At 74.1% G+C, this 56,067-nt stretch carries 54 protein-coding genes (2 of these 54 only partly in view); 29 read left to right on the forward strand and 25 right to left on the reverse strand.

Going from position 1 to position 56,067, the window contains the following annotated elements:
* Together ACGF7U_RS05685 and ACGF7U_RS05690 are read left to right on the forward strand one after the other, a co-directional pair.
* Positions 1-853, forward strand: partial view of an AzlC family ABC transporter permease gene (locus ACGF7U_RS05685; protein WP_393103321.1) — the 3' portion only. It extends 29 nt beyond the left edge of the window; 853 of the gene's 882 nt are visible here — the last part of the coding sequence; its start codon lies beyond the left edge, outside the window; its stop codon occupies positions 851-853.
* On the forward strand, positions 847-1,155 hold the full coding sequence (locus tag ACGF7U_RS05690; RefSeq protein ID WP_393103323.1) for an AzlD domain-containing protein: 309 nt from the start codon (positions 847-849) through the stop codon (positions 1,153-1,155). Before ACGF7U_RS05685 ends, ACGF7U_RS05690 begins: the two co-directional genes overlap by 7 nt.
* Before the next feature lie 61 nt (positions 1,156-1,216).
* Here the strand turns inward: ACGF7U_RS05690 and ACGF7U_RS05695 are convergent, their stop codons facing one another.
* The 3 genes from ACGF7U_RS05695 to nadA all read right to left on the reverse strand — a co-directional run bounded on the left by ACGF7U_RS05695 (position 1,217) and on the right by nadA (position 4,663).
* Positions 1,217-1,825, reverse strand: a complete 609-nt coding sequence (locus tag ACGF7U_RS05695; RefSeq protein ID WP_393103325.1) for a DUF3043 domain-containing protein — start codon at positions 1,823-1,825, stop codon at positions 1,217-1,219.
* Positions 1,826-1,897: 72 nt separating this feature from the next.
* Positions 1,898-3,253 carry a UDP-N-acetylglucosamine 1-carboxyvinyltransferase gene (murA, locus tag ACGF7U_RS05700; RefSeq protein WP_393103327.1) on the reverse strand — a complete coding sequence of 452 codons (1,356 nt, stop codon included), beginning with the start codon at positions 3,251-3,253 and terminating at the stop codon, positions 1,898-1,900.
* 210 nt (positions 3,254-3,463) lie between these two features.
* Complete coding sequence (nadA, locus tag ACGF7U_RS05705; RefSeq protein WP_393103329.1) at positions 3,464-4,663, reverse strand: quinolinate synthase NadA; 1,200 nt, start codon at positions 4,661-4,663, stop codon at positions 3,464-3,466.
* Between the two features lie 68 nt (positions 4,664-4,731).
* Here nadA and ACGF7U_RS05710 point away from each other — a divergent pair, with 68 nt between their 5' ends.
* The 3 genes from ACGF7U_RS05710 to ACGF7U_RS05720 all read left to right on the forward strand — a co-directional run bounded on the left by ACGF7U_RS05710 (position 4,732) and on the right by ACGF7U_RS05720 (position 7,627).
* Positions 4,732-5,871 (forward strand): glycerate kinase, encoded by a 1,140-nt coding sequence (locus tag ACGF7U_RS05710; protein ID WP_393104123.1) that lies wholly within the window; start codon positions 4,732-4,734, stop codon positions 5,869-5,871.
* Positions 5,872-6,112: 241 nt separating this feature from the next.
* A complete protein-coding gene (gene erpA, locus ACGF7U_RS05715; protein ID WP_393103331.1) occupies positions 6,113-6,481 on the forward strand; it encodes an iron-sulfur cluster insertion protein ErpA in 369 nt (122 codons plus the stop codon).
* 168 nt (positions 6,482-6,649) lie between these two features.
* Positions 6,650-7,627 (forward strand): carbohydrate kinase family protein, encoded by a 978-nt coding sequence (locus ACGF7U_RS05720; RefSeq protein WP_393103333.1) that lies wholly within the window; start codon positions 6,650-6,652, stop codon positions 7,625-7,627.
* A 232-nt stretch (positions 7,628-7,859) separates the two neighbouring features.
* Here the strand turns inward: ACGF7U_RS05720 and ACGF7U_RS05725 are convergent, their stop codons facing one another.
* Both ACGF7U_RS05725 and ACGF7U_RS05730 read right to left on the reverse strand, forming a co-directional pair.
* On the reverse strand, positions 7,860-8,093 hold the full coding sequence (locus ACGF7U_RS05725; RefSeq protein WP_250794567.1) for a sulfurtransferase TusA family protein: 234 nt from the start codon (positions 8,091-8,093) through the stop codon (positions 7,860-7,862).
* Entirely contained in the window at positions 8,090-9,241 is a 1,152-nt protein-coding gene (locus tag ACGF7U_RS05730) for a cysteine desulfurase family protein (protein ID WP_393103335.1), read from the reverse strand. Before ACGF7U_RS05730 ends, ACGF7U_RS05725 begins: the two co-directional genes overlap by 4 nt.
* 196 nt (positions 9,242-9,437) lie before the next feature.
* On the opposite strand from ACGF7U_RS05730, the gene coxB reads away from it, so the two are divergent.
* Together coxB and ACGF7U_RS05740 are read left to right on the forward strand one after the other, a co-directional pair.
* Positions 9,438-10,412 (forward strand): cytochrome c oxidase subunit II, encoded by a 975-nt coding sequence (gene coxB, locus ACGF7U_RS05735; protein WP_393103337.1) that lies wholly within the window; start codon positions 9,438-9,440, stop codon positions 10,410-10,412.
* A gap of 10 nt (positions 10,413-10,422) precedes the next feature.
* Positions 10,423-10,851, forward strand: coding sequence for a cytochrome c oxidase subunit 4 (locus tag ACGF7U_RS05740; protein WP_393103339.1), 429 nt, complete (start codon positions 10,423-10,425; stop codon positions 10,849-10,851).
* Positions 10,852-11,113: 262 nt separating this feature from the next.
* On the opposite strand, the gene ACGF7U_RS05745 is transcribed toward ACGF7U_RS05740, so the two are convergent.
* From ACGF7U_RS05745 to ACGF7U_RS05760, 4 genes are all read right to left on the reverse strand, one after another.
* Entirely contained in the window at positions 11,114-11,320 is a 207-nt protein-coding gene (locus ACGF7U_RS05745; protein WP_393103341.1) for a hypothetical protein, read from the reverse strand.
* 183 nt (positions 11,321-11,503) lie between these two features.
* Positions 11,504-12,550 carry an anthranilate phosphoribosyltransferase gene (trpD, locus tag ACGF7U_RS05750; RefSeq protein ID WP_393103343.1) on the reverse strand — a complete coding sequence of 349 codons (1,047 nt, stop codon included), beginning with the start codon at positions 12,548-12,550 and terminating at the stop codon, positions 11,504-11,506.
* Between the two features lie 83 nt (positions 12,551-12,633).
* Positions 12,634-13,029, reverse strand: coding sequence for a hypothetical protein (locus tag ACGF7U_RS05755; RefSeq protein WP_393103345.1), 396 nt, complete (start codon positions 13,027-13,029; stop codon positions 12,634-12,636).
* A gap of 109 nt (positions 13,030-13,138) precedes the next feature.
* The gene (locus ACGF7U_RS05760; protein ID WP_393103347.1) at positions 13,139-14,083 is read right to left on the reverse strand and encodes a cytochrome c oxidase assembly protein; all 945 of its coding nucleotides are present in this window, start codon (positions 14,081-14,083) and stop codon (positions 13,139-13,141) included.
* A gap of 108 nt (positions 14,084-14,191) precedes the next feature.
* Between ACGF7U_RS05760 and ACGF7U_RS05765 the strand changes: the two genes are divergently transcribed.
* From ACGF7U_RS05765 to ACGF7U_RS05785, 5 genes are all read left to right on the forward strand, one after another.
* The gene (locus ACGF7U_RS05765; RefSeq protein WP_091104664.1) at positions 14,192-14,791 is read left to right on the forward strand and encodes a heme-copper oxidase subunit III; all 600 of its coding nucleotides are present in this window, start codon (positions 14,192-14,194) and stop codon (positions 14,789-14,791) included.
* 72 nt (positions 14,792-14,863) lie between these two features.
* Positions 14,864-15,697, forward strand: coding sequence for a cytochrome c (locus tag ACGF7U_RS05770; protein WP_393103349.1), 834 nt, complete (start codon positions 14,864-14,866; stop codon positions 15,695-15,697).
* A gap of 67 nt (positions 15,698-15,764) precedes the next feature.
* Entirely contained in the window at positions 15,765-16,853 is a 1,089-nt protein-coding gene (locus tag ACGF7U_RS05775) for a ubiquinol-cytochrome c reductase iron-sulfur subunit (protein ID WP_393103351.1), read from the forward strand.
* Positions 16,850-18,478: a cytochrome bc complex cytochrome b subunit gene (locus ACGF7U_RS05780; protein WP_393103353.1), complete on the forward strand. Its 1,629-nt coding sequence runs from the start codon at positions 16,850-16,852 to the stop codon at positions 18,476-18,478. Before ACGF7U_RS05775 ends, ACGF7U_RS05780 begins: the two co-directional genes overlap by 4 nt.
* Positions 18,479-18,593: 115 nt before the next feature.
* Positions 18,594-19,271 (forward strand): DUF4142 domain-containing protein, encoded by a 678-nt coding sequence (locus ACGF7U_RS05785; protein ID WP_393103355.1) that lies wholly within the window; start codon positions 18,594-18,596, stop codon positions 19,269-19,271.
* Between the two features lie 78 nt (positions 19,272-19,349).
* On the opposite strand, the gene ACGF7U_RS05790 is transcribed toward ACGF7U_RS05785, so the two are convergent.
* From ACGF7U_RS05790 to ACGF7U_RS05810, 5 genes are all read right to left on the reverse strand, one after another.
* On the reverse strand, positions 19,350-19,637 hold the full coding sequence (locus tag ACGF7U_RS05790) for an Lrp/AsnC family transcriptional regulator (protein ID WP_091104676.1): 288 nt from the start codon (positions 19,635-19,637) through the stop codon (positions 19,350-19,352).
* Between the two features lie 36 nt (positions 19,638-19,673).
* Entirely contained in the window at positions 19,674-20,552 is an 879-nt protein-coding gene (locus ACGF7U_RS05795) for an NDP-sugar synthase (protein ID WP_393104125.1), read from the reverse strand.
* Between the two features lie 62 nt (positions 20,553-20,614).
* Positions 20,615-21,157, reverse strand: coding sequence for an NUDIX domain-containing protein (locus ACGF7U_RS05800; protein ID WP_393103357.1), 543 nt, complete (start codon positions 21,155-21,157; stop codon positions 20,615-20,617).
* A gap of 52 nt (positions 21,158-21,209) precedes the next feature.
* Positions 21,210-23,000 (reverse strand): RelA/SpoT family protein, encoded by a 1,791-nt coding sequence (locus ACGF7U_RS05805; RefSeq protein ID WP_393103359.1) that lies wholly within the window; start codon positions 22,998-23,000, stop codon positions 21,210-21,212.
* A gap of 130 nt (positions 23,001-23,130) precedes the next feature.
* Positions 23,131-24,885, reverse strand: coding sequence for a DEDD exonuclease domain-containing protein (locus ACGF7U_RS05810; RefSeq protein WP_393103361.1), 1,755 nt, complete (start codon positions 24,883-24,885; stop codon positions 23,131-23,133).
* A 127-nt stretch (positions 24,886-25,012) separates the two neighbouring features.
* Here ACGF7U_RS05810 and ACGF7U_RS05815 point away from each other — a divergent pair, with 127 nt between their 5' ends.
* From ACGF7U_RS05815 to ACGF7U_RS05830, 4 genes are all read left to right on the forward strand, one after another.
* A complete protein-coding gene (locus ACGF7U_RS05815; RefSeq protein ID WP_393103363.1) occupies positions 25,013-26,587 on the forward strand; it encodes an NYN domain-containing protein in 1,575 nt (524 codons plus the stop codon).
* A gap of 176 nt (positions 26,588-26,763) precedes the next feature.
* Entirely contained in the window at positions 26,764-26,976 is a 213-nt protein-coding gene (locus ACGF7U_RS05820) for a hypothetical protein (RefSeq protein WP_393103365.1), read from the forward strand.
* A gap of 214 nt (positions 26,977-27,190) precedes the next feature.
* The gene (locus ACGF7U_RS05825; RefSeq protein ID WP_393103367.1) at positions 27,191-28,450 is read left to right on the forward strand and encodes a M48 family metallopeptidase; all 1,260 of its coding nucleotides are present in this window, start codon (positions 27,191-27,193) and stop codon (positions 28,448-28,450) included.
* Positions 28,447-29,571 (forward strand): glycosyltransferase family 4 protein, encoded by a 1,125-nt coding sequence (locus tag ACGF7U_RS05830; RefSeq protein WP_393103369.1) that lies wholly within the window; start codon positions 28,447-28,449, stop codon positions 29,569-29,571. Before ACGF7U_RS05825 ends, ACGF7U_RS05830 begins: the two co-directional genes overlap by 4 nt.
* Before the next feature lie 18 nt (positions 29,572-29,589).
* Here the strand turns inward: ACGF7U_RS05830 and ACGF7U_RS05835 are convergent, their stop codons facing one another.
* From ACGF7U_RS05835 to ACGF7U_RS05855, 5 genes are all read right to left on the reverse strand, one after another.
* Positions 29,590-31,245 carry a putative bifunctional diguanylate cyclase/phosphodiesterase gene (locus ACGF7U_RS05835; RefSeq protein WP_393104127.1) on the reverse strand — a complete coding sequence of 552 codons (1,656 nt, stop codon included), beginning with the start codon at positions 31,243-31,245 and terminating at the stop codon, positions 29,590-29,592.
* Between the two features lie 118 nt (positions 31,246-31,363).
* Positions 31,364-32,173, reverse strand: coding sequence for an SAM-dependent methyltransferase (locus tag ACGF7U_RS05840; RefSeq protein WP_393104129.1), 810 nt, complete (start codon positions 32,171-32,173; stop codon positions 31,364-31,366).
* 183 nt (positions 32,174-32,356) lie between these two features.
* Positions 32,357-33,025 carry a response regulator transcription factor gene (locus ACGF7U_RS05845; protein ID WP_007072219.1) on the reverse strand — a complete coding sequence of 223 codons (669 nt, stop codon included), beginning with the start codon at positions 33,023-33,025 and terminating at the stop codon, positions 32,357-32,359.
* A 7-nt stretch (positions 33,026-33,032) separates the two neighbouring features.
* Complete coding sequence (locus ACGF7U_RS05850; RefSeq protein WP_393103371.1) at positions 33,033-34,727, reverse strand: GAF domain-containing sensor histidine kinase; 1,695 nt, start codon at positions 34,725-34,727, stop codon at positions 33,033-33,035.
* A 14-nt stretch (positions 34,728-34,741) separates the two neighbouring features.
* On the reverse strand, positions 34,742-36,553 hold the full coding sequence (locus tag ACGF7U_RS05855) for an AMP-dependent synthetase/ligase (protein WP_393103373.1): 1,812 nt from the start codon (positions 36,551-36,553) through the stop codon (positions 34,742-34,744).
* A gap of 190 nt (positions 36,554-36,743) precedes the next feature.
* Here ACGF7U_RS05855 and ACGF7U_RS05860 point away from each other — a divergent pair, with 190 nt between their 5' ends.
* From ACGF7U_RS05860 to ACGF7U_RS05885, 6 genes are all read left to right on the forward strand, one after another.
* A complete protein-coding gene (locus ACGF7U_RS05860) occupies positions 36,744-37,199 on the forward strand; it encodes an SRPBCC family protein (protein ID WP_393103375.1) in 456 nt (151 codons plus the stop codon).
* A 31-nt stretch (positions 37,200-37,230) separates the two neighbouring features.
* A complete protein-coding gene (locus ACGF7U_RS05865) occupies positions 37,231-37,875 on the forward strand; it encodes a hypothetical protein (RefSeq protein WP_393103377.1) in 645 nt (214 codons plus the stop codon).
* Between the two features lie 76 nt (positions 37,876-37,951).
* Complete coding sequence (locus ACGF7U_RS05870; protein ID WP_393103379.1) at positions 37,952-38,899, forward strand: ROK family glucokinase; 948 nt, start codon at positions 37,952-37,954, stop codon at positions 38,897-38,899.
* 11 nt (positions 38,900-38,910) lie between these two features.
* Complete coding sequence (locus ACGF7U_RS05875) at positions 38,911-39,618, forward strand: endonuclease/exonuclease/phosphatase family protein (protein WP_393103381.1); 708 nt, start codon at positions 38,911-38,913, stop codon at positions 39,616-39,618.
* Positions 39,619-39,710: 92 nt separating this feature from the next.
* Entirely contained in the window at positions 39,711-41,117 is a 1,407-nt protein-coding gene (locus ACGF7U_RS05880; protein ID WP_393103383.1) for a flavin-containing monooxygenase, read from the forward strand.
* Between the two features lie 11 nt (positions 41,118-41,128).
* Complete coding sequence (locus ACGF7U_RS05885) at positions 41,129-41,932, forward strand: alpha/beta hydrolase (protein ID WP_393103385.1); 804 nt, start codon at positions 41,129-41,131, stop codon at positions 41,930-41,932.
* A gap of 8 nt (positions 41,933-41,940) precedes the next feature.
* On the opposite strand, the gene ACGF7U_RS05890 is transcribed toward ACGF7U_RS05885, so the two are convergent.
* Together ACGF7U_RS05890 and ACGF7U_RS05895 are read right to left on the reverse strand one after the other, a co-directional pair.
* Positions 41,941-43,359 (reverse strand): trehalose-6-phosphate synthase, encoded by a 1,419-nt coding sequence (locus tag ACGF7U_RS05890; RefSeq protein WP_393103387.1) that lies wholly within the window; start codon positions 43,357-43,359, stop codon positions 41,941-41,943.
* 225 nt (positions 43,360-43,584) lie between these two features.
* Positions 43,585-44,430 carry a DUF308 domain-containing protein gene (locus ACGF7U_RS05895; protein ID WP_393103389.1) on the reverse strand — a complete coding sequence of 282 codons (846 nt, stop codon included), beginning with the start codon at positions 44,428-44,430 and terminating at the stop codon, positions 43,585-43,587.
* A gap of 533 nt (positions 44,431-44,963) precedes the next feature.
* On the opposite strand from ACGF7U_RS05895, the gene ACGF7U_RS05900 reads away from it, so the two are divergent.
* Entirely contained in the window at positions 44,964-45,665 is a 702-nt protein-coding gene (locus tag ACGF7U_RS05900) for a lysophospholipid acyltransferase family protein (protein WP_393103391.1), read from the forward strand.
* A 27-nt stretch (positions 45,666-45,692) separates the two neighbouring features.
* Here the strand turns inward: ACGF7U_RS05900 and ACGF7U_RS05905 are convergent, their stop codons facing one another.
* The gene (locus tag ACGF7U_RS05905) at positions 45,693-49,256 is read right to left on the reverse strand and encodes an ATP-binding protein (RefSeq protein WP_393103393.1); all 3,564 of its coding nucleotides are present in this window, start codon (positions 49,254-49,256) and stop codon (positions 45,693-45,695) included.
* Positions 49,257-49,420: 164 nt separating this feature from the next.
* Between ACGF7U_RS05905 and ACGF7U_RS05910 the strand changes: the two genes are divergently transcribed.
* Positions 49,421-49,636 carry a hypothetical protein gene (locus tag ACGF7U_RS05910; protein WP_357693205.1) on the forward strand — a complete coding sequence of 72 codons (216 nt, stop codon included), beginning with the start codon at positions 49,421-49,423 and terminating at the stop codon, positions 49,634-49,636.
* 81 nt (positions 49,637-49,717) lie between these two features.
* Here ACGF7U_RS05910 and ACGF7U_RS05915 read toward each other — a convergent pair whose 3' ends face one another.
* The gene (locus ACGF7U_RS05915; RefSeq protein ID WP_091104723.1) at positions 49,718-50,410 is read right to left on the reverse strand and encodes a Crp/Fnr family transcriptional regulator; all 693 of its coding nucleotides are present in this window, start codon (positions 50,408-50,410) and stop codon (positions 49,718-49,720) included.
* A 385-nt stretch (positions 50,411-50,795) separates the two neighbouring features.
* Here ACGF7U_RS05915 and ACGF7U_RS05920 point away from each other — a divergent pair, with 385 nt between their 5' ends.
* The 4 genes from ACGF7U_RS05920 to proC all read left to right on the forward strand — a co-directional run bounded on the left by ACGF7U_RS05920 (position 50,796) and on the right by proC (position 53,956).
* Complete coding sequence (locus ACGF7U_RS05920) at positions 50,796-51,290, forward strand: polyadenylate-specific 3'-exoribonuclease AS (protein ID WP_393104131.1); 495 nt, start codon at positions 50,796-50,798, stop codon at positions 51,288-51,290.
* A 64-nt stretch (positions 51,291-51,354) separates the two neighbouring features.
* Positions 51,355-51,858 carry a pyridoxamine 5'-phosphate oxidase family protein gene (locus ACGF7U_RS05925; protein WP_393103395.1) on the forward strand — a complete coding sequence of 168 codons (504 nt, stop codon included), beginning with the start codon at positions 51,355-51,357 and terminating at the stop codon, positions 51,856-51,858.
* A 178-nt stretch (positions 51,859-52,036) separates the two neighbouring features.
* Positions 52,037-53,065, forward strand: coding sequence for a 6-phosphofructokinase (locus tag ACGF7U_RS05930; RefSeq protein ID WP_393103397.1), 1,029 nt, complete (start codon positions 52,037-52,039; stop codon positions 53,063-53,065).
* Between the two features lie 72 nt (positions 53,066-53,137).
* The gene (proC, locus tag ACGF7U_RS05935; protein ID WP_393103399.1) at positions 53,138-53,956 is read left to right on the forward strand and encodes a pyrroline-5-carboxylate reductase; all 819 of its coding nucleotides are present in this window, start codon (positions 53,138-53,140) and stop codon (positions 53,954-53,956) included.
* A gap of 31 nt (positions 53,957-53,987) precedes the next feature.
* Here the strand turns inward: proC and ACGF7U_RS05940 are convergent, their stop codons facing one another.
* Positions 53,988-55,280: an exo-beta-N-acetylmuramidase NamZ domain-containing protein gene (locus ACGF7U_RS05940; RefSeq protein WP_393103401.1), complete on the reverse strand. Its 1,293-nt coding sequence runs from the start codon at positions 55,278-55,280 to the stop codon at positions 53,988-53,990.
* A 192-nt stretch (positions 55,281-55,472) separates the two neighbouring features.
* Here ACGF7U_RS05940 and ACGF7U_RS05945 point away from each other — a divergent pair, with 192 nt between their 5' ends.
* Complete coding sequence (locus tag ACGF7U_RS05945) at positions 55,473-55,823, forward strand: DUF2203 domain-containing protein (RefSeq protein ID WP_393103403.1); 351 nt, start codon at positions 55,473-55,475, stop codon at positions 55,821-55,823.
* 158 nt (positions 55,824-55,981) lie between these two features.
* Here the strand turns inward: ACGF7U_RS05945 and ACGF7U_RS05950 are convergent, their stop codons facing one another.
* Positions 55,982-56,067: the 3' end of an NADPH-dependent F420 reductase gene (locus ACGF7U_RS05950; RefSeq protein WP_393103405.1), read on the reverse strand. It continues 589 nt past the right edge of the window; 86 of the gene's 675 nt are visible here — the last part of the coding sequence; its start codon lies beyond the right edge, outside the window; the stop codon is at positions 55,982-55,984.

Here is a 56,067-nt window from a genome sequence, read left to right on the forward strand (position 1 = left end):
CGCTGCGACCCGTGACGTCGCCGCCCTCGGGGCCGCGATGATCGCGGTCGGCGCGTCGTTCGGCGCGGTGGCGGTGGCCGCCGGCCTGCCCGCCTGGGCCGCCGTCGCCATGTCCCTGCTGGTCTTCGCCGGCGGCGCGCAGTTCATGGCGGTCGGCCTGGTGGCCGCCGGCAGCCCGCTAGCGGCGGTCCTCGCCGGGCTGCTGCTCAACGCCCGGCACCTGCCGTTCGGGCTGGCGCTGGCCGACAGCATGGGCCGCCCGCCGTGGCGCCGGCTGCTCGGCAGTCACCTGATGACCGACGAGGCGACCGCCTTCGCGCTGGCCCGTCCGGCCGGGGCCGCCCGCCGGCGCGCGTTCTGGCTCGCCGGCACGGTGCTCTTCCTCACCTGGAACCTGGGCACCGTGCTCGGGGTGCTCGCCGGCGGGGCGGTGGGCGACCCCGCCGCGTTCGGCCTGGACGCCGCGTTCCCGGCCGGCCTGATCGCCATGCTGCTGCCCTCGCTGCGGGACCGGGACACCCGCCGGGTGGCGCTGGCCGGCGCGGTGCTCGCGGTGCTCGCCACCCCTCTGCTGCCCGCCGGCCTGCCGGTGCTGCTGGCCCTCGCCGGCCCGGCCGTACTGACCGTGGCGGCCGTACGCCGCAGCCGGCGGGCCGGTAGCCCGGCGCCGGTCACCGCGCCGGTCACCGCGCCGGTCACCGCGCCGGTCACCGCGCCGGTCACCGCGCCGGGCCTGCTTCCGGGGAGCGCCGCCGAGCCGCCGGACGGGGTGGGGCCGGTGCGGCCGGCGGACGGGACGCGGCCGCGGCACGGGTCCGTGCCGGCGGGCCGAACGGGGGAGGGAACGTGCTGATCGCCGTGATCGTGGCGCTGGCCGCGGGGACGTTCGGCTTCCGGGTCGCCGGGGTGCTGCTGCGCGACCGGCTCGACCTGCCGGAGTGGTCCGGGCGGCTGCTGCTGGTCGGCGCGGCCGCCCTGCTGGCCGCGTTGGGCGCCACGGCCGCGCTGACGGAGGCCGGCCAGTTCGCCGGCTGGGCCCGGCCCGCGGGCGTTCTGGTCGGCGTACTGCTGGCCTGGCGGCGGGTGTCGTTCGTGCTGGTGGTGCTCGCGGCCGCCGGGACCACCGCCCTGCTCCGCCTGCTCGGGGTGCCGTAGCGCGGCGCGGACGACGACGGCCCCTCACCGCCGCGCGGGAGGGGCCGTCGTCACGGCAGGCTCAGACCGGATCGCCGATGTTGACGCGGGGCTCTGGCGCGCGCATCCGGCGGAAGGTGATCGACCGCATGATGGCGTAGAGGTAGAGCGAACCCATCCGCTGCCCGGTGTTCGGGAAGCGTTCCCGGACCAGCTTCCGGATCTTGCGCGAGATCAGGAACGAGTCGACCACCACACCGAGGGCGAGCGCGCCCCAGAGGATGTTGGAGACCAGGCGGACGATCGGCGGCATCGCCGCGTTCGAGCCGATCAGCACGATCAGCGCGCCGCCGAAGAACCAGGTGCCGACCGTACGCCGGGAGTCGACCACGTTGCGGGCCAGCAGCCGCTCCGGGCCACGGTCGCGGGGGCCGCCCTCGCGCCGGAACTCCGCCGACGCCTCGGCGCGCAGCCTGCGCCGGTGCTCCCGCTGCTCCTCCTTGGTCATCGGCTTGGTGGCCGCGGCCGGCCGGCGACCGGCGCTGGGCCGCTTCGGCGTGACCCTGCCCAGCTCCTTCTTGCTCGGGGTGTAACCCCGGGGCTGGGCGGTCGAGGACTCCTCGTCGGGGGTCACCGGGGTGACGGCCTCGTCGACGAGGTCGGTGGACTTGCGGCGAAACAGCGACGGCACGCGGAAAGGGTAGCCAAACGACGGCGCCCGGTGCACATCGCGGTGCACCGGGCGCGGTCGGAGTGGTCGACGTTACGGACGTTCGGCGTGCGCGCCGAGGTCGGCGAGCTTCGCCTCGAAGTCCTCGTAGCCCCGGTTGATCAGGTCGACGCCGTAGACGCGGGACGTGCCCTCGGCGGCCAGCGCCGCGATCAGGTGGCTGAAGCCCGCCCGCAGGTCGGGGATGACCAGGTCGGCGGCGTGCAGCTTGCTCGGCCCCGCGATCACCGCGGAGTGCTTGAAGTTGCGCCGGCCGAAGCGGCACGGGGTGCCGCCCAGGCAGTCCCGGTAGACCTGGATGTTCGCGCCCATCGAGTTCAGCGCCTCGGTGTAGCCCAGCCGCTGCTCGTAGACCGTCTCGTGGACGATGGACAGCCCACGCGCCTGGGTGAGCGCCACCACCAGGGGCTGCTGCCAGTCGGTCATGAAGCCGGGGTGCACGTCGGTCTCCAGCGCCACCGACTTCAGCTCGCCGCCCGGGTGCCAGAACCGGATGCCGCCCTCCTGGCCGGGGTCGCCCAGCTTCGGCGGCCGGGCGTCGGTGACCTCGTACTCGCCGCCGACCGAGCGGAACACGTTCAGGAACGTCATCATGTCGGCCTGCTGCGCGCCGAGGACCTCGACGTGGCCCCGGGTGGCCAGCGCCGCCGCCGCCCAGCTCGCCGCCTCGATCCGGTCCGGGATCGGCCGGTGGGTGTAGCCGTGCAGCTTCGGCACGCCCTGGATCTCGATCACCCGGTCGGTGTGCACCTTGATGATCGCGCCCATCTTCTGCAGGACGCAGATCAGGTCGATGATCTCCGGCTCCACGGCCGCGTTGCGCAGCTCGGTGACGCCCTCGGCCATCACCGCGGTCAGCAGCACCTGCTCGGTCGCCCCGACGCTCGGGTACGGCAGCGCGAACTTCGTGCCGTGCAGCCCGTTCGGCGCGGACAGGTGCAGCCCCTCCGGGGTCTTCTCGACCGTCGCCCCGAACTCCCGCAGCGCCTGGAGGTGGAAGTCGATCGGGCGCGGCCCGATATGGCAGCCACCCAGGTCGGGGATGAAGGCGTGGCCGAGGCGGTGCAGCAGCGGCCCGCAGAACAGGATCGGGATCCGGCTGGAACCCGCGTGCACGTTGATCTGGTCCGTGCTCGCGCTCTCCACGTTCGCCGGGTCGAAGACGAGCTCGCCGTCCTCCTCGCCGTCGGTGACCTTGACGCCGTGCAGGCCGAGCAGGCCGCGGACCACCTCGACGTCGCGGATCTTCGGCACGTCGAACAGTCGGCTTGGGCTGTCGCCCAGCAGCGCGGCGACCATCGCCTTCGAAACCAGGTTCTTCGCGCCGCGCACGCGGATCCGCCCTTCCAGCGGAGTACCTCCGTGTACGACCAGGACGTCGTCGGTCAACGCAACCTCCAGCGCGTCGGTGCTGCCGTGTTGATGGTGGGCTCGCGATGTCATCGCTACCCGGAATGCGGCCATGTCGAAACGGCCCGCGTGAGTCGTCGCCTCGGCAGCATAGCCCTCGGTGACGAAAATGGAACCGGTCACATCGCCCCTGAGGGCACTAATCGGTGATCGGGCCCATTTCCGTACCAGTGGTGCTACCGAGCGTGATCAGTCCGCCGTCGGCGGCGGGGTGTCGGCCCCGGGCAGGGCGAGCATCTGGTCCAGCGCCACCCGGGCGTGGTGCGCGGTGTCCGGGTCGACCGTGATCTGGTTGACCACCCGGCCGGCCACCAGCTCCTCCAGCGCCCACACCAGGTGGGGCAGGTCGATCCGGTTCATGGTCGAGCAGTAGCAGACGGCCTTGTCCAGGAACATGATCTGCTTGTCCGGGTGGGCCAGCGCCAGTCGCCGGACCAGGTTCAGCTCGGTGCCGACGGCCCACGCCGAGCCGGCCGGGGCCGCCTCGATGGTCTTGATGATGTACTCCGTCGAGCCGACGAAGTCGGCGGCGGTGACCACCTCGTGCCGGCACTCCGGGTGCACCAGCACGTTCACGCCGGGCACCCGCTCCCGCACGTCGTTGACGCTGTCGAGCGTGAACCGGCCGTGCACCGAGCAGTGCCCCCGCCAGAGGATCATCTTCGCGTCGCGCAGCTGCTCCGCGGTGAGCCCGCCGTTCGGCTTGTGCGGGTCGTAGAGCACGCAGTCGTCCAGCGAGAAGCCCATCTCCAGCACCGCCGTGTTGCGGCCGAGGTGCTGGTCGGGCAGGAAGAGCACCTTCGAGCCCTGCTGGTACGCCCAGTCCAGCGCCCGCTTCGCGTTCGACGAGGTGCAGACCACGCCGCCGTTGCGGCCGACGAAGCCCTTGATGTCCGCCGAGGAGTTCATGTACGTCACCGGGACGGTGGCGGCCGCGACGCCCAGTTCCGTGAGCACGTCCCAGGCCGTCTCGACCTGCGACAGCACCGCCATGTCGGCCATCGAGCAGCCGGCGGCCAGGTCCGGCAGGATGACCTTCTGCGCGTCCGAGGTGAGGATGTCGGCGCTCTCGGCCATGAAGTGCACGCCGCAGAAGACGATGTACTCCGCGTCGGGCCGGGCCGCCGCCTCGCGGGCCAGCTTGAACGAGTCGCCGGTCACGTCGGCGAACTGGATCACCTCGTCGCGCTGGTAGTGGTGCCCCAGCACGAAGACCTTGCTGCCCAGCTCCGCCTTCGCCGCCGCCGCCCGGGCCACCAGGTCGGGGTCGCTCGGCGCCGGGAGGTCACCCGGACACTCGACGCCACGCTCGGTGGCGGGGTCGCTGCCCCGGCCGAGCAGCAGCAGTGCCGTCGCGGTGTTGGAGGGTTCTACCCAGGTCGAAGTCACGTACCCCATGGTCCCACAGGGCGGCCGGCGCGCAGCCTCCGCCGGTGTGGGCTGCCACACTGCTCGGCATGCGCGTGCTGCTCTGCCCGGACAAGTTCGCCGGCACCCTGTCGGCCCCTGACGTCGCCGACGCCGTGGCCGCCGGCTGGCGCGAGGTGGCCCCCGCGGACGACCTGCTCGTCCGGCCGCTGTCCGACGGTGGGCCCGGCTTCCTCGACGTGCTCGCCGACGTGCTCGGCGGGCGGCGGGTGCCGGTGCCGACCGTCGACCCGCTGGGCCGCCCCGTGGCCGGTGAGATCCTGCTCACCGCCGACGGGGCGACCGCCTGGCTGGAGAGCGCCCAGGCGTGCGGGCTGCACCTGCTCGCCCCCGCCGAGCGCGACCCGAAGGCGACCACCTCGTACGGCCTGGGGGTGCTGGTGGCCGCCGCGGTGGAGGCCGGCGCCCGGACGGTGGTGATCGGGCTGGGCGGCTCCGGCACCAACGACGGCGGCGCGGGAATGCTCACCGCGCTCGGCGTGACGCCGCTGGACGAGTCGGGCCGGGCCCTGCCGTACGGCGGCGCGGCGCTGGGCGCGGCGGTCGCGCTCGACGGGGCGCCCCGGCTGCGCGACGCCCGCCTGGTGGCCGCCACGGACGTGGACAACCCGCTGCTCGGCCTGCACGGGGCGAGCAGCGTGTTCGGCCCGCAGAAGGGCGCCGACCGGGCCGACGTGCTGCTGCTCGACGCCGCGCTGGAGCGCTTCGCCGCCGTGCTGGAGCGGGACCTGCCCGGCTGCCCCGACCGGCTGGGCGCCCTGCCCGGCGGCGGCGCGGCCGGCGGTCTCGGCGCGGCCGTCCTGGCGCTCGGCGGGCGCTGCGAGTCGGGCATCGGCCTGGTCACCCGCGAGATCGGGCTGGACGCCGCGCTGGACGAGGTCGACCTGGTGATCACCGGGGAGGGCTCCTTCGACCACCAGTCGCTGCGCGGCAAGGTCGTCGCCGGGGTCGCCGGCGCCGCCCGGGACCGTGGCCTGCCCTGCGTGGTGCTGGCCGGTCAGGTGAGCACCGGCCGGCGGGAGGCGGGCGCGGCGGGGGTCACCGACGCGTACAGCCTGGTGGAGCACTTCGGGGGCGAGGAGCGCGGCGGGCTGGGCGCCGCGCTGGAGCGCCCGGCCGAGGGGCTGCGGGCGCTCGGCGCCCGGCTGGCCCGGCAGTGGAGCCGCTGACCGGGGCGGCGCCGGGGGAGTGATCCGGGGCGGGCTCACCGGCGGGTGGCCGCGCCGCCCGGGGCGCCCGTCCGCGCTCGGCCGGGCCCGTCGGTGCGCCGGGTCCGACCGCGCACGTCACGGCGGCCGGGTGGTGCCGGTCGCAGCGGCGTACCATCGGTTCTGGACCACACCGGGAATGACTGGGCGACGGGAGATGTTGGCCAGTGCGTCCGGACCCAACCGCGCAGGGAGATTTCACGTGACCACGCCAGCGCAGACCGACTCGACCGAGGCCAAGGCCCCCACGTCCGTCGTCCTCACCGACGTCGCGGCGCAGAAGGTCAAGGCCCTGATCGAGCAGGAGGGCCGCGACGACCTGCGGCTCCGGGTCGCCGTGCAGCCGGGTGGCTGCTCCGGCCTGCGGTACCAGCTCTTCTTCGACGAGCGCTCGCTCGACGGTGACGTCGTCACCGACTTCGACGGTGTCGAGGTCGTCGTCGACCGGATGAGCGCCCCCTACCTGGCCGGCGCCACCATCGACTTCGCCGACCGCATCGACGCACAGGGCTTCACCATCGACAACCCCAACGCGGGCAACTCCTGCGCCTGCGGTGACTCGTTCAGCTGAGCCGACCTGCGCTCGCGACAGCGGGGCCGTCCCTTCGGGGCGGCCCCGCTGTCGCGTCGGGGCGCGGTTGCGCAGCCGGGAAGATGGCCGGGGCCGGACCGACGGGTGATCCTGAGGGGGCCGGGCCGGTAGGCTGACCGGCGCCCTGCTCCCGACCCCGAGGTTGCCATGAAGATCGCCGTGACCGGCTCGATCGCCACCGACCACCTGATGAGCTTCCCCGGCCGCTTCGCCGACCAGCTCCTCGCCGACCAGCTGCACAAGGTGTCGCTCTCCTTCCTGGTGGACGACCTGGTGCTGCGGCGCGGCGGCGTGGCGGCGAACATCGCCTTCGGCATGGGGCAGCTCGGCCTGCGGCCGGTGCTGGTCGGCGCGGTCGGTGCGGACTTCGCCGACTACCGCTCCTGGCTGGAGCGGCACGGGGTCGACTGCGACTCGGTGCACGTCAGCGAGGTGGCCCACACCGCCCGGTTCGTCTGCACCACGGACACCGACATGTGCCAGATCGCCTCGTTCTACGCCGGCGCGATGAGCGAGGCCCGCAACATCGAGCTGGAGCCGGTGGCCCGCCGGCTCGACGGGCTGGACCTGGTCCTGGTCGGCGCGAACGACCCGGCGGCGATGCTGCGGCACTCCGCCGAGTGCCGGGACCGGGGCTACCCCTTCGCCGCCGACCCGTCCCAGCAGCTCGCCCGGATGGAGGGCGAGGACGTCGTCGCGCTGATCGAGGGCGCCGAGTACCTGATGACCAACGACTACGAGAAGTCGTTGCTGCAGAGCAAGGCCGGGCTGAGCGACGCGCAGCTGCTCGACCGGGTGAAGGTCCGGGTCACCACGCTGGGCAAGCACGGCGTGGAGATCGCCGGGCGGGACTTCGACCCCATTCACGTGCCGATCGCGCGGGAGATCCGCGCGGTCGACCCGACCGGGGTCGGCGACGGGTTCCGCGCCGGCTTCTTCACCGCGCTCTCCTGGGGTCTCGGGCTGGAGCGGGCCGCCCAGGTGGGCTCCCTGCTCGCCACGCTGGTCCTGGAGACCGTGGGCACCCAGGAGTACGAGGTCCGCCGCGACCTGTTCGTCAAGCGGATGGCCGAGTCCTACGGCGACGTCGCCGCCGAGGACGTCCGGCCGCACCTGCTGCCCTGACCTCGCTGCTCGTCGCGTCCGCCGGGCTGCCGGGGTGGGCAGGAGCACCCTGGCGGCCCGGCCGCGCGCGGCCCTGTCCGCCCCGGTCCCGCCGGTCGACCCCGCCGAGCGGGCGCGGCCCCGGCCCGCTCGGCGACGCCGCGCAGATGGCCGCCCTCCTGCGCGGTATGCGCCGGCGGGTGCCCTTCCGCACCCTCCAGTGCCGGCGGGTGCCCTTCCGCACCCTCTAGTTCTAGTGCCGACGGCGGACGTCGTAGGCGGGGCCGTCGGGGCCGGTGACCGTGCCGAGGAACTCCTGGCCGCGCATCCGGCACCAGGCGGGGAGGTCCACCGCCGCCGCCGGATCGTCGGCCAGCACCCGCACCACCGTGCCGACGGGCAGCTCGGGCAGCCGCCGGGCCACGGCGATCACGGGCAGCGGGCAGCGCTGACCGCGGCAGTCGAGGATCTCCGCCGGCGCGGTCACAGCCCCACCACTCCTGCCTCGGCCCGCAGCTCCGCCACGATGCCGGGCAGCTCGGCGAGGAACCGCTCGACGTCCGCCTCCGTCGTGTCCCGGTGCAGCGAGACCCGCACGTTGCCGTGCGAGAGCACCCCCATCGCCTCCAGCACGTGCGACGGGTGCAGCGTCGAGGAGGTGCACGAGGAGCCGGAGGAGACGGCGAACCCGCGCCGGTCCAGCGCGTGCAGCAGGGCCTCGCCGTCGACGTACAGGCAGGAGAACGTCACGAGGTGCGGGAGCCGGTGGTCGGGATCACCCACCACCTCCACGTCGGGCACCTCCGCGGCCACCCGGGCGCGGATCCGGTCCACCAGCGGCGCCAGCCGGGCCGCCTCGGCCGCCGCGTCGGCCGCCGCCGCGCGCAGGCTCGCCGCCGCCGCGACCACCGCCGGCAGGTTGAGCGTCCCCGGCGTACGCCCGGCCTCCCGGTCGTCGGCCGGCCAGGGCGACTCCCACCGCGTGCCCTTGCGCACCACCAGCAGCCCCACCCCGGGCGGGCCGCCCCACTTGTGCGCGCTGGCGGTCAGCACCGACCAGCCCGCCGGCACCGCCGCGCGGCCCACCACCTGGGCGGCGTCCACGTACAGCGGCACCCCGGCCTCGGCGCACTCCCGCGCGGCCTCGGCGACGGGCTGGAGCGTGCCGACCTCGTGGCTGGCGGCGATCAGCGCGGCCAGCGCCACCTTCGGCGCCCGCACTGCGGCCGACCAGCCGTCCAGGTCGAGCCGGCCGAGTCGGTCCACCGGCACCGAGGTGGCCGTGCCGCCCGTCGCGACGTGCTTCTCGGCGGCGTGCAACACCGCCGAGTGCTCGATCGCGGAGTGCACCAGGGCCGGGCCCACCCGTCGCCGGCCGGCCAGGCCGCCGAGCACGGCGGCGTGGGCGGCGGTCGTACCGCTGGGGGTGAAGGAGATCTCCTCGGCGCGGACGCCGAGCGTCTGCGCGGTGGCCTCGCGGGCGGCGTCGAGGAGTTGGCGGGCGCGGCGGGCCTGGGTGTAGAGCCTGCCGGGGTCGGCCCAGCCGTCGTCGAGGGCGGCCAGCAGCGCCTGCCGGGCGACCGGATGCAGCGGCGCGGCCGTGGCCGCGTCCAGGTAGACCGGGGAAGCGCTCACGGAAGCCAACGCTATCGCGCCGGTACGCCCAAGATCCCCCCGATGGGGGCGGAGAGTGACCCCAACACGGTCGAGCCCGTCATGGTCGAGTAATCTGCGACCGTCGGTGACGCCTTTGCCGCCGGTGCTGTCGCTCCGCCCGGCGGAGGCCGGCAGACAGAACAGACACCGCGGCGCGCTAGGGAGGCAGGACCAGGTGGTCGCAAGGAGTTCGGAGGTACGGCCGTCGGCCGTACGGCACAGCGCTTCCCCAGGAGCCGGTGGGCGCCGGGGACGTGGTGCTGGTCGGCTCGCCGGGCTCGGTCTCGGCGGAGCGGCGCTGCTGGTCCTGCTCACGGGCTGCGACGTCGGCGCGGCGTTCGGCGGCTTCGGCTGGCCGCAGGGCGGCATCTCGCCCGAGTCGCACCGGATGTACGACCTGTGGATCGCCTCGTGCATCGCGGCGCTCGCGGTCGGCGTCTTCGTGTGGGGCCTGATCTTCTGGTGCATCGTGCGCTACCGCAAGCGGGGCAACGAGCTGCCGGTGCAGACCCGCTACAACATGCCGATGGAGTTCCTCTACACCATCGCGCCGATCCTGATCGTCTCCGTGCTCTTCTACTACACGGCGATCGTGCAGACCGACGTGGTGCGGACGACCAAGAACCCCGACGTCACGGTCGAGGTGGTCGCGTTCAAGTGGAACTGGCAGTTCAACTACCGCGACGGCCAGGGCAAGGACGCCAACACGGTCGCCTCCGTGCTCGGCACCAGCGAGGTCATCCCGATCCTGGTCCTCCCGACCGACCGGTCCATCCGGTTCGAGGAGACCAGCCGCGACGTCATCCACTCCTTCTGGGTGCCGGAGCTGCTGTTCAAGCGGGACGTCATGCCGGGCAAGATCCGCAACGTGTTCGAGGTCTCCAAGCTCGACACCGAGGGTGCCTACGTCGGCCGCTGCGCCGAGCTGTGCGGCAGCTACCACGCCTTCATGAACTTCGAGCTGCGGGTCGTCTCGCCGGAGAAGTACGACCAGTTCCTGGCGGCCAAGCGCGACGGCAAGTCCACGCAGGACGCGCTCACCGCCATCGGCGAGGAGCCGTACGCGCAGACCACGAAGCCGTTCGAGACGCGGCGCAACACGGCCAACTTCAACCCGGACAGCGCTGCCCCGGCCGGCGCGGGAAGCTGAGGGAGCGGGCATGAAGACCGAGTGGCGCATCTTCCTGGTCATCGCCGGGTTCCTGCTCTTCGCCACCTTCCTCTACGGTGGTTGGACCGCCGCCGACTCCGGTGGTCAGGTCGAGTGGGTCGGCACGGTGGGCCTGCTGCTGAGCTTCCTGCTCTGCGCGATGTGTGGTGGCTTCTTCTGGTTCGTCTCGCGCCGGATCGACCTGCGGCCGGAGGACCGGCCGGACGGTGAGATCGCCGACGGCGCGGGTGAGATCGGCTTCTTCAGCCCGGGCAGCTACTGGCCGTTCGGCCTGGCGCTGGCCGCCGCGCTCACCGGCTTCGGCCTGGTGTTCTGGCAGTTCTGGCTGCTGGGCGTCGGCGCGGTGGCGGTCATCTTCGCGGCCTGCGGCCTGCTGTTCGAGTACTACTCCGGCACCCGGCGCACCGCCGAGCACTGAGCCGGCGGGACCACGGCCCGGTCACGTCACGAAGGCCCGCTTCCCTCGGGGAGGCGGGCCTTCGTCGTGTGGTTCACCCTGCACCTCGACGGTCACCTGGCCGGAGACTCGTCGTCGAAGCCGGAGACCCGTCGCCGGCAGGCGGCGCGGCGTGGACCGCCGTGACGTGGGCGGCGGAGCGGCGCTGGCTGGGTCAGGCGGCGCGGCGTGGACCGCCGTGACGGTGGGCGGTGGCCCAGGCGGTGCGGCGGCGCCGGCCGGGTCAGGCGGCGCGGCGGTGGGGCGACGGGTGCCGCCGCCGCTGCGCCAGGCGCGGGGCCCGGAAGGTGAACGTGGCGACGAGCACGGCCTCGCCGCAGCCCGTGCAGGCCAGCTCGGGGCAGTCGGCGCCGTGGCCGTCGACGCAGGGCGGCGCCTCGAACGGCTGAACGCCCTCGCAGGTGTCGCAGTAGAGCTCGCGCTCCGACACGGGCGTCTCCTCTCGCTCCGGTCCCGTCGTGGCGTGCGACGGGAGTGCCGCGCCGCACGGCGCACGACGGACGTGCTGTGGTGAACAGCGCAGGATGGAAGTGGAAAACTACTCAGTTGTAGTTTCCCACGGGGGTCTGACAACCTTCCGCGCGCCACCCGCCGTCACGGCGGCGGCCCGAGGTCAGTGGGCGCGGGCGATCTCGATCCAGCGGTCGAGGACCGCGGCGGCGGCCCCGGAGTCGACGGACTCGGCGGCCCGGTCCATCCCGGCGCGCAGCGCCTCCGTCAGGTCGCCGTCGAGCGGACCCTGGGTGGCCAGGGCCGCCGCCGCGTTGACGAGGACGGCATCGCGCACCGGGCCGGTCTCGCCGGCCAGCAGCCGGCGGACCACGTCGGCGTTGTAGGCGGCGTCGCCGCCCCGCAGGTCGGCCAGGGTGACCCGTCGCGCCCCGAGGTCGGCCGCGTCGAGCAGCGCCTCCCTGACGACGCCGCCCTGGACCGCCCAGACGCGGGTCGGCGCGGCAGTGGTGAACTCGTCCAGACCGTCCTCGCCGCGCATCACCAGCGCCGAGTCGCCCCGCGCGGCGAAGACACCGGCCATCACCGGGGCCATCCGCAGGTCGAAGCAGCCGACCGCGGCGGCCCGTGGCCGGGCCGGGTTGGTCAGCGGGCCGAGGAAGTTGAAGAAGGTGGGCACGCCCATCTCCCGGCGTACCGGGCCGGCGTGGCGCATGCCGGGGTGGTAGCGGGCCGCGAAGCAGAAGCCGATGCCGGCCTCGGCGACGCACCGGGCCACCCCCTCCGGCCCGAGGTCGAGCGGCACCCCGAGGAACTCCAGCACGTCCGCCGTGCCGCAGGAGGAGGACGCCGCCCGGTTGCCGTGCTTGACCACGCGGACGCCGGCGCCGGCCACCACCAGCGAGGCCATGGTGGAGATGTTGACCGTGTGCGCGAGATCACCGCCGGTGCCGACCACGTCGAGGGCGGTGTCGCGCAGCGCGTCGGGCAGCTCGACCGGGACCGCCCGGCCGAGCATCGCCTCCACCAGGCCGGCCAGCTCGGCCGAGGTCTCGCCCTTGGCGCGCAGCGCGACGGCGAAGCCCGCGATCTGCGCCGGGGTGGCGGCGCCGGACATGATCTCGCCCATCGCCCAGGCGGTGTCGGCGGTGGAGAGCTCCTCGCCGCGCAGGAGCGCGGCGAGCAGGTGCGGCCAGGTCCGATCGCCCATGGCGGGCCTCCCGAGCGTGCGAAGCGGGTGGGACGGAGCCGGCGCCGGACGGTCCGGCGCCGTGCCGGGCCGGAGCGGGGACGTCAGGCGGGGGCGTGCGTCCGCAGCAGCCCGGCCACCGTGGTGCCGGTGGTCACCGGGTCGAGCGGGTGCACCAGGGTGGCGTCGACCTCGGCGTAGGCCGCGAGCCATCGGTCGGCGGCGCGGGCGATCACCACGCAGGTCGGGGGAGCGTCGTCCCGGTCGTCCTTGATCTGCCGGGCGATGCCGATGCCGCCGCCCGGGGTCGCCTCGCCGTCGAGCAGCAGCAGGTCGATCTCGTAGTCGTCGACGAGCCGGACGCACTCCGCGTAGGTGGAGGCGTCGACGAACTCGATCCGCAGACCGGGCGCGGGGCGCGTGCCGACGGCGAGCCGCATCCGGTCACGGACCTGCGGGTCGTCGCTGTAGAGCAGGACGGTGCAAAGACGATCGCTCATGCCGGCACTCCGCTTCGCCGAACGGTTCGAGTCCCGGTGATCCTACCGGTCGGTGTGAGGTACGCGACGTCCGCCCGGGTGCGGCGTCGGGGCATACCGTCGGCGCAGCTCAGGCGGCCGACTCCGCGGCGCGCCGGCGGGCCTCCTGGCGGTCCAGGTCGCGGTCGAGCCGGCGGGCCTCCCGCTCGGCGTGGCGCATCCACTGCACGACCAGCACGGCCAGCATGGTGACGCTGACGAACTCGCCGCCGGCCCAGAGGATGCCGCCGGCGACCACCTGGTCCTGCCACGGGTCCGACCAGGTCAGCCCGAGCGACGGGTACCAGTCGCCGCCGAAGAGCGTGCTGCTCTGCATGATCGTGAGCCCGAGCACCGTGTGGAACGGCACGGAGAGCAGCATCAGCAGTGCCCGGGCCGGGTACGGCCAGCGTCCGGGCAGCGGGTCGAGGCCGAGCAGCGGCCAGAAGAACACGCAGCCGGTCATGATGAAGTGCGCGTGCACGACCTCGTGCGCCCACGCGTGTTCGAGGGTGTAGCGGTACAGGTCGGTGAAGTAGAGCGCGAACGGGTTGACCACGAAGATGGTGAACGCCACCAGCGGGAAGCTGTAGATCCGCGCGATCCGGCTGTGCACGATCGCCAGGAGCCGCTTGCGCGGCCGCTGCGGCAGGGTGCGCAGGGCCAGCGTCACCGGCGCGCCCAGCGCGAGGAAGATCGGCGAGATCATGGAGAGCACCATGTGCTGGACCATGTGCACCGACAGCAGCGCCGTGTCGTACGCGTGCAGGCCGCTGACGGTGACCGCCGCGATCCCGCCGAGGCCGGGGCCGAGGAAGAAGACCGTCCGGGCCACCGGCCACCGGTCGCCCCGGATGCGCAGCCGGTGCACCCCGTAGAGGTAGATTCCGGCGGCCAGCACCAGGCCGACGGCCAGCCAGCTGTCCAGCCGGGTCTCGGTGAACACGGAGGTGACGGTGAACGGCGGTGGGGTGGCCGCGGCCACCGTCGGCCCGGCGGCCGAGGTTGCGGTGGAGATCGGATCGACGTGCAGCACGCTTTTCAGCCTAGGTCAGGCGAACCGGACGACCCCGATCGGGCTGCCGAGGCCACGGGTTTGGCCCCCCGCTGATCGGCGGCCCCGGTCAAGGGCAATAATGACCGCGTGACTGCGGCCCCAGCCATTGACAAGAGCCGGATCCACTCCCTGACCCGACCCAACATGGTCAGCGTCGGGACGATCGTGTGGCTCTCCAGCGAACTCATGTTCTTCGCGGCGCTGTTCGCGATGTACTTCTCCATCCGCGCGGCGGCGCCGGAGCAGTGGGCGGAGCACACCGAGCACCTCAACATCCCCTACGCGACCACCTTCACGGTGATCCTGGTGTTGTCCTCGGTGACCTGCCAGCTCGGTGTGTTCGCCGCCGAGAAGGGTGACGTCCACGCCCTGCGGCGCTGGTTCACGATCACCTTCGTGATGGGCCTGATCTTCGTGCTCGGTCAGGTCAACGAGTACCGCGAGCTGGTGCACGAGGGCATCAAGATCAACTCGGACGGTTACGGGTCGATGTTCTACCTGACCACCGGGTTCCACGGTCTGCACGTGACCGGCGGTCTGATCGCCTTCATCATCTTCATGATCCGCACGACCATGGGCCGGTTCACGCCGGCGCAGGCCACGTCGGCGATCGTCGTGTCCTACTACTGGCACTTCGTCGACGTCGTGTGGATCGGGCTCTACGCCATGATCTACTGGCTTCAGTGATCTTGGCGCGTCACGAACCGCGCCGCTGCTCCGTCCCCTGAGACAAGGTCCAACCGGTTAAGGACACAGGTCATGACTTCTGACAACGACCGCCGACGCGGTCTGCTCGCGCGGCTGCGCGAGCGGCCCGCGGCGCGCAGCAGGGGCCGCCGCCGGCTGGGTGCCGCGGTCCGGCTGTTCGCCGCGCTGATGCTGGCCGGCGGCGCCTACACCGTCTTCGCCCCCGGCGTGCAGGCGCAGGACACCCCGCTCACCGGCGCCGCCGCGGAGGGCAAGGCGCTGTTCGACGTGAGCTGTGTGACCTGTCACGGTCGCAACGCCCAGGGTGTCGAGGGGCGCGGGCCGAGCCTGATCGGCGTCGGCGCGGCCTCGGTGGAGTTCCAGGTCGGCACCGGCCGGATGCCCATGGCCCGGCAGGAGGCCCAGGCGCAGCGTAAGCCGGAGCTCTTCACCGACGAGGAGGTCCGCCAGCTCGCGCAGTACGTCCAGGAGCTCGGCGGCGGCCCGATCGTGCCGGACGGCACCAACCTGCACGAGAACGGAAACATCGCCGCCGGCGGCGAGCTGTTCCGGATCAACTGCTCGCAGTGTCACGCCTTCGGCGGTGGCGGCGGCGCCCTCTCCTCCGGCAAGTACGCGCCGAGCCTGCGCCCGGCCAGCGACCGGCAGATCTACGCCGCGATGCTGAGCGGCCCGCAGAACATGCCGGTCTTCGGCGACAACCAGATCTCCCCGCAGCAGAAGGCGGACATCATCGCCTACATCCAGGAGACGCTGAAGCACGACCAGGATCCGGGTGGCTTCAACCTCGGTCGGTACGGGCCGTCCACCGAGGGCCTGGCGATCTTCCTGGTCGGCATCGTCGCGCTCGTCTTCGCGAGCCTGTGGATCGCGGGCAAGTCGTGACCGGACGGATCATCCGATTCAGTGCTGTGGTGCCGGGGTCCGGCACCGCCCGTAGCGAGGTGACGGCATGACCACGCACACCGAGCACCAGGCCCAGCAGGGCCGGGAGCCGCTCGACGTGAGGACCCCCGGGCTCAGCCAGTTCGACATCGTCCGCGAGGGCGCGCGCCGGGACGACATCGAGATCGTCCACTACGAGCCGCAGGTCGCCCCGGGCAGCAAGGCCGAGCGCCGGCTGACCCGCACCGTGGCGTCGTTCTTCCTGCTCACCGGGCTGGCGGCGACCGCCTTCCTGGTGGTCTACATCTGGTGGCCGTGGGAGTACGCTCCCGGCCGCGGCGGCGACAAGTGGTACACCCCCCTGCTCGGCGTCACCCTCGGCGTGGCCCTGCTAGGCATCGGCTTCGGCATCCTGACCTGGGGCAAGAAGCTGCTGCCCAAGGAGGTCTCGATCCAGGACCGGCACGAGGGCGCCGTCAGCGAGGACGACCGGATCATCACCGGCCAGACCATGCTCTACATGGCCGACGAGCTGGGCGTGAAGCGCCGGCCGCTGCTCGGCATCTCGCTGCTGGCCGGTCTCGCGCCGGTCGGCGCGGTCGCCGCGGCGCCGCTGGTCGGCGGGCTGATCTCGCACCCGCACAAGGACAACCAGATGTTCACCACCGGGTTCGCCCCGGCGGAGGGCGGCAAGAAGATCCGGCTGGTCCGCGAGGACGGCCGTCCGGTGCGCCCGGCGGACATCAGCTCGGGTGGCCAGATCACGGTCTTCCCCGGCATCGACCACGGCGTGAGCAACCGGCACGCCGACTCGCCGACGCTGCTGATCCACCTGCGTGACTCGGACGCGGAGGAGTCCCGCCGGGCCAACGAGCGGGTCGGGCACGGCGACTACATGTGGGGCAACTACGCCGCCTACTCGAAGATCTGCACGCACGCCGGCTGCCCGGCGAGCCTGTACGAGCAGCAGACGAACCGCCTGCTCTGCCCGTGCCACCAGTCGCAGTTCCTGATCACCGACAATGCCCGGCCCATCTTCGGTCCGGCCAGCCGGCGGCTCCCGCAGTTGCCGATCGAGGTGGACTCCGAGGGCTACTTCGTGGCCAAGTCCGACTACACCGAGACCGTCGGGCCCGACTTCTGGGAGCGGCCGTGAAACGGCGCAAGTTTGACATGGCAGCTGTGCCGGGCAACGCCGCCCGGGGAGTGGACGACCGCTTCCAGGTGGCCACCCCGCTGCGCCGGCTGCTGAACAAGGTCTTCCCGGACCACTGGTCCTTCCTGCTCGGCGAGATCGCGCTCTTCTCGTTCATCGTCCTGCTGCTGACGGGGGTCTTCCTGACCTTCTTCTTCGAGCCGGGGATGACCGAGGTGGTCTACAACGGCAGCTACGCCCCGCTGCGGGGCACGCCGATGTCGGCCGCGTACGCCTCCAGCCTGGACATCTCGTTCGACGTCCGCGGTGGCCTGATCATGCGGCAGATGCACCACTGGTCGGCGCTGCTGTTCATGGCCGCGATCGTGGTGCACATGCTCCGGGTGTTCTTCACCGGCGCGTTCCGCAAGCCGCGTGAGACGAACTGGATCATCGGTTCGCTGCTGTTCTGGGTCGGCTTCCTGGCCGGCTTCACCGGCTACTCGCTGCCGGACGACGGCCTCTCCGGCACCGGCCTGCGGATCGCCTCGGCGATCATGCTCTCCATCCCGGTGATCGGCTCCTGGGTCACCTCGTCGATCTTCGACGGGGAGTTCCCGGGCACCATCATCATCAGCCGGTTCTACATCGCCCACGTGCTGCTCATCCCGGGTCTGCTGGTCGCGCTGATCAGCGTCCACCTCGGGCTGGTCTTCAAGCAGAAGCACACCCAGTGGCCCGGCCCCGGCCGGACCAACGGCAACGTGGTCGGCGAGCGGATGTTCCCCCGCTACGCGATCAAGCAGGGCGGCTTCTTCATGGTCGTCTTCGGCGTGATCGCGCTCATGGGCGGCCTGTTCCAGATCAACCCGATCTGGCTGTTCGGCCCGTACGAGGCGTGGGTGGTCTCGGCCGCCAGCCAGCCCGACTGGTACGTCATGTTCCTCGACGGCTCGACCCGTCTGATGCCCGCATGGGAGATCAACATTCCGATCGGCGACGGGTACGTGATCCCGCCGCTGTTCTGGCCGACGGTCGTGCTGCCGGGCATCCTGGTGGGGCTCTCCACGCTCTACCCGTTCCTGGAGGCCCGCCGCCTCAAGGACTACCGCAGCCACAACCTGCTCCAGCGTCCCCGGGACGTGCCGGCCCGCACCGCGGTGGGCGCCATGGCGGTCGCGTTCTTCATCGTGCTGACCCTCTCCGGCGCCAACGACGTCATCGCCGACAAGTTCCAGATCAGCCTGAACGCGATGACCTGGGCGGGCCGGATCGGCCTGCTGGTGGTCCCGCCGCTGGCGTACTACGTCACCTACCGGATCTGCCTCGGCCTCCAGCAGCACGACCGGGAGGTGCTCGCCCACGGTGTGGAGACCGGCATCATCCGGCGGCTGCCCGACGGCCGGTTCGAGGAGGTGCACCAGCCGCTCGCGGCGGTGGACGCGCACGACGGTCACGGTGGGCTGGAGTACGCCGGCTGGGTCGTGCCGAAGAAGATGAACCGGCTCGGCGCCCTCGGCCCGGCCATCCGGGGCTTCTTCTACCCGATCGAGAGGCCGGCCGAGGCGCCGGTCTCGCCGGGCCACCCGCCGGTCGAGCCGCGACCGGAACGGGAGCAGATCGGCAGCGGCGAGAGCCGTCGCTGACCTCGCGACACCCCGACGTGAGCCGTGTCGTCCCTCGCCCTCCGGGCGGGGGATCGCAGGAATAACCCCGGTCAGCCGGGTATCCGTGCGGTCCAACGTCTCAAGGGGGGGAAGCATGTTGGGTATCAAACGCCTCGGCCTGCTGGCCGCGCTGGTGCTGGTGGGAATCGCGCCGGCTGCGGCGGCGCAGGCCGCGGTGCAGCCGTCACAGCAGGACACCCAGTACCTGCAGGCCATCCACCAGGTCAACCTGTTCGAGATCACCGCGGGTGACCTGGCCCAGCAGAAGGGCCAGAACCAGGGGGTCAAGGACCTGGGTGCCCGGCTCAAGACGGACCACACGCAGCTGGACCAGACGGTGCAGCAGACCGCGTCCCAGCTCGGGGTCCAGTTGCCGAACGAGCCGACCGCGGACCAGCAGTCCGTGATCGACCAGCTGAACAACGCCAGCGGCGAGGAGTTCGACCGGCTCTGGGTGACCAGCGAGCTGACCGGTCACGTCCAGGCCATCCAGGCCACCCAGACGGAGATCTCGCAGGGCTCCGAGCAGTCGGTGGTCCAGCTGGCCCAGACCGCCCTGCCGACGCTGCAGGCGCACTACGACGCGCTGGTCCAGCTCGCCGAGCAGCTGGGCATCCCGGTTCCGCAGACCAGCGGCACCGGCACGCCGGGCCCGGGCGGCACCACGCCGGCTCCGGGCGGCACCACCGGGACCCCGGCTCCGGGCGGCACCACCGAGTCGCCGGCTCCGGGCGGCACCGTCACCGAGACGCCGGCTCCGACGCAGAGCTGACGTCGCCGTGCCACGACGGTCGGTCCACCTCCGGGTGGGCCGGCCGTCGCGTCGTCCGCGCCGGGCCGGCGTCCGTGGTCAGTCGGCGTTCGCGAGCCCGATCGCGAACGCCTCCTCCAGGTCGTGCTGGGAGTACGCCCGGAAGGCGATGTGCGACTCGGTGTTCAGCACCCCCGGCACCTTGGAGATGCTGCCGGCGATCACCTGGGCGATCTGGTCGAACTCCCGAACCCGGACCATGGCGATCAGGTCGACGTGGCCGGCCACCGAGTAGACCTCGCTGACGCCGGGCAGGGCGGCCAGGGCCTCGGCCACCTCGGGAATGGAGTCGGTGGCGCAGTCGATCAGCACGATCGCGGTGATCACGGGACATTTCTCCGTTCGTCGGCGTCGTCGCCCATGCTATGTGCTCCCCGGTCCCCCGGACGCAGGTGTGGCGGGGACGGTGAGGTCGGCGTCCGCGCGGATCGCGCCGCGCAGGCGTTCGCCGGGGCGGACGGTGGCGCCCGGCCAGACGACGGCGCGCTCCACGTCGCCGTGGACGACCGCGCCCGCGCCGATCACGGCCTCCCGGCAGCGGCCGGTCACCGTGGCCGTGGGCGCCACCAGGTTGCCGCCGCCGGCCGCGTGCAGGTTGGCCGCCAGGTAGTCGGCGGGCGTGCCGGTGTCGTAGAACGTGCCGGGGTAGGGCACGACGGTCAACGCGCCGGCCGCCTCCGCCGGGCGCCAGATCGCCCGGACCAGGTCGCCGAAGCCGGCCGGCAGGTCCCGCACCAGCCGCCACGGCAGCAGCGAGAAGCCGGTGAACGCGTGGCCGTCGAAGGTGCCGGGCGCCGCCGGGTCGGCGGCCGGCTGGCCGAGCAGGCGTACGGATTCGCCGTCCCAGTCGCGCAGCAGCGCGGCGATGTCCGGGCCGGGGGGACGCGCGGAGTCGGCGAGGTAGGCGTCGGCGTTGCCGACCAGCACCCCCCGCCCGGCGATCCAGTCCCGCAGGTTCGCCACCCCGCCGGCCGTGCCCAGCGGCGAGCCCGGCTCGACCGACAGGTGGGCGCGCTCCCCGACGTGGGCGACGACCTGCGCGCCGAGGTAGCAGGCGTTGACCGCGACCCGGGCCGGCCCGACCAGGCCGAGCCCGGCCAGCCGGTCCAGCGCCCGGTCCAGCAGCGGCACGTTGCCCACCGGGCAGAGCGCCTTCGGCAGCCGCTCGGTCAGCGGCCGGAGCCGGGTGCCCTCGCCCGCGGCGAGCACCACCGCGCAGACGCCGACCCGGTCGGTGTGCACGGGCGCGCCGTCGTCGACCCGGTCGGTGTGCACGGGCGCGTGGTGGCCGGCCCGGTCGCTGTTCACGGGCGCACGTCGGGCACCGGGGGCGGGAACTGGCCGGCCAGTGGCCCGATGTCGTAGTACGCGAGCAGCCGGGCCGTGGGCCAGGTCAGCTTCGGCAGGTCGTCCAGCGGGTGCCAGGCGGCCTCGTAGACCTCGGCGCCGTCGACCTTCAGCTCGGTGGTCGAGGCCGGGACCTCGGCGGTGAACACGACGTCCACCCAGCCCTTGGCGTGCACCACCGCGTTCGGGACGGCGGGGCTGAGCTGACGGGGGGAGAGCCGGACGCCGGACTCCTCGTACAGCTCCCGGGCGGCCCCCACCACCGGCGCCTCGCCCTTCTGCAACAGGCCGGCGGGCAGCCCCCAGCCCTTGCCGGGCGGCTGCCGCAGCAGCAGCAGCCGGCCGGCCCCCTCGGCCTCGCTGTCCCGGACCAGGGTGACCGCGCCGACGATGTACTTCGGCACGGCCAGCCGGACCAGGCGGCGGCGTACGGGCAGCGGCAGCCGGTAGAAGACCTGGTAGGCGACGGCCCGGCCGGTGGCGCGCGAGCGGGGGATCATGACCCCAGGCTAGTGGCCGCGAGGAACGTTCGGACGACCCGGGCCCGAGGAGTCACTGCCGGTGGTCCACCAGGTCGATGAGCTGGCGTACGACGGTGTCCGGCTCGATCACCCGGTCGAAGACCGCCACCAGCAGCGTCTCCAGGTCGGGGTAGCCCAGCTCCTCGGACAGCCGCAGCAGGGGCAGGTCGCTGGCCAGCCCGCGGTCGTGCTTGCGCAGGGCCAGCCCGATTGTGGCCCGGCCGAGGCGGACCTTGTCGATGATGGAGATGCCCGGCTCGGTGTGCTCGGCGAACCACCGGCTGATCTGCATCTGCGCGTGCGGCGACTTGACGAAGTCGAGCCACTCCCGGCGTGGGCCCCGGGGGGCCACGTCGGCGTCGAAGCCGTTCGCCGCGTCGGTCTCGGTGAAGATCTCCACCACGTCGCCCTCCTCCAGCGCGGAGGAGAGCGGGGCCAGCCGGCCGTTGATCCGCGCGGCCAGGCAGTGGTCGCCACGCTCGGTGTCCAGCTCGTACGCGAGGTCGACCGGGGTCGCCCCGGCCGGCAGCACGATCTGGCGCCCGTCGGCGAAGACCTGGATCTGCGCCTCGGCGAGGTCGCAGCGCAGCGACTCGAGGAACTGGGCCGGATCGGCGGCGTCCTGCTCCCAGTCGAGCACCCGGCGCAGCCAGTCGAGCTGCTCCGCGCACGCCGTCGTGCCGCCACCGGGGCGCGGGAAGCGGAAGTCGGCGGCGACGCCGTACTCGGCCGAGCGGTGCATCTCCTCGGTGCGGATCAACACCTCCACGGTGCGGTCCTTCGGGCCGCAGACGCTGGTGTGCAGGGAGCGGTAGAGGTTGTTCTTCGGGGAGGCGATGAAGTCCTTGAACCGGCCGGGGACCGGCCGCCACAGGCCGTGGATCGCGCCCAGTGCCGCGTAGCAGTCGGTGGCCGGGCCGTCCACCACGATCGCGATGCGGGGCAGGTCGTAGGGGGCGGTGTGGCCGCCGGCCACGGTGTCCTTCCAGATCGAGTAGAGGTGCCGGGGCCGCGGGGTCACCTCGGCGTCGACCCGGTTGCGGCGCAGCGCCGACTTCGCCCGGGCGACCACCTCGTCGAGGTACGCGTCCCAGCCGGGCCGGTCGTGCACGTGCCGGGCGATGCGGGCGTGCTCCTCCGGCTCCAGGTGCAGCAGCACCACGTCGTCCAGCTCCCGCTTGAGCGTCTGGATGCCCAGTCGGTCGCAGAGCGGGATCAGCACCTCCTGGGTCTTGCGAGCGATCCGCTCGCGGGAGGCGGCGGACCGGACGCCGAGGGTGCGCATGTTGTGCAGCCGGTCGGCCAGCTTGATGATCAGGACGCGGACGTCCTTGCCGGCGGCGATGATCATCTTGCGGATCGTCTCGGCCTCGGCGGCCTTGCCGTAGAACGCCTTGTCGAACTTGGTCACCCCGTCGACCAGGTGCGCCACCTCCCGCCCGAAGTCCTCGGCGAGCGCCTGGAGGGTGTAGCGGGTGTCCTCCACGGTGTCGTGCAGCAGCGCCGCGACCAGGGTGGTGGCGTCCATGCCGATCTCGGCGCAGATCTGGGCCACCGCCAACGGATGCGTGATGTAGGGCTCGCCGCTCTTGCGGAACTGCCCGCGGTGCATGTTCTCCGCGATCGTGTAGGCCCGGCGCAGCACCGAGGGCTCGGTCCCCGGGTGGATCGTCCGATGGGTCCGGACGAGGTGGCTGACCGGGTCGGTGTCGGCCGTGGGCCAGCTCAGCAGCGACCGGAGCCGGCGGGCCAGCGGCAGCTCACCGGGTTGGGTCGGCAGGGCGCCCCCCAGGGCGGCGCCGCGTCCGGCGTCGACGTCCACGTGGGACACCTCCTCACCCCGGCCCCACGGCTGCCGACACCCCGGCAACCGGGAGCAGGCCCACGAAACGGGCAGGACTGCACTTCTCTAACAGCCTAAGCGAGTCGACGTAGTCCGATCGGTCACTTGGTCATGAGCGTTCGGTCGAGAGTTGGTGGGACGCGGCGCTCTCGGCCTTGCTCAGCAGGTCGCGGAAGCGCGCCGCGCCGGCCACCGGCGACGCCCATCCGGAGGACATCTCGACCAGCCGGGTCTCCGGTCGTTCCAACCAGGACAGGATGCGTTCGGTCTCCTCGGCCGAGGCGCGCGGGATCGGGCCGTGGCCGGGCGGAACGGTCTCGGCGGTCGCCCGGATCGCGGCGATCGTCGGTCGCGGGTGGACCCCGGGCGGCGACACCCCCGCCCCGGCCAGCCGGCCGTGCCGCACCAGCGCCAGCTCCCAGCCGCCCCGTGCGGCCGGGCGGGCGGCGGCCAGCTCGGCGATCCCGGTCAGCGCGGCCAGCCGCTGCATCCGTACCGTCGCCCGCAGCACCGCGGCCAGCCGGGAGCGCACCACCGCGGCCTCCTCGTAGCGCTGGTCGCGGGAGAGCACCTCGATGCGGGCCAGCAGCGCGTCGACCACCGGCTGCGGGTCGCTGGCGGTCGCGGTGCGGAACGGCGCGACCGCGCGGGCGTCGTACTCCTCCGGGGTGATCCGGTGCTCGCAGGGCGCCGGGCAGCGACCCAGCTCGGCCAGCGCGCAGGCCGGGGTGACCGTGCGCAGCGAGAGCCGGTGGGTGCACTGGCGCAGCGGCACGGCGTCGTGGAAACCGGCGGCGGCCAGCTCCGCCGCGCGGCGGGAGCTGAACGGGCCGAGATAGCCGGCGTCGCCGGGGGAGATGCCCCGGACCACCGAGAGCCGGGGATAGGGCCCGTCGGTCAGCTTCAGCCAGACCGCCCGCTCCGGGAACTTCGACCGCCGGTTGTACGGCGGCGCGTGCGCCCCGATCAGCCGCAGCTCGCGGACCTCCGCCTCCAGCGAGTGCGCGCACTCGACCGCCTCCACCCGCTCGGCCGCGGCGAGCATCTCGGAGATCCGGGCGCGCTTCTCGGCGGCGGTGAAGTAGCTGCGCACGCGGGTGGCGATGTCGCCGGAGGTGCCGACGTAGAGCGGCCGGTCGTCGGCGGCCCGGAAGATGTAGACCCCCGGCGCCTTGGGCAGCCCCTCGGCCAGGTGCCGCTTGCGCCGCTGGGTCGGGGTGACCGCGCGGGCGAACTCGATGGCGTCGCCGATCGTGTCGACCCGGTGCCCGCCGAGCCGGGCGATCAGCCCGTGCAGCACGTCGACGGTGGCCTTGGCGTCGTCGAGCGCCCGGTGGTTCGGCTGGGTGGCGGTGCGGAAGTAGGCGGCGAGGGTGCCGAGCTTGCGGTTGGGCACCTCGTCGCGGGTCAGGACCCGGCGGGCCAGGGCGGCGGTGTCGAGCACCCGTGGGTTGGGCCAGCGGTAGCCGTGGGCGGCGCAGGCGGCCTTGAGGAAGCCCACGTCGTAGGGCGCGTTGTGGGCGACCAGCACGGCGTCGGAGATGAACTCCAGGAAGCTCGGCAGCACCTGCTCGATCGGCGGGGCCGGAACGAGCATGGCCTGGGTGATGCCGGTGAGCACCGTGATGAACGGGGGGATGGGCACGCCCGGGTTGACCAGGGTGGCGAGCACGCCCAGCTCCTCGCCGCCGCGCACCTTCACCGCGCCGATCTCGGTGATCCCGCCGCCGTCCGGCGCGCCTCCCGTGGTCTCCAGATCGACCACGACGAACGTGGTCGCGTACAGCGGCAGCGCCGGGTCGATCCCGCCCGCGCCGGGGTCGAAGCCGGCCAGCGGCTCCTGGACGTACTCCGTCTGTGCCATCGGCGGCACGCTAGCGTCCCGGTCCGACACTCCCGTCCCACCGGCACCAGACGACGCCACCGGTCTAGGATGAGAGATCGGCTCACTCACCGGGCGGTGGGCCCGGTCGCGGTGGGAGACTTGCCACATGCCCCTCACCGAGCCGCACGACGACCGACTCCCGCAGGAGGAGTCGGTCGACGCCGCTCGCGGCGCCGGTGGGAGCGCCCCCGACGCAGCTGAGCTGGCCGCGGCCGTCGGCGCGGGTGACGCGGGCCCGGTCGCGGGCCGGGAGCGCGAGGCGTCCGGGACCGAGGGGTACGCAGCCGAGGGGACCGCCGGCGGCGGGCCCGACGCCGACGGGTCCACGGGCGCGGGGTCCGCGACCGGAGAATCCGGCGCCGAGGGAGCCGTGCCCGAGCCGGAGCCCGTCCTGCCCGAGCCGGTGCGCCAGCGGATCGTGGCGCTCACCGCCGCCGTGCTGCCCGGGCTGCCGGCCGACGAGGTGCCGGTGCCGCTGCGCCGGGTGGCCAAGTTCGCCCCCAACCGCCGGGCCCGGCTCGGCGCTCCGGCCATCGCCGCCCAGCTCACCGGTGACCCGCTGTTCCGGCAGCGGATCACCGCCCGGGTGCTCGCCGACACCGGCGACCTCGGCGCCGCCGTGCTCGAGGGCACCGCGCCCGCCGCCGCCGACCCGGTCGAGGTGGCCGCGCTGGCCTACCTGGCCCGGCCCCGGGGGTGGCGGGAGCTGATCGAGGCCAGCGGCGCGGCGGTCCGCGCGGAGGCCGACAGCGCGGTCGTCGCCGAGCTGGTCCGCGAGGCCGAGCAGCGGGCCACCCGCGCCGAGCACGACCGGGCGGTGGCCCGGGTGGAGGCGGAGAAGCTCCGCGACGAGCTGGCCCGGGTCCGCGAGGAGCTCGGCCAGCTCCGCGAGGAGAACCGCCAGCTGGCCCGGTCGCTGCGCGAGACGCAGGCCCGCGAGCGCAAGGCCGGCGAGCTGCTGGCCACCGAGCGGGGCCGGGCCTCCCGGGCGGCGGCCGACGCCGACGCGGAGCTGCGCCGGGTCCGGGCCCGGCTCGCCGAGGCCGAGGCGGCGGCCGGGGTCGCCCGGGCCACCGCGAAGGAGGCCCGCTCCGTCGACGACGCACGGCTGTGGCTCCTGCTGGAGACCATCGGGCAGGCGGCCGTCGGGCTGCGTCGCGAGCTGGCGCTCGACCCGGTCGACAAGCTGCCCGCCGACTTCGTCGCCGACGCCTTCGCCGAGCAGCCCGCCGCCCCGCAGGCCGCCGCGGCCCGCGCCCGGGACACCGACGACCCGGCCCGCCTCGACCAGCTGCTGGCGCTGCCCCGCGCCCACCTCGTCGTCGACGGCTACAACGTCACCAAGCGCGGCTTCGGCGAGATGTCCCTGGAGCAGCAGCGCAAGCGGCTGATCACCGGCCTCGGCGGGATCGCCGCGCAGACCGGCGACGAGGTGACCGTGGTCTTCGACGGCGCGGAACGGATGCACGGGCTGCCGCCGTCGCCGCGCGGGGTCCGGGTGCTGTTCTCCCGGAAGGGCGAGACCGCCGACGAGCTGATCCGGCGGCTGGTCCGCGCCGAGCCGCCCGGGCGGCCGGTGGTCGTGGTCTCGTCCGACCGCGAGGTCGCCGACGGGGTACGCCGGCACGGGGCGTACCCGCTCGGCGCGGACTCGCTGTTGCGCCGCCTGGCCCGCTCCTGACGGAGGGTCCCGGTACGCCGCCGGAACGGCCCGGCCGGGCTGCTTGATCGCATTCGGGGCCTCCGCGACCGGTTGTCCGTTTCTGTCGTACGCCTCCCGTAGCGTCGGGATGACCGACGGTGGTCGGGCGGTGACGCCGGTGTCCCGCCCGCCGCCGCTGCGCATCAGGAGGCGAGATGCTCATCGACTGCGACGGGTGCGGGGTGCGGGGCGACGGCTGCGCCGACTGCCTGGTGACCGCCCTGTTCGACGCGTCCCCGGCGGACGGGTTGGGCGGCGCCGAGATCCGGGCGATCGAGGTGTTCGCGCGGGCCGGGTTCGAGGTGGAGGTGCTGCCCGAGCCCCGACGTCCCGCCGGCCGCACCCGACCCGGCCGCCGGGTGGCCTGACAACTCGACCGACCACCGACGGCCCCGGCCCTCGGCCGGGGACGGTGCCGTCGAGGCGGGCAATAGGATGAGCGCTCACGGCGGGAGGGAGCGGCGGCATGACGCGGGTACGGCGCGGTGACGGCAGACCCGCCGCGATCGGCGGCGTCGCGGGTGCCCGACGGTCGCCTGCGGTGCGGCCAGCCGGCCGCGGCGCGGCGCCGGGAGGGCGGCGATGACCCCGCGCGGCTGGGCGGTGCTGACCCTCGTCGGCCTGACCGTGGCCCTGGTGGTCACCGCCGTGCTGCTGATCCCGTGGCAACGCCCGCCCGCGCCGCGGGCCGACCAGTTGGCCGCGCTGGGCGACCTGCCCGCCGACCAGGTGGCCCGCAGCCGGGAGTTCCGCTCCGCGCTGCGCCCCGCCGGCTGGACCGCCCTGGCCGTCGGCCTGCTGGTCGCCCTGGCGCTCGGTCTGACCCCGCTGGGCAGCCGGCTCGTCGAGCTGGCCGGCCGCCCCTTCGGCGGCCACTGGGCCGCCCAGGCCGTGCTCGGCGGGCTCGCCGTGGTGCTCGTCGCCGACCTGGTCACCCTGCCGTTGGCCGCCTGGCGCCAGAGCGTGCTCACGCGCTACGGGCTGAGCACCAACGGCTGGAGCGGCTGGACGGTCGACCTGCTCAAGTCGTACGCGGTCAGCGCCGTCATCGGTGCGGTGGCGCTGCTCGGCTTCTACACCGTCATCCGGCTGTCGCCGCGCTGGTGGTGGGCGTTCGGCGCGGCCGGCGCGGCGACGCTTGTGGTGCTGCTCTCCTTCGTGCTGCCGGTGCTCGTGGAGCCGGTGTTCAACAGGTTCACCCCGATGGAGCAGGGCCCGCTGCGCACCCAGCTCGTGGAGATGGCGGCCCGCGACGGCGTACCGGTGCGCGACGTGCTGGTCGCCGACGCGTCGCGGCGCACCCGGGCGGTGAACGCGTACGTCTCGGGGCTCGGGCCGACCCGGCGGGTGGTCGTCTACGACACGCTGCTGCGCGAGGCCACGCCGGCCGAGGTGACCGCCGTCGTGGCGCACGAGCTGGGGCACGCCAAGGACCGCGACGTGGCGGTCGGCACGCTGACGGGGGCGCTGGGCGCCGCCGCCGCGGTGGTCGCGCTCTACCTGCTCGGGTCCTCCGGCCCACTGCTGCGGCTGGCCGGCGTCGACTCGGTCGCCCAACCGCGTGCCTTCCCCCTGCTGATCGCCCTGGTGACGGTCGCCGGGCTGGTGTCCGCGCCGGTGCAGGCGCTGATGTCGCGGCGGGTGGAGGCGCGCGCCGACGCGCACGCGCTGGCCCTGACCGGCGACCCGGCGGCCTTCGAGGCGATGCAGCGCCGGCTCGCCGGGATCAACCTCGCCGACCCCGATCCGCCGCGCTGGGAGTACCTCTACTCCGCCACGCACCCGTCCACGGTCGAGCGGATGGCCGCCGCCCGCGCCCACGCCAGGGAGGCCGGCCGATGAGCCGTACGCTGCTGATCACCAACGACTTCCCACCCCGTCCGGGCGGCATCCAGTCCTTCGTGCACAACCTCGCGGTGCGCCAGCCCGCCGGCTCGGTGGTCGTCTACGCCTCCACCTGGCGCGGCGCCGAGAAGTTCGACGCCGACCAGCCCTTCGAGGTGGTCCGGGAGCGCACCCGGGTGCTGCTGCCCACCCCGCTGGTGGCCCGCCGGGCCGCCCGGCTGGCGCGGGCGTACGACTGCGACACGGTGTGGTTCGGCGCGGCGGCCCCCCTCGGGCTGCTCGCCGCCGGCCTGCGTCGTCGGGCCGGCATCCGCCGGGCGGTGGCGCAGACCCACGGGCACGAGGTCGGCTGGGCCGCGCTGCCGGCCGCCCGGGCCGCGTTGCGCCGGATCGGCCGCGGCGTGGACGTGACCACCTACCTGGGCGAGTACACCCGGGTGCGGCTGGAGCGGGCGCTGCACGGGGTGACCGAGCTGCACCGGCTCGCGCCCGGCGTTGACGTGGACACCTACCACCCTTCCGTCGACGGGGAACCGGTCCGCCTCCGGCTCGGCCTGGCCGACCGCCCGGTGGTGGTGTGCGTGTCCCGGTTGGTGCCGCGCAAGGGTCAGGACATGCTGATCCGGGCGATGCCCGCCATCCGGCGGCGGGTGCCCGACGCCGCGCTGCTGGTGGTCGGGGGCGGGCCCTACCGGGCCACGCTGGAGAAGCTGGCCCGCCAGGCGGGGGTCGAGCGGGACGTGGTCTTCACCGGGTCGGTGCCGTCGGCCGAGCTGCCGGCCCACTACGCCGCCGGCGACGTCTACGCGATGCCCTGCCGCACCCGCAACCGGGGCCTGGACGTCGAGGGGCTCGGGATCGTCTACCTGGAGGCATCCGCGACCGGCCTGCCCGTGGTCGCCGGCGACTCCGGTGGCGCGCCGGACGCGGTCCGGGAGGGCGAGACCGGGTTCGTCGTGTCCGGCCGGGACGTCGCCCAGCTCGCCGACCGGGTGGCCACGCTGCTCGCCGACCGGGACCTGGCCCGCCAGTTCGGCGCGGCCGGTCGCGCCTGGGTGGAGCGGGAGTGGCGCTGGGAGGCGCAGGCCCGGCGGATGGCCGCCCTGCTGGCCGGCTGAGGCCCGCGGCGCCGACGGTCAGCGGAGGCGTTCGAGGAGGCGCTCGGCGGAGTCCGGCCGGCCGAAGTGCCAGCCCTGGGCGGCGTCGCAGCCGATCGCCCGCAGCCGTTCGGCCTGCCCGGCGGTCTCCACGCCCTCGGCGGTGACGGTCAGGTCCAGCGCGTGCGCCAGGGACACGAGCGAGGCGAGGATCCGCTCGTCGGCGCGGCTCTCCGGCGCCCGCAGCCCGGCCACGAACTGCCCCGCCACCTTCAGCTCCGTCACCGGCAGGTCCCGCAGGTACGCCAGGTTGCAGTAGCCGGTGCCGAAGTCGTCGATGGCGATGCGTACGCCGAGGTCGGCCAGCACCCGCAGCGCCCGGACGGGCTCCTCGGCCGTGCTCATCATGGTGCTCTCGGTGATCTCCAGCTGGAGCCGCTCCGGCGGCAGGCCGGTGCGCCGCAGCAGCCCGCGGACCTCCTGGACCAGCCCGGGGCGGCGGACCTGCCGCACGGCCAGGTTGACGCTGACGAACGGGGCCGCGGCGGCCGCGGCGGACCAGCTCTCCGCCTGCCGGCACGCCTCGGCCAGCACCCACCCGCCGAGCGGGACGATCAGCCCCGTCTCCTCGGCCAGGCCGATGAAGCTGTCCGGCCGCAGGATGCCCAGCTCCGGGTGGCGCCAGCGCACCAGCGCCTCCACGCCGACCACCCGGCCGTCGCGCAGCGAGGTCAGCGGCTGGTAGTCGAGGTAGAACTCGCCCCGCTCCAGGGCGGCCGGAATGGCCGCGGAGAGCGCGTACCGGGCCAGCTCCCGGCGGTCGCGGTCGGCGTCGTAGAGCGCCCAGCGGGCGCCGCCGGCGGCCTTCGCCCAGTGCAGCGTGCTGTCGGCCGCCCGCATCAGGTCACCGGGGGAGGTGCCGGCGACCGGGCGCTCCACGATGCCGATGCTCGCCGACACGCACAGCTCGTGCCCGTCCACCAGCGCCGGTTCGCGGACGGCGGCCAGCGCCGCCTCCGCCACGGCGACGACGTCGTCGGTGCCGGTGGTGCGCTCGACCAGGACGACGAACTCGTCCCCGCCCAGCCGGGCGACCAGGTGCCCGTCGAGGGCCCGGCGGAGCCGGTCGGCCACGGTGGTCAGCAGGCCGTCGCCGACCTGGTGCCCGTGCGAGTCGTTGACCACCTTGAACCGGTCCAGGTCCAGGAAGCAGACACCGACACGCTCCGCGGCCCGGCCCGGTGAGTCGATCGCGGCGCTCAGGCGCTCGGTGAACAGCGCGCGGTTGGGCAGGTCGGTGAGCGGGTCGTGGGTCGCCTGGTGGCGGAAGCGCGCCTCGCTGGCGCGCAGCGCCCGCTCCGCCTGCGCCCGGGCGGTCATGGCGGCCCGCCGGATCGACTCCTGCTCGTCCAGCGTCCGGTCCCGCAGCGCGCGGGAATAGCCGGTGGCCACGGCGGCCAACAGCCGGGCCAGCCGGTCCCCGACCTCCTCGCCGACCAGCCCGAGGTCGCGGGCCAACCGGAGCTGGACGACCTCGACCGTACGCCCCAACGCCTCGGGCGACGCGATGTGTGCGGCCACCAGCTCGGTGGCGACCCGATGCCCGACCCGCAGGTCGAACGGCTCGGACAGCAGCGCCGCCGCGAGCTGGTCGGTGAGGCGTTGCAGCAGCGCCTCGAGCTGGGCCTGGGTCATCGGCAGGTAGCTGGTGCCGGAGACGGCCTTCGCCCACGCCCGGGCGAAGACGCCGGGGCGGGGCGGGCTTCCGACGGTCGTCCCCGGCGGCGTGGCGACCGCGGCCGCCCCGGGCGGCTCACCCACCGAGCCGCCCGACGCCGCCGATGAAGGCTGCCCGCTCGGCGTCCTCGGCGCTGTCGGCGGTCTCCGGGCGCCACTGCGGCACCCAGACCACGCCGGGGTCGACCAGCTCGAAGCCGTCGAAGAGGGCGGTCAGCTCGCCCCGGCCGCGCATCCACAGCGGACTGTCCGTGCGCCGGTAGACCCGCTCGGCCTCGGCCCGCTCGTCGTCGGCGCGGCCGTCGGCGCTGGTCTGCGAGAGCACCAGGTAGCTGCCCGGCGCGAGCGCCTCGCGCAGCGTGCGCAGCAGCTCGGCCGGCCGGTCGTCGTCGGACACGAAGTGCAGCACCGCCACGATCATCACGGCGATCGGCTGGTCGAAGTCGAGCAGCCGGCGGACCTCGGGGTGGGCGATGATGCGCTCGGGATGGCGCAGGTCCTCCTGCACCACCGCGGCGCGGTCGTTGCCGTCGAGGATCTCCCGGCTGTGCGCCACCGCCACCGGGTCCACGTCGACGTAGACCACCCGGGCGTCGGGGGCGTCGCGCTGGGCGATCTCGTGCACGTTGCCGACGGTCGGGATGCCCGAGCCGATGTCCAGGAACTGCCGGACGCCGGCGTCGAGCAGGAACTGCACCGCCCGGCGGAGGAAGGCCCGGTTGGCCTGCGCCATCAGCGGCGCCTCCGGCACGGCGGCCACCATCGCCTGGGCCGCCGCCCGGTCCACGGCGAAGTTGTGCGAGCCGCCGAGGTAGTAGTCGTACATGCGGGCCACGCTGGGGCGCTCGATGTCGATCTCGTCGGGTGCCCAGTCCGGCCGCTGCATGTGCTCACCCCTCGTCTCGGCGGTGCGGACGCCGTTGCCCGCGCCGGTATTCTGCCGGCTCACCGCCGGGGAGACCATAGCGCGCCGCCTGGAAAGGTGACGACGCCGGTCGATACGACGACAGGCCCGCGCCGGCGTCGGCCGGGCGCGGACCTGTCGGTGGTGCGGCGACGGAGCCGGCGCTCAGAACTTCGGGGCGTCCGGCGCCTCGAGCAGGCCGAGCCGCAGCGCGGTCATCAGCGCCTGCGCCCGGTTGGCCGCGCCCAGCTTCTCGTAGAGCTTCGAGATGTGCGTCTTGGCCGTCGACTCGCTGACGAAGAGCTGCTTGGCGATGCCCGCCACGCTCATCCCGTCGGCGAGCAGCCGCAGCACCTGGCCCTCGCGGGGGGAGAGCTGCGGCCCGGACGGGGCCAGCCGGCGCTTCATCGCCTCGGCCAGATCGGCGGCGGTGAAGGCGCTGGGGGAGGAGGCGGCGTGCCGGGCGGCGGCGACGACCTCGTCGGCCGGCGCGGTCTTGGGCACGAAGGCGCTGGCCCCGGCCTCCAGGGCGCCGAAGAGCTGGTCGTCGCCGGCGTACATGGTGAGCACGACGATGCCCATCGAGGCGCTCGACTTGCGCAGCGCCCGGGTGGCCTCCAGACCGCTGCCGTCGGGCAGCCGCAGATCCATGATCACCACATCCGGCTGCAGCGCACCGGCCTGGCGCACGCCCTCCGCCGCCGTGGCGGCCTCGCCGACGACCTCGAACTGCCGGTCACGCTCGAACGCGTGCCGCAGGCCCTTGCGGATCAGGTCGTGATCGTCGACAAGGAGGACCTTGGTACGGGTGGCCGGTGTCGGACTTGTGGTCATCCTCGGGTTACTCCCCTTCTGCTGCCGCTGCGCTACCGCGCACGTTATCGCGCCGGGGCGAGGAGCCGAGCACCACCGCCACGGTCGTGCCGCTCGGTTGCCGCGGCCTGATCTCCAACCGGCCCCGGATACGTTCCGCCCTCTCGGCCATGATCGCAAGACCGTAGTGCCCGTCCGAGCGCTGGTCAGCGATCCCCTGACCGTCATCCGACACTTCGATCTGGGCGTACGGGGGGTCGACCTCGCAGGTGACCCAGAGATTCGACGCCCCGGCGTGCTTGCGCGCGTTGGTGACCGCCTCCTGGGCGATGCGCAGCAGCTCGGCCTCGGTGGCGGCCGGCAGCCGGGCGGTCGACTCGTCGAGGGACAGGTGCACCCGCAGCCCGCCGGAGGCGCCGACGGTGCGGGCGTACTCGGCAATCGCCGCGGCCAGCCCGCCGTGCCGGTCCACCTCGCTGCGCAGTTCGAACAGGCTCAGCCGCAGCTCGGTGATCACCCGGGTCACCTCGTGCCGCAGCGCGCGCAGGCTCTCGGCGGTCTCCTCGGCGTCGTCGTGCACGGTGGCCAGGGCGTTGTCGATGCCGTAGCCCACCATCACCAGCTCCTGCGCCACCCCGTCGTGGATCTCCCGGGCCAGCCGCTGCCGCTCCTCGTTGGTGGCCAGCGAGCGGACCTCGTCGAAGAGCAGCGCCGCCTCCAGCCGGAGCGCGGCCGGGCGGGTCAGCCCGGTCACCCGGGACACCACCCCGGCCGGGTACGCCTGCGCGGCGTCCGCCTCCAGCACCACCAGACCCACCGTACGCACCCCCGCGACCAGCGGCACGATCAGCGCGGAGACCTCGCCGCCGCGGTGCGACCGGGCCTGCGACCGGGCGGCGGTCTGCGGCTGCTGGCTGGCCCACGCGTCGGCGATGGCCGAATCCGCGTCCAGTGTCGTCTCCCAGTCCACCCGGTCCACGCCCACCTGCGCGAGCACCACGAGCCGCCCGCCGCCGCTGGCCGACAGCACCGCCGCCCGGTCGGCCCGGGCCACCGTGCGCAGCTCCTCCAGCAGGTGCTCGGAGATGCCGCCCGGATCGAGGGTGGCCCCGGGCAGCTGCCGGGCCACCGTGCGCAGCTGGGTCAGCAGCCGGGTCGCCTCGGCGTACGGCTGGGGTTTGCCCTCGTCGCGGACCCGCATCACCCGGTGCAGGGTGCTGGCCGCGTAGAGGCCGAGCCCGGCCAGGATCAGCCACTGGGCGCAGACGGCGAGGTAGCCGAGCTGGGCGATCTGCCGGCCGCCGTCGACCTCGGTGAGCGCGCCGGCGAGCAGCAGGGTGGCCGCGGTGACCGCCAGCAGGGCGGCTCCCTCGGCGAACCGGCGGCGCAGCGCGGTGACCGTCACCGGGACCGCCAGGTAGGGCAGCACCGCGGAGGCGCCCAGCCCGCCGATCTCTCCGCCGATGGTGGCCACGGCGGCGACCTGGCTCGCGGCCAGCCCCAGCACCACCACCTCGGCCACCCGGCTGAGCGGGCCGACCAGCCGGTGCTCGGGCGCCAACAGGGCGGGCAGCCCGGCGGCGGCGAGCAGCGCGACCCACCAGAGCTGGGCGAGGTCGCGCGTGGCGAACAGGGTCAGGACCGCGACCAGCGCCAGCATGACCACGCGCGCCGCGGCGGCGAGGGGATGCGGCTGGGGCGGGGAGGGCGTCGAGGCGGGCACGTGACGGATCGTAGTCAGCGTCGGTAGATATCGGCGATCTCCGCCGCGTACGACTTGTGCACGACCTGGCGCTTGACCTTGAGCGACGGGGTCAGCTCCCCCGTCGCCTCGGTGAAGTCGCGGGGCAGGATCCGGAACACCTTGATCGCCTCGGCCTTGGAGACCGCCTGGTTGGCGGTGTCGATCGCGCCCTGGATCTCGGCCAGCAGGCCCTCGTGCCGGTGCAGCTTCTCGACGGGGGTGTCCGCCGGCAGGCCGGCGGCGGCCAGCCACCGCGGCAGTGCCTCCTCGTCGAGGGTGACCAGCGCGGCGATGAACGGCTGCCGGTCGCCGACCACCACGCACTGGCTGACCAGCGGGTGGGCCCGGACCTGGTCCTCCAGGACGGCCGGGGCGACGTTCTTGCCGCCGGCCGTCACGATGATCTCCTTCTTCCGGCCGGTGATGCTCAGGAAGCCGTCGTCGTCGAGCCGGCCCAGGTCCCCGCTGCGGAACCAGCCGTCCGGGGTGAGCACCTCGGCGGTCGCCTCCTCGTTGCGCCAGTAGCCCCGGAAGACCAGGTCGCCGGAGATCAGGATCTCGCCGTCGTCGTCGATCCGGACCGTCACGCCCGGCAGGGGCCGGCCGACCGAGCCGATCCGGGTGGCGTCGGGGAGGTTCGCGGCGGCGGCGGGGGAGGTCTCGGTCAGGCCGTACCCCTCGCAGACGCTGACGCCGACGCCGCGGAAGAAGTGGCCCAGCCGCGCGCCGAGCGGGGCGCCGCCGGAGATGGCGTCCCGGCACCGGCCGCCCAGCGCCGCGCGCAGCTTGCGGTAGACCAGCTTGTCGAAGAGCGCGTGCTGCGCGCGCAGCGCCAGGCCGGGCCCGCCGGAGGTCTCCAGCGCCTCGCTGTACGCGATGGCGACCCGCTCCGCCCGGGCGAAGATCCTGCCCTTGCCCTCGGCCTCGGCCTTCTGCTTCGCCCCGTTGTAGACCTTCTCGAACACCCGGGGCACCGAGAGCACGAAGGTGGGGCGGAAGTCCTGCAGCTCGGCGACCAGGTTCTTGGTGTCCGAGCAGTGCCGCATGGTGGCCCGCGCGTGGACCATGCCGATCTGGATCAGCCGGGCGAAGGCGTGCGCCAGCGGAAGGAACAGCAGGGTCGACGCGCCCGGCCGGAACAGGTTCGGCAGCACCGGCACCGCGTTGGCGATGTCGGCGTACATGTTCCGGTGGGTGAGCGCGCAGCCCTTGGGGCGGCCGGTGGTGCCGCTGGTGTAGATGATGGTGGCGAGGTCGTCGGCGCCGACGGCGGCGCGCCGCCGCTCGACCTCCGCCGGGTCGACCGTCGCGCCGGCCCGGACCAGCTCGTCCACCCCGTCGAGGTCGATCTGCCAGACCTGCCGCAGCTCCGGCAGCCGGTCGCGCACGCCGGCGACCAGCGTGGCGTGCGCGTTGCTCTCCACCACGCAGGCCACCGCGCCGGAGTCGGCCAGGATCCAGGCGGCCTGCTCGGCGCTGGAGGTCTCGTAGATCGGCACGGTGACCGCGCCGGCCGCCCAGATCGCGTAGTCCAGCAGGGTCCACTCGTAGCGGGTGCGGCTCATCAGGCCGACCCGGTCGCCGGGCTGGACGCCGGCGGCGACGAGCCCCCGGGCCGCCGCGACGACCTCGTCGCGGAACTGCCGGCAGGTGACGTCGGCCCACGCCTGCCCGCCGTCCGCCGCCCGGGCCGGGCGGACGAACTGGACGGCGTCCGGGGCGACCTCGGCGTTGTCCCAGACCGGATCGGTGAGGTTGGCCGCGTCGCCGACGGTGACGATCGGCGGGACGGAGAACTCGCGCACCTGCACTCCCTCGTGCTCACTGGCCGTGCCGGCCGCCACCACGGGTCGGCTCTGTCGAAACCTACCCGCCCCGGCGGGCGGGCCGAAAAGGCAGGTCGCCCCGTGCCCCGCGCCCCCGTGCGGACACGCCCCGCCCCGGGTGCGGGGGCGGCGCGGCGTGGACGGGGCCGCCGCCGGGTAGCCTCCCCCCATGGCGGACTCCTCCACCCAGTCGATCGTCGTCGGCGCGCCACCGGAACGGGTGGCGGCGGTCATCTGCGACTTCCCGAGCTACCCCGAGTGGACCGAAGCGGTGCGGCGGGCGGAGGTGATCGAGGAGTACGAGGACGGCTACGCCAGCCAGGTCCGGTTCGTCATCGACGCCGGGGTGATGGCCGACGAGTACGTGCTGGCCTACGAGTACGCCGAGGACCTCTCCCGGATCGAGTGGCACCTGGTGGCGCCGTCGAAGATGCAGAAGTCCCAGCGCGGCTCGTACGACCTGGTGGCCAACCCGGACGGCACGACGACGGTGACCTACACCCTGGAGGTCGAGCTCTCCGTGGGGATGCTCGGCATGTTCCGCCGCAAGGCCGAGAAAATGATCATGGATACCGCGTTGAAGCAGCTCAAGCGCCGGGTAGAAGCACCCGGTGCGGCGCAGTGACGCGTCCGGCGGCACGGTAGAGGAGCCGACCATGGGTGCAACGGATCCGGGTTCGGCCCGGGAAGAGGCGGAACGGCTGGTCGCCACGCTGCTGGCCGGCGCCCGGCTCGCCGCGGCCGGCTCCGCGACGGGCCCGTGGGGTCCGCTCGGTGGGATCGTGTCGGGTGTCCTCGGTCACAGCGCCGCGCCGGGCGGGACGGCCGGGGCGTCCGGGGGCGGTTTCGCCACCGGCGCGCCCGAATGCTGCGTCTGTCCGGTCTGTCGCGGCATCGCGGCGCTGCGCGACCCGAGTCCCGAATTCGCCGAGCGTCTCGCCACCGGCGCCGGCGACCTCGCCGCCGGGGTGGCGAGCCTGCTGCGCGCCCTCGCCCCGCCGGAGCCCGCCGCCGAGCCGGCCGCCGCGGCGGCGTCGACCGGCTCGCCGGGTGGCGCGGACGACCACGTGTGGCGCGAGGCCACCCGTAGCGGGCATGATTCTCAGCCGGCAGCGGAGCGGGACGTCTGGTCCGCCGCCACCCGGGCGGAGGACGTGGCCGTCCCGGCCGCCGCACCGCCCGTCGACGCCGCCGGGCCGGCCCCCGCGGCGACCGTGCGGACGTCCGCCGACCGTCCCGTGGTGCCCGCCTCGCGGGTGCCCGGTGACGCGGGCGAGCACCCACCAGGCGACGGAGCCTGACCATCGCACATCCCGACCACGCGCCGGTCGCCCGGCGGCGCCGGTGCGGGCAGCACAGCAGAGGGGAGTGGCAGCGGTGACGCTGACCATCGGAGTCGACGTCGGTGGCACGAAGGTGGCCGGTGGGGTCGTGGACGCCGCCGGCACGGTCCTCGTGCAGGCCCGACGGGACACCCCCGCCGACGACGTCGCCAAGACCCGGGACGTCATCATCGAACTGGTCAGCGAGCTGGCCGTCGGGCGGTCGATCGAGGCGGTCGGCATCGGCGCGGCCGGCTGGATCGACGCCAGCCGCTCGACCGTGCTGTTCGCGCCGAACCTCGCCTGGCGCGACGAGCCGCTGCGGGACTACGTCAGCGCCGCGACCGGCCTGCCGGTGATCGTGGAGAACGACGGCAACGTGGCCGCCTGGGCGGAGTTCCGCCACGGCGCGGCCCGCGACGCCGACGACTCGATGGTCATGTTCACCATCGGCACCGGCGTCGGCGGCGGCATCGTGCTCGGCGGGGAACTCCTGCGCGGCGCCAACGGCATCGCCGCCGAGCTGGGCCACATGCTCACCGTGCCCGACGGCCACCAGTGCGGCTGCGGCCGGCTCGGCTGCATCGAGCAGTACGCCAGCGGCAGCGCCCTGGTGCGGTTCGCGCGCGCCGCCGCCCGGCAGGAGCCGCACCGTGCCACGGCCCTGCTGGAGTTGGCCGGCGGTGAGGCCGAGGCGGTCACCGGACCCATGGTCACCACTGCCGCGCAGGGCGGCGACCCGGTCTCCACCGAGGCGTTCGCCCAGGTCGGGCGCTGGCTCGGCACCAGCCTCGCCGACATGGCGCAGATCCTCGACCCGCAGGTCCTCGTCGTCGGCGGCGGCGTGATCGACGCCGGTGACCTGCTGCTCGGCCCGACCCGCCGGTCGTTCACCGACGCCCTCGCCCAGCGCAGCCGGCTGCCGGTGGCCGAGATCCGCCCGGCCGAGCTGGGCAACACCGCCGGTGTCATCGGCGCCGCCGACCTGGCCCGCCGGATCTGAGTGCGGTGCCGGTGACGCGGGAACTGGGCGTGCCGCTGCGCGTCGTGTCGTACAACATCCACAGCCAGCGGGACGACACGGCCGCGCTGGCCGCGGTGGTCCGCGCCGCCCGCCCGGACGTGGTGGTCGTGCAGGAGGGGCCGCGCCGGTTCCGCTGGCGGCAGAAGTCGGCGGCGCTGGCCGAGTCGTTCGGCCTGGTGGTGGCAGCCGGCGGGCTGCCCGCGCTGGGCAACCTGCTGCTGACCAGCCTGCGGGTGCGGGTGGCGGCCACCCGGTGCCGGCGCTTCCCGCTCACCCCGGGCCGGCACCTGCGCGGCGCCGCGTACGCCGAGTGCGTGGTCGCCGGCGGCGCCCGGTTCACCGTGGCCGGGTCGCACCTGTCCACCGACCCGGCGGAGCGGCCCGGGCAGGCCGCGCTCTTCAAGCGTGACCTGGACGCCGCCGCCACGCCGGTCATCGCCGCGGCCGACCTGAACGAGGGGCCGGACGGGCCCGCGTGGGCCACCGTCGCGCGGGGGCTGACCGACGCCGCCGTGGCGATGGACCGGGCCGACCGGCTCACCTACTCCTGCGCGAACCCCCGGCGGCGGATCGACGCCCTCTTCGTCGACCCGCGCATCACGGTGGTCGACTACGACGTGGTCGACACCCCGCAGACCCGCCGGGCCAGCGACCACTTCCCGGTCCTGGTCGACCTGCTGCTGCCGGGGGGCGACTGACCGTCCTCCGCGTCGGGGGCTGGACATCCCGCTCCGATGTGGAGAGGATTCTGCGCGACCCGGCCCTCGCGCCGCACAAAAGGAGATCCCCGGTGTCCACCTCCACCGACCACGGCCGGCCCGACCCGGAGGCGAGCACGCTCGCCCTGACCCGCGACGGCCGGCCGGTCTCCGACCGGGGCGACACCGTCTGCGTCATCGGCGCCGGGGCCAGCGGGCTCGCCGCCATCAAGAACCTCAAGGAGCACGGCTTCGGCGTCGACTGCTACGAGCGGGAGACCGGCGTCGGCGGGGCCTGGAACTGGCGGCACGACCGCAGCCCGGTGTACGCGAGCACGCACCTGATCTCGTCGCGGCCGTTCACCCAGTTCCCCGACTTCCCGATGCCGGACGACTGGCCGGACTACCCGCACCACAGCCAGTTCCTGTCATACCTGGAGCGCTACGCCGACCACTTCGACCTGCGCGCGCACGTCTGGTTCGGCACCGAGGTCGTCCGGGTCGAGCCGGTCGACGGCGACCGCTGGGACGTGACCACCCGCAGCACCGGCGGCTACGGCCCGGAGCGCACCTCCCGCTACGCGGCGGTGGTGGTCGCCAACGGGCACAACTGGTCGCCGAAGCTGCCCCGCTACGAGGGGTTGGAGGAGTTCCGGGGCGAGGTCATGCACGCCTCGTCCTACAAGGACCCGGCGCAGCTGCGCGGCAAGCGGGTGCTCGTCGTCGGCGCCGGCAACACCGGCTGCGACATCGCCGTCGAGGCCGCCCAGCAGGCGTCGCGCTGCTGGCACTCCACCCGCCGGGGCTACTGGTACGCCCCGAAGTACGTCCTGGGCCGCCCGGCCGACCAGGTCAACGACGCGCTGCTGGCGCTGCGGGTGCCGTTGCGGGTGCGGCAGTGGCTCTACCACTGGACGCTGCGGCTGACCGTCGGCGACCTGACCCGGTTCGGCCTGCCGAAGCCCGACCACCGGGTGTACGAGACGCACCCCATCGCCAACAGCCAGCTCGTCTACTACGTGGGCCACGGCGGGATCGCCCCGGTGCCGGACGTCGCCCGCTTCCACCCGTACGCCGTGGAGCTGTCCGACGGCCGGGAGATCGATCCGGAGCTGGTCGTCTTCGCCACCGGTTACCTGCCGCGCTTCGAGTTCCTCGACCCCAAGGTGCTCGGCGACGACGGCGGGACGGGCCGGCCCACGCTCTGGCTCAACGCCTTCGCCCCCGGCCACCCGACGCTGGCCGTCGCCGGCCTGGTGCAGCCGGACTCGGGCATGTTCCCCCTGTCGCACTGGCAGACGGTGCTCTTCGCCCGGCTGCTGCGGCTGCGCCTGACCCGTCCCGACCGGGCGGCGGCCTTCGCCGCCAGGGTCGCGGCGAAGGCGGGGGAGCGCTACTCCGGGCCCGTCAAGGACAGCAGCCGGCACTGGTTCGAGGTGGGCCACGCCGACTACCTGCGCGCCGTCCAACGCGCGCTCCACGACCTGGAGGACAAGTGAAGGTGCGGGTCATGCGGGGGCGGGAGTGGGCCCGCCCGGTCCGCCCGGTCCGGCGTGAGGTGCTCGGCGTGGCCCCCGAGCTGGAGGAGGGGCGCCCGCCGCTGCTCTTCGTGCCGGGCTTCGGGCACGGCGCCTGGGCGTTCGCCGAGCACTGGCTCGGCCACGCCGCGTCCCGGGGCTTCCCGGCGTACGCGCTGAGCCTGCGCGGGCACGGCGGCAGCGGTCCGGCGCCGGAGGCGACGCTGCGGGCGTACGCCCACGACGTGGCCCAGGTGGCGGCGGGCCTGCCGCGCCAGGCGGTGCTGGTGGGGCACGGCGCGGGGGCCCTGGTGGTCACGCACGCGCTGGCCCGTTACCCGGCCCGGGCCGGGGTGCTGGTCGCGCCGGTGCTCGGCGGCTGGGCGACGTTCGGCGCCGCGCTGCGCCGCAACCCGCTCGGCACGCTGCCGGCGGTGTTCGGCGGGCCGCTGCGGCTGCACCGTCGCCAGTTGTTCAGCCGGGAGCTGCCGGAGGCCGAGGCCCGGCGGCACGCCTCCCGGCTCGGCCGGGCCGGCCGGCGGGCGCAGTGGCAGCTACTGACCGGACGGGCCGCGGAGCCCGCCGTGGGCGACCCGCCGGTGCTGGTGCTGGGCAGCCCGGACGACCGGGTGGTGCCGGCGGCGGCGCTGACCCGGGCGGCCCGGCGGTACGGCTCGGCTCCGCTGCTCTTCCCCGGGATGGGGCACGACATGATGCTCGACGCCCGGTGGCGGGAGCCGGTCGACGCGATCCTGGACTGGCTGGAGAAGGATCCGGCGGCGCCCGGCCGACCCTGACCCCGGCGTCAGCCGGCGGCGCCCAGCCGGGTCAGCAGCGAGCCGCTCTCGTCGAGGGTGGAGAGGTAGGAGCGGGCCCAGGCCCGGATGTCGTGCCGGTGCAGGTGTGCCCGCATGGCCCGCATCCGCGCGCCGACGTCGTCGGGGCTGGCCCGCAGCGCCGAGAGCAGCCCCTGCTTGAGCCCCTCCAGGTCGTGCGGGTTGACCAGGTACGCCTGCGGCAGCTCGGCGGCGGCGCCGGCGAACTCGCTGAGCAGCAGGGCGCCCGTGTCGTCCACCCGGGCGGCGACGTACTCCTTCGCGACGAGGTTCATGCCGTCCCGCAGCGGGGTCACCGCCATCACGTCGGCGACCCGGTAGAGGGCGGCCAGTTCGGCGCGGTCGAACGGCTGGGTCAGGTAGTGAATCGCCGGCTCGCCGACCCGGCCGAACTCGCCGTTGATCCGCCCGACCTCGCGCTCCACCCGTTCGCGGAGGATCTGGTACTGCCCGACCCGTTCCCGGGTCGGCACGGCCACCTGCACCAGCACGGTGTCGCGCACCTTGACGTGCCCGGCGGCGAGCAGCTCGCTGTACGCCTTGAGCCGCTGCTCGATGCCCTTGGTGTAGTCCATCCGGTCGACGCTGAGGATCACCTGCTCGGGGCTGCCGAGGTCGTGGCGCAGCCGGCGGGCCCGGTCGGCCACGTCCGGCCGGGCGGCGAGCGCGGCCATCTCGGTGGTGTCGATGGAGACGGGGAAGGCGCCGATCCGGACCACCCGGTCGTCGACGGCGATCCGGCGGTCGGTGGCGGGGAGTTCGAGCACCTTGGCCACGAGTTGGGCGAAGTTGTGCGCGGCCTGGGCCCGCTGGAAGCCCACGAGGTCGGCGCCGAGCATGCCGCGCAGCAGCTCGGCGCGGCGGGGCAGCTGCATGAAGAGCTCGGGGGGCGGGAACGGCACGTGCAGGAAGAAGCCGATGCGCAGGTCCGGCCGGAGCGCCCGGAGCAGGCCGGGCACCAGTTGCAGGTGGTAGTCCTGCACCCAGACGACCGCGCCGGGCTCGGCCACCTGGGCGGTCGCCTCGGCGAACCGCTGGTTGACCCGCTGGTACGCCTCCCACCAGCGCCGGTGGTGCTGCGGTTGCTCGACGGAGTCGTGGTAGAGCGGCCAGAGGGTGGCGTTGGCGAAGCCCTCGTAGTGGTCGCGCAGGTCGTCGCCGCTGAGCGGCACGGTGTGCATGCGGACCCCGTCGACGTCGGGCACGTCGGGCGCCGGCCCGGTGCCGCCGGCCCAGCCCACCCAGGTCGCCGGGGTGTGTCGCAGCAGGGGGTGCAGGGCGCTGACCAGGCCGCCGGGGCTCCGGCGCCATTCGCACGCGCCGTCGGGGGCCGCACCGTCGTCGATGGGCAGGCGGTTGGCGACCACTACGAGGGAACTCTGTCGCATATCGGGCATTCCGATCGCAGGGGGGTTGACCGCCGCGAGCGAGGAACAACCGGGCAGTCAGGGAGGGGAGTGACGGACAGCGGTATTCCTACTGACAGTAAGTTACACCACTGTTACGCCTGCGGCGTGGGGCGGCGCTCGTCCCGAGATGCGGGCACCGCGCGCCCGCGACCCGAGCCGGTATCGAGGGGAGCGTACGCCGGGGCCTCCGGGCCGGGGCGTCGGTCAGACGACCGCGCCGTCGTCCGGGTCGTGGTCCTCGTCGCCGCCGGGGCGCAGCCGCCAGATCAGCGCGACGAACCCGGCGAGGATGCCGGTGAAGCCGAACAGGTTCACCACCGAGGGGTCGGCGACCGGGAAGACCGACGGGAACAGGAACAGCACGAAGCCGACCACGATCGCCAGCACGCCGACCACCGTGTACTTGGAGAAGCGCGGCAGGGGCGGGGGCGGCGGCGGGGTGTAGCGCTCGTCGTCCGCCTCGTCGTCGGGCAGGTCCGCGCCGAAGGTGTCCAGCCCGTCCAGCAGCGACGGCTCGTCCTGACGGGCCCGGCCGACGGAGATCCCCGAGATGTCCGCGGCGTACGGCAGCCGCCGCACGTCGGTCGCGGTCGGCCCGGACGGCTCGTCCGGCGCGCCGAGGGTCACCGGGCCCGGGGCCGGCCCCGGCGGGTCGTCCACGTCCTCCGCGGCGGGCCACGGGTTGTCGCCCGGCGCGGGGGTGGTGTGGAATCCGGCGACGATCCGCGCCCACTCGGCGTCGATGTCCGGCTCGGCGTCGCGGGGCCGCTCGGTGGCCGTCTCGTCGGCGAGCTGGGTCAGGTAGTCCCGGGCGGTGGTCAGGTGCGAGCGGTCGACGTAGAGCCGGTCGACGGGGCGGGCGGGGACGGTGGTGGTGCGGGTCACCGGGTTCAGGTCGGCCGAGGGTTGCAGGTAGGCGGCGATCCCGCCGGCGGCGAGGACGTCGAGGAGGTGTTCGCCGACGCGCGGATCCACGTCGCCGGCGACGGCGTACTCGCTCGCGTCGAGCCCGTTGTCCCGCCGTCCCCGGCGGGCACCACCCGCTGACACCGGACATCCTCCTCATCACGCGCCCGCGGCGCGGTCGCCTGAGCCCCCTCGGCGCCGCCCCGGGCGCCGTGCCTTGAATCGTGACACGTCGGGACCCGGTTCCGGGAGTGCCTTGTGGCGCGGCGTACGAAGTCAGCGCCCTGCCGCAGGTCGGGACCGAGGGCCCTATGTCCGTTCTTGCTGCATGCTGGCCAACCGGGCCCGGTCGGCCGCCCGGTCAGCCCCGGTCAGCCCCGGTCGGGTCGGCGCCCGGCCGCTCCCGTACGCCACCACGACGAGCGGCGACCGGTCCCGGGCGTCCGGCTCGGCCGGCGTCCGGCTCACGTACCTCCGGGTGGTGGTGACGGGGCCGATGTGCGGCGCCGCGAGCGCTGGAGCAGCGCCCGGAACGTCCCGCCGGTCGGGCCCGGCGTCCGGGATGGACCCTGCCGTGGCGGGCCGGGAGCCCGTTGTGGCGGCAGGCATCGGGTTCGTAGGCTCATCGCACGACCGCGACCGCGGTGGCGTCGCGACCACTCTGGGAAAGGACGCCGGTGCTGTACTGGCTGATGAAGTACGTCCTCCTCGGCCCGCTGCTGAGGCTGGTCTTCCGCCCGCAGGTCGAGGGCTTGCACCACGTGCCCGACACCGGCCCGGTGATCCTCGCCAGCAACCACCTGTCGTTCTCCGACTCGATCTTCACGCCACTGATCGTGAAGCGGCGGGTGACGTTCATCGCCAAGGCGGAGTACTTCACCGGCAAGGGCGTCAAGGGCTGGCTGACGAAGATGTTCTTCGTCGGCTCCGGCACCATTCCGGTCGACCGCTCGGGCGGCCGGGCGGCGAGGGCGGCGCTGGACACCCAACTGCGGGTGCTCCGCGCCGGCGGCATCGCCGGCATCTACCCCGAGGGCACCCGCTCGCCCGACGGCCGGCTCTACCGCGGCAAGACCGGCGTCGCCCGGCTGGCCCTGGAGAGCGGCGCCCCCGTGGTGCCGATGGCGATGCTCAACGCCGACGAGATCCAGCCGCCGGGCAAGCTGATCCCGAAGATCGCCCGGGTGCGGATCCGGTTCGGCGCGCCGCTCGACTTCTCGCGCTACGCGGGGATGGCCGGTGACCGGTTCGTCGAGCGCGCGGTGACCGACGAGATCATGTACGAGGTGATGGAACTCTCCGGCCGCGAGTACGTCGACATGTACGCCCAGAAGGCCAAGAGCCCGGCCGCCGCCCCCCGCGAGCCGGTCGCCGCCTGACGGCGGGCGGTAGCCGACGGGCGCGGGTCAGGAGGCCAGGGCGCGGTCGGCGGGGGTGGCCGGGGGGCGGGCCAGGTCCAGCAGGCCGGGCGCGTCGTTGCGCACCGCGAAGGCGCGCAGCTCGGCCAGCTCCGGGCGCCCGGCCGTCGGCTCGCCGGCCCGCTCCAGCTCCACCGCCGCGAAGGTGAGCGCCAGCATCCGGTCGGTGACGTCCGGGATGCCGGCGTAGATCTCGGCGCCCGCCAGGTGCAGCTCGGCGGCCCGCCGGTGGTCGCCGCCCGCGGCGGCGAGCGCCCCGGTCACCGTCCGCAGCGCCGCCTCGGACCAGGGCGTACGGTGGCCCACCCGGTCCAGCATCGCGCGCACGCGGGCGGCCGCGTCGCGCCCGGCGAGGCTGGCCGCGTACCCGGCCGCCGCGATCCACTCGCCGCTGGCCAGGGCGGGCACCGCCGACCAGGAGGCGGCCAGCTCGTCGATCAGCGCCGCCGCCTCGTCCCGGCGCCCCTGCAGGGCCCGGCAGAGCGCACCCATCGCCAGCATGGTCCAGTGCAGGCGGTGGAAGCCGCTGCGCCGCGCGGCGTCCAGGGCGGCCGCGACGTCGTCGGCGGGCGCGTCGTCGGCGGGTTCGGCCGGGGCGGCCGCCGGCGGCACCGGCTGGCCCCGCAGCACCAGCAGGCAGGAGCGCAGGCCACGGACCTGCATGTCCCAGCTGCCCGTGGGGGTGTCGACGAACGCCTCGGCGGCGCTCAACAGCCGGTCGAAGTCGCCGTCGAACCAGGCGCGCATCGCCTCCGCCGAATAGCTGGTGGTCAGCGTCTGCCCGCTGGCCGTACGCGCCGGCGACGACGAGAGCAGGGCGTCGGAGCGCAGCCAGTCGCCCTCCTCCCGGACGGCGTAGGCCAGGTTCTGGATGGCCCGGGGCAGGGCGATCAGCTGGCCGGCGCGGCTGACCTCGACGATCGTGTGCAGCTCGTCCAGCCCCGACCGGTCGCCCGCCTGGTAGCGGGCGGTGGCCGAGGTGATCCGGGCGTTGGTGCGGGTCTCCGTCAACCCCAGCCGCTCGCCGATCTCCGCCGCCCGCTCCGCCGCGGCGACCGCCGGGTCCCGCTCGTAGTTGAGCATGTGCAGCCGGCCCAGCTCGGCGTAGGCGTCCGCCTTCTGCGGGCTGTCGGGCAACGGGGCGAAGAGCTGGACGGCCCGGTCCAGGCAGGCCAGCGCGGCGGCCCGGTCGGCGCGCAGCCACGCGGCCTGGCCGAGCAGCGTCCAGGCGCGCGCCGCGCAGGCGTCGTCGCCGTGCGACAGCAGCCTCTCGGCGAGCGCCTGCACCTGCTCGGAACCGCCGCCGGAGAGGAAGGCGTTGCCGTCGCGGTAGAACGAGATCTCCGTGCTGAGCAGCTCCAACTGGAGGCGGCCGACCGGGTCGGACTCGTCGGCCAGCCCGAGCGCCCGGCCCGCGTGGCTCGCCGCGACGTCGAGGCTGTGCAGCGCGTACGCCCGCCGGGCCGCCCGGTGCAGCGCGGCGCGGGCGGCGCCGGCGTACCGGGAGGTGTCCGTGCCCAGCGTCCGGGCGATCTCGTGCGCCGCCCAGCGGTGGTGGGCCAGCACCTCCGCCAGGTCGGTGTCCCGACTCTGCGACAGCGTGTCCAGCCACTCCGCCGTCCGCTCGTGCCGCGCCACCCGCTCGGTGCGGGGCAGTCGCTGATAGCACACGTCGCGCACCAGCACGTGCCGGAAGCGGTACTCCGGCTGCCCCGCCATGGTGGAGGCGGCCTGCTCGTGCACGAAGTCGCGCTGCTCCAGCCGGCGCAGCGCGCGCTCCACCGACTCGACGGGCTGGCCCAGCGCGGCGGCCACCGCGCCCGGCCAGAACTGCACGCCGACCACGGCGGCGGCCAGCAGCACCGTGCGCTCCTTGGCGTCGAGCAGGTCGATCCGGTTGGCGATGACGGCGTGCACGCTCTCGGGCATGGGCAGGTCGAGGTGCTTCTCCAGCGACCAGCCCCGCCCGGACTGGCGCAGCGCGCCCTGCTCGATGAGCATCCGGACGTACTCGTGGGCGTAGAGCGGGTTGCCGCCGGCCACCTCCACCAGCGGCGTCAGCATGTCGGCGGAGAAGGCCGCCTGACCGAACATGTGGGCGTAGAGCGACGCGATGCCCGTGTCCCGCAGCGGCGGCAGGGTGATGGTCACCGAGCCGGTGATCGTCCCCGCCCAGCTCGGGTCCCGGTCGACGAGTTCCGGCCGGGCGGTGCAGAGCAGCAGCAGCGGCACGTCGCGGGCGGCGGCGCCGAGCAGCTCCACGAAGCGCAGCATCGCGTCGTCGGCCCAGTGCAGGTCCTCGAAGACGAGCACGGTCGGCCGGCGCGCGGCCAGCGCCAGCAGGAAGCGCCGCCACGCCGACTCGGTCTCCTCGGCCGGCAGCGGGGTCCCCGGCAGGCCGACCAGCGGCCGCAGCGCGTCCACGAGGCGTTCCCGCTCGCCGGGGCCGACCAGCTCTCCGACGGCCGAGGCGAGCCGCTGGGCGGCGGTGGACGCCGGGTCCGTGTCCAGGATGCCGGCCTCGGCCTTGACGATGTCGGCCAGCGCCGCGAACGTCACGTTCTCGCCGAACGGCGGGCACCGCCCGGTACGCCAGGTCAGCGGCTCGTCGACCAGCCGGTCCACGTGCCGGTACAGCTCGCGTACCAGCCGGCTCTTGCCGAGCCCGGCGCGGCCGAAGACGGTCACCACCTGGGGGCGCCGGTCGCGCAGCGACCGGTGCAGGGCGTTGACCAGCATCCCCAGCTCGTGTTCCCGGTCGATCAGCGGCGTGGTGTCCGGCTGCCGGTCGGTGGGCTGCCGGCGGACCGGGGAGAGGGCCAGCCACACCTCGGTCGTGGTCGACCGCCCGCGCAGCATGACCGGCGGCTGCTCCGAGTAGCGGATGGTGTCCCGGGTGAGCGCGTAGGTGGTGCCGCAGACCAGCACCCCGCCGGGCGGCGCGACGGACTGCATCCGGGAGGCCGTGTTGACCACGTCGCCGGCCACGATCGCCTGACCCCCGTCGCGGGCGGCGGCCACGTCGACCAGCGCCTCCCCGGTGGCCACGCCGACCCGGAAGCGCAGCGCGTCCGCGCCGGTGGGGGTGAACCGGGTCAGCACCCGTTGCAGCTCCAGGCCGGCCCGGACGCAGCGCAGCGCGTCGGTCTCGGTCGCCACCGGCGCCCCGAACAGGGCCATCACCGCGTCGCCGATGTACTTCTCCACCACGCCGCCGTACTGCCCGACGACCCGGCGGGCGGCCGAGAAGAACCCGGTCTGCATGCCCCGGACCAGCTCCGGGTCGGCCCGCTCGACGTACGGCGTGAAGTCGATCAGGTCGACGAAGAGCACGCTGACCCGGCGGCGGTCCTCCTGCGGGGTGGCCGCCCGCCGGTCGGTGCCCGGTCGGGGCGCGCCGCAGGAGGTGCAGAACGCCACGTCCCGGGCGAGCGGACGGAGGCAGTGCGGACACACCGCGCCGAGCTCGTTGCCGCAGCCGCCGCAGAAGCGGTCGCCGGCGGCGGCCGTGCGTCCACAGCGGTCACACTGCGTGGCGATGACACCCTCCACTGGCGGTTCCACCGGCACCGGGATCGGTGCCGTTCGGTGCCAGTATCGCCGCCGGGCCCAGCTGTCGGGTACCGGGCTGTTGGCTTGTGGACAGTCCACCGGCCGGTCCTGCGGCTACAGTCAGGCGGCTGATTTGCCGACCAACGACCACAGGGGGACGCCCGATGGTGTACGTGATGCTGCAGAGCGACTGGACCGACAGCAACGGGGTGAGCCACTTCGCGGGTGACTCCGTCGACGTGGACGCCGCCACGCTGGCGACGCTCCAGGCGCAGGGGATCGTCAGCGAGCAGTCCGGCGGCGGCAGCAAGGACGGCACCGAGTGGGCCGGGCCGGGCAGCACGACCAACTGGGCCGGCCCGGGCAGCGCCACGCCCTGACCACGCCTGACGGGAAGAGGCCGGAGCAGCCGCTCCGGCCTCTTCCGCGTGGACGGCGGGGTGAGCCGGGGTGGGTACGCCTCAGCGGTCGCTCATGCCGGCGCGGCGGCGCAGCGCCGCCACGTCGGTGACCACGATCCGGCGGCCCTCGGTGCGCAGCCAGCCGCGGTTGGCGAACGAGCCGATCGCCTGGTTGACGCTCTGCCGCGAGCCGCCGGCCATCTCGGCGAGCTGGCTCTGGTTGAGCTCGATCGTGATCATCGGGGCCTGGCTCTCGCCGGCCAGCCGCACCAGGGTCTTGGCGACCCGGCCGGGCAGGTCCAGGAAGACGTGGTCGGCGTTCTGCTCGGTGAGCCGCCGGATCAGCCCGCCCAGCGAGCGCATCACCGCGTCGAGGATGCGCGGGTTGGAGTGCACCAGCTCCATGAATGCGCCCCGGGAGAGCGCGAGCGCCGCGCAGTCCTCGATCGCCTCGGCCGAGGCGGAGCGGGTGGACGCGTCGAGCAGGGAGACCTCGCCCAGCACGTCGGGCGGACGGATGACCGACAGCACCGCGCGCTCGCCGGTCGGCGCGGTGCGGAAGACCGCCACCGCGCCCCGGCGCAGCACGATCAGCGACTCGCCGGGGTCGTTCTCCACGAAGAGGAGCTGACCCTTGCGGTACGTCCGGGGGACCGCCGCCGCGATGACCCGTTGCCGGACCTCCGGTTCGAGCCCGGCGAACATCTCGACACCCGTGAGCGCGTCACCCGGCTCCGGCAGGCGCATCTCCACGGCCCAACCCCTCCCCGGTCAAGGACCACAACTCGCTCACCGGGTGAACCTGAAGGCCCTCGACGAGGTGAACTGACACCGGTTCGGCGTCCGGTAGCGGTACACATCAGATCATGACGGTCCTGTCGCTTGCTGTACACCCCTCAAATCACTTCCGTGACACTCCCGAGCTGCGGCGACCGGCATCGTGGGAGGCGGATCCGGTTCCCGGGCGGGACCGCCGGGGGGCGGGGGCGGATCCGGCCGCACCGGTGAGCACGGTCGGCGGACGCGGGGGGCGGGACCACCCTCGCGCCCGCCGGCCGGCGCGCGCCGGTGCCGCCGGCGACCGGGCGCGGCAACCCCGGTCGCCGGCACACGACCGACGTGGGCGAGGATGGCGGTGATGGTCTACCGCTACTTCTACGACTGCGAGTTCATCGAGGACGGCCGCGTCGTCGACCTCGTGTCGATCGGCGTCGTCGACGAGTACGGCCGTGAGTTCTACGCCGTCTCGACCGAGTTCGACGACTCGCGGGCCGTGCCCTGGGTGCGCCGCAACGTGCTCGACAAGCTGCCGTCCCCGGCCGACCGCGCCTGGCGCTCCCGGGAGCGCATCCGCGACGAGCTCTACGACTTCCTCGTCGAGCCGGTCAGGGACCGCCCGGGTGAGCAGTTGGAGCTCTGGGCCTGGTACGCCGCGTACGACCACGTCGTGCTCGCGCAGCTGTGGGGGGCGATGCCGGCGCTGCCCCGGGAGATCCCCCGGTTCACCAAGGAGCTGCGCCAGCTCTGGGACGACCGGGGCCGGCCGCCGCTGCCGGACGCCGCGTCGGCCCGGCACGACGCGTTGGTCGACGCCCGGCACAACCTGGCGCGCTGGCGGGCGATGACCGGTTAGTAGGTTTGGTCGGTTCTGTCCCGGGCACCGGTGCGCAAGCGAGCCGATGCGAGGGAGTGGTCCCATGAGCAACGAACCGAGCAGCGCCGCCGACGCCCGACGCCGGGTCACCGAGCTGGTCCGGGAGGCGCGGATCTGCATGCTGACCACGATCGGCGTGGACGGCCGCATGGTGAGCCGCCCGATGGGCCTGCAGGAGGCGGAGTTCGACGGCGACCTGTGGTTCTTCGCGTACGCCGACTCCGCCAAGGTCCGGCAGATCCGGGTGAACCCGGAGGTCAACGTCTCCTTCTCCGACTCCAGGCGCGACGCCTGGGTCTCGATCGCCGGGACCGCCCGGGAGGGCTACGACCGGGCCAAGGCCGAGCAGCTGTGGACCCCGCTGCTCGAGGCATGGTTCCCGGACGGGCCGGACACCCCCGGCATCACGCTGCTCAAGGTGCGCGCCAGCTCGGCCGAGTACTGGGACTCGCCGTCCAGCACCATGGTCCAGCTGTTCGGCTACGCCAGGGCCGCGGTGACCGGGAAGCCGCCGAGGGCGGGGGAGAACCGCGAGGTCAGCTACTGACCGGTAGGCCGACCGACCGGTGGGACCGGCCGGGGCGCGGTGCCGGCGCACACCTTCGGCGACTACAGTGCGCACTGACGGCCCGCCCCGGGCCGGCAACGGCGCCGATGGTCTGATTCGACACATATCCTGGGGCAAATCGGGCTTCACCTGATGCTCCCAGGAGGATGAGCAGATCATGCGTATCGGCGTGCTCACCGGCGGCGGCGACTGCCCAGGTCTCAACGCGGTCATCCGGGCGGTGGTCCGCAAGGGCGTCGCCAGCTACGGCCACGAGTTCGTGGGTTTCCGTGACGGCTGGAAGGGCCCCCTGGAGGGCCTGTCCCGTCCGCTGGGCATCGCGGAGGTCCGCGGCATCCTGCCGCGCGGCGGCACCATCCTCGGTTCGTCCCGGACGAACCCGTTCAAGATCGAGAACGGCGTCGAGCGGATCAAGGAGAACCTCGCCGCGCAGGGCGTCGACGCGCTCATCGCGATCGGCGGCGAGGACACCCTCGGCGTCGCCACCAAGCTGCACGAGCTCGGGGTGCACGTCATCGGCGTGCCGAAGACGATCGACAACGACCTCGGCGCCACCGACTACACCTTCGGCTTCGACACCGCGGTCAACATCGCGATGGAGGCCATCGACCGGCTGCACACCACCGCCGAGAGCCACCACCGCACCCTCGTGGTCGAGGTGATGGGCCGGCACGCCGGCTGGATCGCGCTGCACGCCGGCCTGGCCGGCGGCGCCAACGTGATCCTGCTGCCGGAGCGGCAGTTCGACGTCGACCAGGTCGCCGGCTACGTCGAGAAGCGCTTCCAGCACCAGTACGCCCCGATCGTGGTGGTCGCCGAGGGCGCGCAGCCGCTGGACGGCCAGATGGTGCTGCACAACCAGGAGCTCGACGCGTTCGGCCACGTCCGCCTCGGCGGCATCGGCCAGTGGCTCGCCGAGCAGCTGGAGGCCAAGACCGGCAAGGAGGCCCGCACGGTCGTGCTCGGGCACATCCAGCGCGGTGGCACCCCGACGGCCTTCGACCGGGTGCTCGCCACCCGGCTCGGCCTGCACGCGATCGACGCCGCGCACGAGGGCGACTGGGGCAAGATGGTCGCCATGCAGAGCACGGACATCGTCCGCGTTCCGCTCGCCGAGGCGACCCGCGAGCTTAAGACCGTGCCGCTGGAGCGGTACGCCGAGGCCGAGGTCTTCTTCGGCAGCTGATCCGAGGTGTCGACGGCGCGGCGGGCCGCAGGGCCCCCGCGCCGTCGATCACGGCAGAGGGGGTACGGCGGGATGTCGTCCATGGTGCACACGGTCGCGGTGATCGGGGCGGGCAAGATCGGTGAGCTGATGCTCTCCGGGCTGCTGCGCTCGGGCTGGCCGGTCGACCGGCTGCTGGCCACCGCCCGCCGGCCCGCCCGCGCCGAGGAACTGACCGCCCGGTACGGGGTGCGGGTGGTCGACAACCTGGTCGCGGTGGACGAGGCCGAGGTGCTCGCCGTCTCGGTCAAGCCGCAGGACGCGGCGGCGCTGCTGGAGGAGATCGGGCCGAAGGTGCCCGCCGACAAGCTGGTGATCTCGCTCTGCGCCGGCCTGCCGACCAGCTTCTTCAACCGACGGCTGCCCGAGGGCACCCCGGTCGTGCGGGTCATGACCAACACCCCCGCGCTGGTCGACCAGGCGATGACCGCGATCTCCGCCGGCGCACACGCCACCGGGGCGCACCTCGCGTTGGCCGAGGAGATGTTCAAGCCGCTCGGCTCGACCATCCGGGTGCCCGAGTCGCAGCAGGACGCGGTGACCGCGCTCTCCGGCTCCGGGCCGGCGTACTTCTACCTCCTGGTCGAGGCGATGATCGACGCGGGCATCCTGCTCGGCCTGCCCCGGCAGGTCGCGCACGAGCTGATCGTGCAGACCGCGATCGGCTCCGCGGTGATGCTGCGCGACTCCGGCGAGCACCCCGTGAAGCTGCGCGAGGCGGTCACCTCGCCGGCCGGCACCACCATCTCCGCCGTGCGCGAGCTGGAGAAGCACGGCGTACGCGCGGCGCTGCTCGCCGCGCTGGAGGCGGCCCGGGACCGGGCCCGCGAGCTGGCCGCCCAGGCCGACTGACCCCACCCCGCGCCGGAGCTGCCCCGACCGGCTAGTAGAGCAGGTGGGGCGTCCGCCGCCGGTCGAACTCGGCCAGCTCGCCGGCCCAGGCACCGACCACGTCGTCCACGTCGGCGCCCGCGTCGATCATCGTGCGCAGCCGCGGCGATCCGGTCAGCTTGTCGATCCAGTACGGCCGCACGGCGTCCCACGAGTCGCGTCGCCACGCGAACGCCTCGTACCTGTGCGCCTCCACCAGCATCGCGACGGCCGTGCGGATCGGGTCGTACGTCGCCCGGTCGACGACCTTCACCTCCACCCCGGCGCAGAGCTTGTTGAGCAGCGCCGGCTTCTGCCCCGCCGCCGTGGGCGTGAAGTACGCCTCGCGGAACTCGACGCCGGGCAGCTCGCGCGCGTTGAGCCGGTCGGACCAGTGGTAGTCGAAGTCGTCGGCGAGGCCGCCGATCAGCTCGAACGGCTTGCAGGTGCCCCGACCCTCGGTGATCGAGGCGACGCCCTCGAACAGACCGGTGCCGGGGTAGACCAGCGCGGTGTCCGGGGTGGGCATGTTCGGGCTGGGCAACACCCAGGGCAGGTCGGTGTCGGCGGCCAGTTTGTCGCGCTTCCAGTGTCGACACCGGACCACGTGCAGGTCGACCGGTCGCCCGGCCGCGGCGGGCAGGAACTCCGCGTTGAAGAACCCCGCCAGCTCGCCCACGGTCATGCCGTGCTGCTGGACGATCTCCTTCAGCCCCACCCCGGAGGTGTAGGCGGGCGTCATCATCGGCCCGTAGGCCCGGCCGCCGATCGGGTTCGGCCGGTCCAGCACGACGTACCGCTTGCCGACCCGGGCGGCGGCCACCATCGAGGTGTACATCGTCCAGATGTAGGTGTAGAAGCGGACGCCCACGTCCTGGATGTCGAAGACGACGGTGTCGACGCCGGCCTCGGTGAACATGGACTCCCACCTGGCCTGCGAGGCGCCGTACGCGTCGTAGACGGTGACCCCGGTGCGGGCGTCGACGCCGGTGCCCTCGCTGCCGCCGGCCTGCGCCGAGCCGCGGAAGCCGTGCTCGGGGCCGAACGCCGCGGCCAGCCGCACCGCGTCGGAGGCGTGCATCAGGTCGACCAGGTGCCGGTAGGACGCGTCCACCCCGGTGGGGTTGGAGATCACGCCGACCCGCTGGCCGGCGAGGTCCGCGAAGTCGGAGCCGACGAGCACGTCGAGGCCGGTCTCCACGCGGCGGATGCCGGGCACCGCACTGCCGGACGTGCCGGGGGCCGCCGCCGCGACCGCGCCCGCGGTCACCGCACCCGCCCCGGCCAGGAACTTTCTGCGCTCCACATCGACCTCCCGTCGGTTGGTCGAAACTTAGCTACACATTGATGCCTCGTCAAGGAAGGTTAGCTACATGCCGTGCGGCCGGGCGGACGACTCCCGGGCCGGTCCGGGGCGCGCCGTCACCCGGCGCGCCCCGGGCCACGGTCAGGCCGCGCCGGGGCCGGCGCCCGTGGCCGGGTGCCCCATACTGGCCCGGTGTTCACCCTCGCCCAGGCCCGCCACCTGATCGCCACCCTGCGCCCGCGCGTCGAGGAGCTGGTCCGGCTGCGGGCCGACCTGGCGGAGCTGCGCGCCGACCTGGCCGACCGGGGCGTCAGCCCGCTCGGCGGGCTGCCCGAGATCAAAGGGCTCGAGGCGAGGCTGCACGCCCTCGTCGAGGAGCTGCACTCCCACGACATCCAGGTCAAGGGCATCGCGCCGGTGCTGCTCGACCTCCCCGGCGAGCGGGACGGCCGGCCGGTGCTCTGGTGCTGGCTGGAGGGGGACGCCGACGTGCGCTGGTACCACCGCGTCGAGTGCGGCTTCGCCGGCCGTCGCCCGGTCTGAGCCGACGGCGGACCGTTGCGGGGCGCGGTGTCCCCTGCCGTCCGGGCGATGGTCACCGGGCGGGCGGACCCGGCGCGCGCGATCGGCACCCGCCGTGGCGTACGGCCCGCGCCGGTCGGGTGGGCCGTGGCGGAGGCCCACCCGGCCGGTGGCGCGGGTCAGCGAGTGGCGGCGGCCAGGGCGGCGCGCACCGTGGCCGCGTCCGCCGGCGCCTCGCGTTCCCAGTTCGCCGGGTCGGTCGAGT

The organism is Micromonospora sp. NPDC047670, assembly GCF_043204915.1.
In the GTDB taxonomy this organism is placed as follows: domain Bacteria; phylum Actinomycetota; class Actinomycetes; order Mycobacteriales; family Micromonosporaceae; genus Micromonospora.

Excerpts from the sequence above, each read along its gene's own strand:
- ACGF7U_RS05710 (WP_393104123.1), top strand. The coding sequence starts at position 4,732 with ATGCGCGTGCTGCTCTGCCCGGACAAGTTCGCCGGCACCCTGTCGGCC.
- ACGF7U_RS05720 (WP_393103333.1), top strand. The coding sequence starts at position 6,650 with ATGAAGATCGCCGTGACCGGCTCGATCGCCACCGACCACCTGATGAGC.
- ACGF7U_RS05740 (WP_393103339.1), top strand. The coding sequence starts at position 10,423 with ATGAAGACCGAGTGGCGCATCTTCCTGGTCATCGCCGGGTTCCTGCTC.
- trpD (WP_393103343.1), bottom strand. The coding sequence starts at position 12,550 with ATGGGCGATCGGACCTGGCCGCACCTGCTCGCCGCGCTCCTGCGCGGC.
- ACGF7U_RS05755 (WP_393103345.1), bottom strand. The coding sequence starts at position 13,029 with ATGAGCGATCGTCTTTGCACCGTCCTGCTCTACAGCGACGACCCGCAG.
- ACGF7U_RS05770 (WP_393103349.1), top strand. The coding sequence starts at position 14,864 with ATGACTTCTGACAACGACCGCCGACGCGGTCTGCTCGCGCGGCTGCGC.
- ACGF7U_RS05775 (WP_393103351.1), top strand. The coding sequence starts at position 15,765 with ATGACCACGCACACCGAGCACCAGGCCCAGCAGGGCCGGGAGCCGCTC.
- ACGF7U_RS05785 (WP_393103355.1), top strand. The coding sequence starts at position 18,594 with ATGTTGGGTATCAAACGCCTCGGCCTGCTGGCCGCGCTGGTGCTGGTG.
- ACGF7U_RS05800 (WP_393103357.1), bottom strand. The coding sequence starts at position 21,157 with ATGATCCCCCGCTCGCGCGCCACCGGCCGGGCCGTCGCCTACCAGGTC.
- ACGF7U_RS05810 (WP_393103361.1), bottom strand. The coding sequence starts at position 24,885 with ATGGCACAGACGGAGTACGTCCAGGAGCCGCTGGCCGGCTTCGACCCC.
- ACGF7U_RS05815 (WP_393103363.1), top strand. The coding sequence starts at position 25,013 with ATGCCCCTCACCGAGCCGCACGACGACCGACTCCCGCAGGAGGAGTCG.
- ACGF7U_RS05820 (WP_393103365.1), top strand. The coding sequence starts at position 26,764 with ATGCTCATCGACTGCGACGGGTGCGGGGTGCGGGGCGACGGCTGCGCC.
- ACGF7U_RS05825 (WP_393103367.1), top strand. The coding sequence starts at position 27,191 with ATGACCCCGCGCGGCTGGGCGGTGCTGACCCTCGTCGGCCTGACCGTG.
- ACGF7U_RS05830 (WP_393103369.1), top strand. The coding sequence starts at position 28,447 with ATGAGCCGTACGCTGCTGATCACCAACGACTTCCCACCCCGTCCGGGC.
- ACGF7U_RS05835 (WP_393104127.1), bottom strand. The coding sequence starts at position 31,245 with ATGACCCAGGCCCAGCTCGAGGCGCTGCTGCAACGCCTCACCGACCAG.
- ACGF7U_RS05840 (WP_393104129.1), bottom strand. The coding sequence starts at position 32,173 with ATGCAGCGGCCGGACTGGGCACCCGACGAGATCGACATCGAGCGCCCC.
- ACGF7U_RS05845 (WP_007072219.1), bottom strand. The coding sequence starts at position 33,025 with ATGACCACAAGTCCGACACCGGCCACCCGTACCAAGGTCCTCCTTGTC.
- ACGF7U_RS05860 (WP_393103375.1), top strand. The coding sequence starts at position 36,744 with ATGGCGGACTCCTCCACCCAGTCGATCGTCGTCGGCGCGCCACCGGAA.
- ACGF7U_RS05865 (WP_393103377.1), top strand. The coding sequence starts at position 37,231 with ATGGGTGCAACGGATCCGGGTTCGGCCCGGGAAGAGGCGGAACGGCTG.
- ACGF7U_RS05885 (WP_393103385.1), top strand. The coding sequence starts at position 41,129 with ATGCGGGGGCGGGAGTGGGCCCGCCCGGTCCGCCCGGTCCGGCGTGAG.
- ACGF7U_RS05890 (WP_393103387.1), bottom strand. The coding sequence starts at position 43,359 with ATGCGACAGAGTTCCCTCGTAGTGGTCGCCAACCGCCTGCCCATCGAC.
- ACGF7U_RS05910 (WP_357693205.1), top strand. The coding sequence starts at position 49,421 with ATGGTGTACGTGATGCTGCAGAGCGACTGGACCGACAGCAACGGGGTG.
- ACGF7U_RS05920 (WP_393104131.1), top strand. The coding sequence starts at position 50,796 with ATGGTCTACCGCTACTTCTACGACTGCGAGTTCATCGAGGACGGCCGC.
- ACGF7U_RS05925 (WP_393103395.1), top strand. The coding sequence starts at position 51,355 with ATGAGCAACGAACCGAGCAGCGCCGCCGACGCCCGACGCCGGGTCACC.
- ACGF7U_RS05930 (WP_393103397.1), top strand. The coding sequence starts at position 52,037 with ATGCGTATCGGCGTGCTCACCGGCGGCGGCGACTGCCCAGGTCTCAAC.
- proC (WP_393103399.1), top strand. The coding sequence starts at position 53,138 with ATGTCGTCCATGGTGCACACGGTCGCGGTGATCGGGGCGGGCAAGATC.